Raw genomic sequence first — 57671 nt, 5'->3', positions numbered from 1 at the left:
CCAGCAGAAAGATACTTCCAATGAAGTCGTCAACATCCTCCGCAAGCGCTTGGTGGGCATCGATGATGAGCTGGAAATCACTAACGTGGTCCAGCAATTGTCGCCCAATACCAGACGGATCTTGAAGGGCGGGCCGGCTTTGTCAGAAAATGACAGCAACAACAGCAGCGTTTTTGGCGACACGGTCTTAAGTACCGTGACCAACCCTGACGTGACCGTGGCGATCTACAATCTCCGCAATGAGATCGTCTTTCATAACGGCGACAGCGCTCCTAAATTGGTCAAATTCACCAGTGAAAGCAAGAGCGTGGTCAAGGAAGACAAGAAGGGGCAAAGCTCCCTGTATGTCTACCGGAAGGTCAGAAACCGGACGACTCATAAATTGACCGGCTACATTGTCGTCAAGAACCAGATGACCGGCTACAACCGCTTGATTACCCGGACTCTGCGGGCTATGCTCTGGCTCTCAATTCTGGGGGTCAGTCTGGCCATCGTCGTTTCCTACCTGGTTGTCCGCAGCGTTGTCAGACCGATCAAGAAAATGTCCAAGGTGGCCAGGGAAGTTAACGCTGACCCCAACAGCACGGCCAGAATTCCTGAGCTGCACAGAAACGACGAACTGGAAGAACTTGCCCTGTCTTTCAATATGATGCTGGACCGGATGCAAAAGTATATCGAACAGCAGAAGCAGTTCGTCTCTGACGTCTCCCACGAATTGAGGACGCCTGTGGCGGTCATTGAGGGCCATCTGAGCATGCTTAAGCGCTGGGGCAAGGATGATCCCCAGGTCCTGGAAGAATCCATTGACGCCTCGATTTCGGAGGCTGAGCGGATGAAGCACTTGATTCAGGAAATGCTGGATCTGACCCGGGCTGAGCAGATCAGCGTCCACTACCCGAATGCCATTGCTGAGCCGATGGAAGTTTTGACTCGGGTAGTCGGGGACATGGGCATGGTTCACCCGGACTTCAAGATTTCTTTGGAAGTTGAGGACCTGGACCCGGATACCAAGATTCAGATTTACCAGGGGCACCTGGAGCAGATCTTGATCATCTTGATCGACAACGGGATCAAGTACTCAACTGACCGCAAGGAAATCTCTGTGGCTGCCGGCCAGTCCGGCCAGGAAATGCAGATCGTGGTCCAAGACTACGGCGAAGGGATTTCCGATGAGGACAAGAAGAAAATCTTCAACCGCTTCTACCGGGTCGACAAGGCCAGAACCCGGGAAAAGGGCGGCAACGGCCTGGGCCTGTCAATTGCCCAGAAGCTGGTGGAATCCTACCACGGCACTATCGACGTTGAATCAGTCTTAGGCCAGGGGAGCCAGTTCAGAATCACCTTCCCGGTCTTGACTGACGAAGAAGTCAAGCAGTTAGAAAGCCGGCAGCAAAAGCAGGCTGAAACTGAGAGTCCGAAAAAAGATCCGACAATTTAACATTCAGAGCAAAATAAAAGCCGCTGTTCAGCGGCTTTTATTTTTGTTCTGTTCTGTTTTGTTTATTTTTTCTTTTTTGTTTTTATTTGTTTTTTCTTTGGAAGATTACTTCCGCTTCTGCTTGCCCTGGTTGCGCTTGCGCAGGTCGCCGGACTTCGGCTGGCTGGCAGGCTTCTTTTCAGCAGCTGGCTTTAAGATCTGGTCGATCTTGGCTTGAGTAACGACTTCCACGATCGGGCTGTCTTCCAGTTCCTTGGAAACCCGCTTCTTGGCCCGCGGCTGCACGATGAAGGTGGTGATCAGCTGCTGGATGACCATGACCAGGTTGCCGACTGCCCAGTAAAGAGCCAGGGCGCCGGAGAAGGACATGGAGAAGAAGAAAGTCATGATCGGGTTCATCAGCATGGTGGCCTGCATGGTCTTCTTTTGTTCTTCAGGGATGCCGATCATGGCCACGTAGCTTTGAATCAAGGCAAAAACAGTGGCGATGATGGCCAAGACCATGGACTTGCTGGACAGAGAGATGCCGAAGAAGGTGGACTTGGCCAAGGTGCTTGAGTAAGCCACGGCCTGGTAGATCCCGATCATGATCGGCATTTGAATCAAGAGGGGCAGGCAGCCCATTCCGCCAGTCATGGAGACATTGTTCTTAGAGTAGATTTCTCTTTGCAGACCACTCAAGGCCAGCTGCTGGTCAGGAGTCATGCCCGGGGTCTTCATGGCCTTTTGCAAAAGCTGCATCTGTGGCTGCAGGCGATGCATTTTTTCTTGCTGCATGGTTGCCTTGTGCTGCTGGTTGATCATCAGCGGCATCAAGATCACTCTGACGACCAAAGTGATGATGACGATAGCCCAGCCGGCCCCGCTGGCCCCGCCAATGGCGTGGGCGATGTTGACGGTGATATGCTGCAAAGGTAGGCCGATCCACTCATAGATCCAGTAGTAAGGACCACTGGTTGGTGCCTTCAAGCTGCCGTTCTTGCTGGTCTGGCTGGCGCAGGCCGTAAGAAAAAGCGGCAAGAGCGCCAGCAGACTGACTGGTAACAAACGTTTTTTGATTTTTTTCATTGATTAGTTTCTCTCCAAATTTTTAGGATCTGACTAATATAATACATGAAAAGAATGCATTTGTTCCATTTCAGGCAGAACTTTTGTGTCCAAACGGTAAATTTTCGCGTAAGGAGCGGCGTCTGGCAGCGCAGCTTTAAACTTGACCAGGTCAGTTGGCGTACCTTGAATGACGATGGTGACCGTCCCGTCGGGGTTGTTCTTGGCGGTGCCGGCCAGGCCCATCTTCTGGGCCAGCATCTGCACGCACCAGCGGAAGCCTACCCCTTGGACGACCCCATGTGCTAATAGTTCCCATGTTTGCATTTTGCTTACCTTCTTTATTTTTTGCAAAAAATCATTAAAATAGTATTTCTAAGGAGTATTTTATCATGCAAGAAAGAACATCTGTCAACAATCCGCAAATTAAGGCCATCGGCAAGCTGAACCAGAAGAAATACCGCGAAGAAAGCGGCTATTACCTGATCGAAGGCTTCCATCTGGTCGAAGAAGCTTTAAAAGCAAGAGTCAAGTACCGGGAAATTCTGGCTACTGAAGAGGCACTCAGCCGCTTGGAGCAATTGGACCTGGCTTATGATGAAGACAAGCTGATCAAGATCAGCCAAAGCGTGGCCAGCCACCTCAGCAGCACCAAGAATTCCCAGGACATCTTCATGACCGTCAAGATCAACCAACCAGAGAATTTTGATTTCAGCTACGGCAAGTGGGTCCTTTTAGATGACCTGGCTGACCCGGGTAATGTCGGCACCATCATCCGGACCGCTGACGCGGCCGGCTTTGACGGGGTGATCCTGTCAAACAAGACGGTTGACCTCTACAATCCCAAGGTGCAGCGGTCCATGCAGGGGAGCCAGTTCCACTTGAACTTGATCAAGGCTGACCTGGCAGAAGCCATTGCCAGCTTGAAGGCAGCGGATATTCCGGTTTATGCCAGTCTCTTGGACCCTTCTGCTAAACAATTGGGCGATTTTGCCCCAGTTGCCCAGGTTGCCTTGATCATTGGCAATGAGGCCCATGGGGTAAGTCCGGAAATCGCGGCACTGGCTGATGAGAAGCTTTACATCCCGATCAAGGGCCGGGCTGAGTCCTTGAACGCCGCTGTTGCCGCCGGGATCATGATCTATCATTTCAGCTAAAAAACGTTTCGCTTGTTTTTCGTAAGTAAAGTATGCTTAAATAGATAACATGGAAACTAATTTGAGGAGGATTCTCTATGACAGAATTAGCCGAACAGGACGCGCCATGCTGTAAAAATGCTGAAAACTACGAAATGTGCGCCCGCTTCGTCAAGGCCTTTGAAATCATCGGCAAGAAGTGGAACGGCTTGATTATCAGCTCCTTGTGCGACACTAAGGCCATGCGCTTCAGAGACCTGGCCCACGCGGTTGGTGCCTGCTCAGACCGGGTTTTGGTTGAACGCTTGCGGGAGCTGGAAGCTGACGGAATTGTCAAGCGGTCCAAGGATGAAGAAAAGAAGATCGTCCTTTACACTTTGACGCCAAAAGGAGCCGAATTAAAGCCCGTCTTTAACCAGGTGCACATCTGGGCGGACAAGTGGGCGTAAAAAATGACTTGCATTTAAGCCAGTTTTAGCCTATGATTTTAATTAATTACTAAGAACAAGACTAGTAACAAGACTGATCTTTGACAGGGAGGTTTCTTGGCAACTGAAAGGAAACCAAAGAGCAGCTTGCGAATTTCATCTTGCGAGTAGGATCTAATCAATTCCGGCTGCCACCGTTATCGGTATAGAGCGCAGGCCTTTTTAGGCCTGAACTAGGGTGGTACCGCGAAGCTTCGTCCCTTTTGGGGGCGGAGCTTTTTTTGTTGAAAGGAATAAGTAAATGGATTTATTTGATCGATTGAAGGCTCTGCGTGAGCAGGGGCTTGCTGAAATCAAGGAAGCAGAAAGCGAAAAGAGCCTGAATGACGTCCGGGTCAAGCTGGTCGGCAAGAAGGGTGAACTGACGGAAATCCTTCACCAGATGAAGGACGTTGCTCCGGAAAAGCGGCGGGAAGTTGGCCAGGAGGTTAACGAACTCCGGGACCTCTTCAATGAAAACCTGGCCAGTGCCAAGGATGAATTGATCGAAAAGGCCATTGAGGCCCGCCTGGAAGCTGAAAAGATCGACGTGACCCTGCCAGGGCGCAGAAAGCACGTCGGCTCCAAGCACCCGATCAGAATCATTCAAGACGACCTGGAACGCTTCTTCATCGGCATGGGCTACCAAGTCGTTCAGGGGCCGGAAATCGAAAGCGAACACTACAACTTTGAAATGCTGAACCTGCCTAAGGACCACCCGGCCCGGGACATGCAGGCTACTTTCTACGTTGACGCTGACCACCTGCTGCGGAGCCAGACTTCACCAGTCCAAGCCCGGACTATGGAAAAGCATGACTTTGACAAGGGGGACCTCAAGATGATCTCCCCAGGCAAGGTTTACAGAAGAGACGATGACGACGCCACCCACTCCCACCAGTTCATGCAGATGGAAGGGCTGGTTGTCGGCAAGAACATCTCCTTGAGCGACCTTAAGGGGACCTTGGAACTGGTTGCCAAGCACGAATTCGGCCAGGACCGGGAAACCCGCCTGCGGCCAAGCTACTTCCCGTTTACCGAACCTTCAGTTGAAATGGATGTTTCCTGCTTTGAATGCGGGGGCAAGGGCTGCGCGATCTGCAAGAACACTGGCTGGATCGAAGTTCTGGGTGCCGGGATCGTTCACCCGAATGTTCTCTCCGCTGCCGGGATTGACCCAACTGTCTACTCCGGCTTTGCCTTTGGCCTGGGCCTGGACCGGTTCGCCATCTTGAAGTATGGCATTGACGACATCCGCGACTTTTACAGTGACGACGTGCGCTTCTTGCAACAATTCCGTCAGGAGGAAGATTAATGTTAGTTTCTTACAATTGGTTGAAAGATTTCTTGAACATGGACGGCGTAGATCCTTACGCCTTGGCTGAAAAACTGACCCGGTCCGGGGTCGAAATCGCCTCAACGGTTCACCCGGAAGAAGGCTTGAGCAAGCTGGTCGTGGGCCACATTTTGACCTGCGAAAAGATCGAAGGGACCCACTTAAACAAGACCACGGTTGACGTCGGTGAAGACGAAGCCCGCCAGATCGTCTGCGGGGCGCCTAACGTGGCAGCTGGCCAGGACGTGATCGTGGCGCTGCCAGGTGCGCATTTGCCAGGCGGGATCAAGATCAAGAAGGGCAAGCTGCGCGGGGTTGAATCAAATGGGATGATCTGCGGCCTGCAGGAACTTGGCTTCAGCGACTCAGTTGTTCCGCCGAAGTACGCTGACGGCATCTGGGTCTTCCATGATCCGGACCTTAAGCCGGGTGACTCTGTCTTTGAAGCTTTGGGGATGGACGACTATGTTTTGGACTTCGACATTACGCCAAACCGGGCTGACACTTCCTCAATGGAAGGGGCAGCTTACGAAGTCGGTGCCTTGATCGACCAGAAGCCAAAGATCGAAGACGTTGTCCTCAAAGAAGACGGGGCAGATTGGACTGGCGACTTTACTGCCGTTGCTGATGAAAAGATCGCTCCGAAGTACTACTTGAGAAAGCTGACCGGGGTCAAGATTGCTGAAAGTCCCCTTTGGCTGCAGGCCCGCTTGTGGAATGCCGGCATCCGCCCAATCAACAACGTGGTCGACGCCACTAACTATGTCATGCTTTTGACTGGCCAGCCAATGCACGCTTACGACGCCAAGCTTTTTGACAAGACCAAGAAGATCGAGGTCCGCCTGGCCAAGGAAGGCGAAAAGCTGCAGCTCTTGAATGAAAAAGAAATCGACCTGGATCCGCAGGACATCGTGATCACTGACGGTGAACAAGCAGTCGGCCTGGCCGGCGTGATGGGCGGCTTGAACAGTGAAGTAACTGAAGAAACCACTGACGTGATCCTGGAAGCTGCTGTCTTTGACCCAGCTCTTACCAGAAAGGCGGCTCTGCGGCATGACAACCGGACTGATGCTTCAGCCCTCTTTGAAAAGGGGATCAACTGGGACAACACCCAAAAGGCCCTGGACGCCTGCGCGCTTATCTTGCGGGCTAATGCCGGCGCTACTGTCTTAGCTGGTGAAATCAAGGCCAGCGACCAGGACAAGGAGCCAGTTGTCATTACTACTACTGCATCCCGGACCAACAAGATCCTGGGCACTGACCTGTCTATGGACGAAATCGTCAAGATCCTGGGCAAGCTGAACTTCCCAGTTGAAGTAAAGGGCGACGAATACACGGTAACTGTGCCAAACCGCCGCTGGGACATCTTCATTGACTCTGACATCTTTGAAGAAGTTGGCCGGATTTACGGCTATGACAACATCAAGTCCACCCACCCGGCTACTGGTGAACTGACTGGCGGCTACGCTGCTGATGAAGTCAAGGTCCGTCACCTGCGTCAATTGCTTGAAGGGCAGGGCCTCAGTGAAACGATCAACTACTCTTTGACTTCTGAAGAAATGGCCACGACTTTTGTCAAAAAGGCCCTGGCTCCAGTCAAGGTCAACTGGCCGCTGAACTCAGCCAGAACCACCATGCGGCAAAACTTGATCTGCGGCCTTTTGGACACGGTTGCCTACAACTTTGCCCGCAAGCAGACTGAGCTGCAGCTCTTTGAAAATGGCCGCGTCTACGACATGGAAGGCGGCGACTACCACGAACACGAACATCTGGCAGCTGCTTACGTCGGCCTGGCCGGGGAAAGCAACTGGCAGCACAAGGACGAAGTAGTTGACTTCTACTATGTCAAGGGGCAGCTGGAAGACGTATTTGAAATGATCGGCGTCAAGGACGTGGAATACCGGGCAGAGTCAATCAAGGGGATGCACCCGACCAGAACGGCTGGCATCTACGTAAATGATGAATACATCGGTTTGATCGGCCAAATCGCCCCAGTTTTGACCATGACTGACAAGAACTTCGCCGGCAAGGAAATCTACGTTTACGAATTGAACCTGGATACCCTGCTGCCTTTGATGGCTAAGGGCGTCAAGTCCAAGCCGGCTCCGAAGTACCCAGCCGTTCAGCGGGACCTGTCCATCCTAGTTGACGAAGACGTCACTAACGCCCAAGTCGAAAGCTGCATCAAGGAAAATGCCGGCAAGTACCTGGTCAGCGTTGAAGTCATCGACGTCTACCAAGGTGCCCGCTTGCCAAACGGCAAGAAGAGCCTGGCCTACCGCTTGACCTTCTTAAACGAAGCAGAAACCTTGACTGACGCGGTTGTAACTAAGGCAACTGACGATGTGCAAGCCGCTTTGGAAGAAAAATTAGCAGCAAACATCCGTTAATGGTTGACTTTCGTGGAATTAAACTCTAATATTTAACATTGCATAATGCGTTAAATAAAGGAGAATCAAAATGCCTGAAAAAACCTATGAAATGACTGCCGAAGGCAAGAAGCAGCTGGAAGAAGAACTGCAAAATCTGAAGTTCGTCAAGCGGCCGCAAATCGTTGAACGTTTGAAGATTGCCCGTTCTTACGGGGACTTGTCTGAAAACTCAGAATACGATGCAGCCAAAGATGAACAAATGCGGCTGGAAGAAAGAATCGATGCCGTCAGCGAACAACTGAAGTACGCTGTCGTTGTCGACACTGATGCCGTTGACCCCGACGAAGTAAGTATCGGCAAAACCGTTACGGTTACTGAAGTCGGCGAAGATGAACCGGAAACTTATGAAATCGTGGGGAGCAGCCAGTCTGATCCATTCCACGGCAAGGTTTCCAACGAATCACCGATCGGCAAGGCCCTGCTTGGCCACAAGAAGGGTGAAACGGTCAAGATCAACGTTGACTCAGCCAACGTCAGCTACGATGTCGTAATCAACGACGTTAAGACGACCGACTAAAAAGGCGCTGTCCACACGGACAGCACCTTTTTTTGCGCTCTATTTTACTGTTTTAAATTCGCTGCTTCTTTTTCAAGAGCAGGTAGACAGCTAAAGTTATCAGGCTGATCAAGCTGCCGGCAATGAGGCTGACCGGCAAATAGATCAAGGTCAGCTTGTGCTTGCCCCCCTTTAAGTTAAAGGCCAGGAGGCTGGAAGCATATTTGTTGGTCTTGACCCGCTTGCCATTGTCATAGACCAGCCAGTTCTTGGAATAAGGAATGGTCGTGATCCAGAGCTTCTTTTGGCTCTTGAAGGCCTGGCTGGAAATTTTCAAGCCAGTCTGCTTTAACTTAAGTTCTGGCTCTTTCAGCTGCTTGATCCCGGCCTTGAAGGCGGAATTGTTGAAGTGCCAGAAGAGAAGACCAGTTAAGTCCAGGGTTGAATTGGTTAAATTGAAAGTGACCTTGATCCTGGTCTTTTTGTTTCCGCTGGCAACGTTGACCAGGCGGATCTGCCCATCCCGGCTTTCATAGTCATAAAAGATATCATTGACGCTCAAGCTGGAGGTCTTGAAGTCAAAGCCATCTGGGAGCTGCAGGTAGTAAGAGTCATCGTTTTTTGGCGTCAAGATGAAGGTGACGGAAGCCGGCTTGGCTGAGTTAGCTTTTTTAAAGACCAGAGGGTTGGACTGGTTGACCTTTAAGTTGGTCAGCTTGATCTGGCTCTTGACCTTGCTGAAAAGCTGGCCGGACAGGCCCAGGCTTTCCCAGAGCTTCTGCTGGTTGTAAACTGGGTCATTGTCCAGGAACTTGACCTGCTTCTGCTGGCTTTGGCTGGCAAAAATGAGTGGCAGGGCCTGCTTGTTTTCCAAAATGCTAAGCTGCTTGAACTGCTTTTTCGGGTAATAGCTGTTTAGATCTGCCCGGTGGTTCAAATTGTCATATGGCATCCGCTGGGCAGCTGAGACGCCGTCATAAGAATAATTCGGCTCCAGGTAGTATTTGACCCCCAGGAAGGCATCAGTCAAGAGCGTCCCGCCCTGGTTGGTGTAAGAGTTGCTGTTGTGGACATAGCCCAAGCGGCTGAGCAGGTTGGAAGTGCTAGAGTTGCTGATGGAGTTGAAGGTCGTCACCCCGTAGTAATTGCCGGTGAAGGGGTCGTCATCAGACCGGCTGAAACTCTTTTCCGTTCTGTAGAGGCTGGAATCGGTCTTGGCCAGGTAGCTGGTCGCCTGGTTGACGTTGGCTTCAAACTTGGCATAGTTCTTGTTTTCCTGGTAGGAAATCGCGTTTAATGAAAAAATCAAGTTGACCGTGACTTCAGAAACTACCAAAAGCAGGGCATAGTGGCCGGCCAGGTAGTGCTGGCCATAGATAAAGAGAATAAAGAGCAGGCCGGCCAATAGAAAGAGGCCGGTCGCGATCTGCCCGTCTTGCCGGATAAATTCCAGCTTGTCAGGATCGATGGCCAGGTAAATGGAGACGCTGGCTCCTAAAAGGGCCGCCAGGATTTTCTGCTTGAGGTTGAAGACGGGCTCCCTGTCCATATTTTCCAGGGCCAGGTTCAAGGCATAGAAGGAGACCAGGAAGCTGAAGCGGGCCGGGTACCAAACCGGGAATTGGCCCAAGTGCCAGATCAAAACCAGGGGGGTAAAGGACAAAGACAAGACCAGGAAGGCCAAAAGCAGGCCTCGGGTCAATTTTTCCCGCTTGCTGAACTTGGCATTAAAGATAAAGAGCAGGGCCAAAAGGGCAAAGCAGGAGGAGATGAAGATGTTGGGCAGACCGTCCGACATTTCATGGAAGCTGTAGGCCCCGTCGATTAATTTGGCAACCAGCTGATAGGGCGGGAACTGGAAGTTCAGCTTCCAGCTGATATCGGCATCGGTTTTGCCGGCTAAAAGCTCCAAAAAAGTCGGCCAGAGGCTGACCCCGGCCAGGCAGGAGCCAAAGAAGCTGGCCTTGAAGTAGGTCCAAAAGCGGACTTTCCGCTCACTGTTTGTGGCCAGACCCACCAGCAGGTAGAGCAAGCCAAAAAGCAGGGTCATGTAGCCGGTATAGAAGTTGGTCAGCCAGAGCAGGAAGGTGACCAGGACCAGGTGATTTTTCTCCCCGGCCAAAAGGCGGTCAATGGCTTCTTGCAGCCAGGGCAAAAGGGCCAGGCTGTCCAGCCACATCAAGTTCAGGTTGTTGGCAACGACAAAGCCGCAGAGGGCAAAGGCCAGGCTGGCAGCCAGAACGTATTCCTTGGCCAGCTTGTACTTTTTTCCCCAGACCAGGTAGCTGGACAGGCCGATGGCCCCGATCTTGCAGGAGATGACCAAAAGGATCCCTTGAGGCAGGAACTTTTGCGGGAAAAAGAGCAAGAGCAGGTTGAAGGGACTGAGCAGATAATAGCTGTCCGTCCCCAGCATCGAGCCTCCCAGGCCGCTGGCAAAGCTGTAGATCAATTTGCTTGGGTCCTTAAAGAGCTTTTGCTGGTAGTAGGCCAGGAAGTCAACATACTGCTGGCCCAGGTCAACGGTCAGGATATTGCCTTTCTTAGAGATGAAGTAGCCGGCGAAGATAAGGGCCGGCAGGGCGAAGGCCAGGCAGGCATAGAGCTGCTTAAGGCCGAATTTTTGGAAAAAACGTTTTATTTTGGATATGTACATTAAGAATTAGCTAACTCCTCTTCTGAATGATAGAATTGCACAGGTCTTTTTGCTAAAATTACTTGTTAGTGAGGATGGTTTTATCGTGAGTTATTTTAGAAAGAATAGCGGAACTGGCAACAGTAGTCAAACCGCAAACACCCCTCTCAGAATGAAGATTCTGGTCGGGGTCATCGTAATTTTGTTCGCGGCCTTAATTGGCCAATTAGCATACTTGCAGCTCTTTTACGGTTCGCGCTTTTCCGCGGAGGTCAATGCCACCGACGAAAACACCATGACCAAGTCTGTTCCCCGGGGGGTCATGTACGACTCCCAGGGCCGGATCCTGGTCGGCAACAAGGCTGAAAACGCGATTACTTACATGCGCAGCCTGTCAGCGACTTCCAAAGAGATGTACAAGGTTGCTAATACCCTTAGTAATTATATAAAAATTACCGACGAAAAGCCGACAAAAAGACAAATTGCCGATTATTACCTGGCTGATGAAAGCCGGGCCAAGAAGGTTTTGGCTGCTTTGCCGAAGTCCCAGAAGAAGTCTAGCCTGTCAACTTCAGAGATCAACGACAATGAAGTGGCTTATGTTGAAAATACCCTTAAGCCAAGCTTGACCAGCAAGCAAAAGACGGCGGCCCTCTTGTACAACAAGATGTCGGGGGCTACGACTTTGTCGACGATCAACTTGAAGAGCAGTGGGCTCAGCAACAAGGAAATCGCCCAGGTCGGCGAGCACCTGTCCTCCATGCCGGGGGTCGGGATCGGGACCGACTGGAACCGTTACTACCCGAACGGGTCTTCAATCAAGAGTATCATCGGGTCAGTCTCCACGACCAAGACCGGTTTGCCGAGCGACAACCTGCAATACTACCTGGTCAACGGCTATTCCAGAAACGATCGGGTTGGGACTTCCTACCTGGAAAAGGAATATGAAGCCCTCTTGAAGGGGACCAAGGCCAGCTACAAGGTTACCAGCAACTCCAGCAACGAGATCACCAAGACCAAGCAGGTTTACAAGGGCCAGTCTGGGGCCAGCTTGAAGTTGACGATTGACGCCAAGTACCAGGCAGCCGTAACCAAGGCCCTCAAGCAGCAGTTTAACTCAGCCTTGAGCGCCGGGGCAGCCAGCCTGTCCAGCGGTGCCTACGCGATCGCCATGAACCCGAATACCGGGGCTATCCTGGCCATGTCCGGGATCAGCTATGACCCGTCAACTGGCAAGATTTCTGACAACGCCCTGGGCAACATCAACCAGTCCTTCGTTATGGGGTCTGTTGTCAAGGGGGCCCAGGTGGCCGGGGGCTTGATCAACAAGGTCATCACTCCAACCAACAACACCCTGCCGGACACGGCCATCTATCTGCCGGGTTCTCCGGTCAAGAAGTCCGTTTACCCGACAGGGACCTTCAGCTCTTTGACGGCGGCCAGCGCCCTGGAAGTATCTTCCAACATCTACATGATGCAGCTGACCCTGCGCTGGGTGAAGGCCAGCTATGTGGCCAAACAGTACATTCACATGCCGCAGACAGCCTTTGAGACCTTGAGAAACAACTTTGCCATGTTTGGCCTGGGGCAAAAGACCGGGGTTGACCTGCCGGGTGAAAGCTCGGGTATCCAGGGGGCGTCAACTGACTCCAACGGGATTATCCTGTCCGGGTCAGTGCTTGACGAATCCTACGGGAACTACGACGCTTACACCCCAATTCAGCTGGTTCAGTACATTTCAACGATTGCCAACGGGGGCTACCGGATGCAGCCATACGTTGTCCAGTCTATCGGCCGCACCAGCAGCGATGGCAAGCATTTCTATGCTTACTACAACAAGAAGCCGACCGTCCAGTTCAAGATTCCTTGGACAACTGATGAATTAGCCGTCATCAAGCAGGGGCTATACCAGGTTGTCCATGGGTCAAATGCCTGGGGGACGGCCCATGCGTTGAAGAACGTCAAACCGTCGATTTCGGCCAAGACCGGTACGGCCCAGACTTTCTACTACAACACCAAGACCAAGAAGTCGACAGACACTGAACTGATCAACGAAACCATGGTCGGCTGGGCTTCTTCCAACAATCCGCAGATTGCCTTCGCGATTGTTTTTGCCGGCATCGATCCGGACAAGGAAGGCAGCTACAACAAGAACATGGCCAAGGCGATGGTGACGACTTACTACAAGATGCATAAAGGGAAGTTTTCAAGTACAAATTAACAGTTAATTTACTGAGATAACTTGCTCTTTGCCCTTGAAAATGTTATGATTGTACAGTCAGATATTAATTGTAGGTGGTGAAAATAATGGCAGACAACATCATTTTAGAATGCACCGAATGTGGCGACAGAAGTTACTTATCTAAGAAGAACAAGCGTAAGCATCCGGAACGTTTGACCTTGAAGAAGTATTGCCCAGTTGAAAGACAGGTAACTCTTCACCGCGAGACTAAGTAATAAAAGATAGCAGGTCGAAAGGCCTGCTTTTTTTATTTTGCAGGAAGAGAGGGCGTGACTGCTTTGATGGACAAGAAAACTTTCCGCTCCTGGCAAAGGAAGCGGCTGGCGGATTTTGCCAAGAGCCCGGCTAAAAAAAGGCAAGACCAGGAATTGACGGCGCTGGCCCTAAAGCACCCAATGGTCCAGCAGGCCAAAAAAATCGGACTAACCCTGCCCATGCCGCTGGAAGTGGATATAAGCGGTTTGATTAAAGAGCTGCGGAAAGAGGGCAAGGAGCTCTATTTGGCCAAGTGCCATCCTGGCTGGCAGCTGGACTTTTTAAAATGGGACGAAGCTGCTCCCTTAATGCAGACCAAGTTTGGGGTCTGGGAGCTGGCTGAAGAAAATGAAGTTGATAATAATTTGGACCTGCTTTTTGTCCCTGGCCTGGCCTTTAGTCCGGCGGGCAAGAGCCGGATCGGTTTTGGCGGGGGCTACTATGACCGCTTTTTAGCCAAGAATCCGGTCAAGACCCTGGCCCTGGTCAATTCAGTCATGTACTTCAAGACTCCTGCCTGGCCAATGGAAGACCATGACCAGGCGATGGATGATTTGATAATTGTAAAGGAGGCCGGCGATGAATAATCTGCGGCGTAATTATATGACAACCGCTCTGGTTGTGATCCTCTTTGCCGTTTTCCTGGTGGAAACCTTTATGGGCGGCTCTGAGAGTACTTCCGTTCTGCTGAAAATGGGGGCCATGTTTAACCCGGCCGTAGTAATGGAAGGACAGTGGTGGCGCCTTTTTACCGCCCAGTTCCTCCACATCGGGATCATGCACATCGCCTCCAACGCGATCATGATTTACTATATCGGCCAGTATGCTGAGCCGGTTTTCGGCCACTGGCGCTTTTTGCTGATCTATCTGCTGTCAGGGGTTGGCGGCAGCCTCTTGACCCTGGCTTTTGGCAATGACCAGGCGATCAGCGCCGGGGCGTCAACTGCCCTGTTCGGTCTTCTTGGAGCCATGACCTGCGCGGGTTTCAAGGACAAAGACAATGCGCTCTTGTCCTTCTTGGGCCGGCAGGCTTTAGCCTTAGCAGTCATCAACCTGGTCTTGGACATCTTCATGCCTGACGTGGACATCCTGGGCCACCTGGGCGGCTTAATCACCGGGGCCCTACTGGCCATTATTTTGGGTGATGCAACTTACCGGGGCTATGGCAAGGGCGGCCGGCTGTTGGCGGCAGCTGCTTTGATTGTCTATGTGGTTTTGACTTTGCGTTTAGGAATGGCAGTGACGGTGTAAAATGACTGTTTTGAAAAATCTTTACGATGTCCAGCAGCTTTTGAAAAAATACGGCATCCTGGTCCACTTGGGCAAAAGAAAGTGGGATATCGAACTAATGGCGATTGAGCTGGACAACTTGTATAAGGCAGGCGTTTTAGAGAAAAAACTCTATTTAAACGCCAAGCTGGTCTTAAAGCATGAACACGAATACGAAGAGCGCCTTGAGCGGGAAAAAAGACTTGACTAGCTAGCCGCAGGCTGAATTTAGCGTTATTATAAGATAAGACTTGCAAGAAGGAGCTTTTTTCACATGACCAATTTTTTAATCGTTCTTGACGTCATCTTAGGCGTCATCCTGCTGGGCTTTCTGGGCTTCTGGGCTTACAACCGGATCCAGGCCAAGCGCCTGGGCGGGGAACTGACCAACGAGGAATTCAAGGCCGGGATGCGGAAGGCGCAGATCATCGACGTCCGCGAAGCCGATGAGTTCAAGCATGAACATATTGACGGGGCAAGAAACATCCCTTACACCATGTTCAAGTACCAATACACCGAACTGCGGCCAGACCTGCCGGTCTACCTCTATTCGGACTCTTTGACCATGACCCTGCGCTGCGCCAGCATCCTGCGCAAGCACAATTTTGCCAAGGTCTTTTATCTCAAAGACGGCTTCTCCCAATGGGACGGCCGCAAGAAGGCAGCCAAGAACTAAGCTGAAAGCTTGCTGAGAAAATTTCTCAAGCAGGCTTTTTTGGTTTATGATGATAGAAGAGAAAATTGCAGGAGGAATTTATGCAGAAAGTAGTGGCTATCGTCGGGCCGACTGCCGTGGGCAAGACCAGCCTGGCCATCGAGCTGGCCAAGAAATTGGACGGGGAAATCGTCTCTGGCGACTCCATGCAGATCTACAAAGAAGTAGCCATCGGCACGGCCAAGGCCAGCCCGGAAGAGCAGGCAGAAGTCAAACACTACCTGGTGGATGCCCATTCGGTCTTTGAAGACTTTTCCGTTAAAAATTTCGTCGATGAGGCCCGGTCAGCTATCGGCGAGATCGCGGGGAAAGGCAAATTGCCCATCATCGCGGGCGGTACCGGCTTTTACGTCAATGCCTTGTTAAACGACATGCAGCTGGGCGACAAGGAAGAAGAAGCAGCCAGCGTGGACCCGGAATGGGAGGATTTTTTAGCAGCTAACGGCCCCCAGGCCTTGTGGGATGAATTAAACAGGAAAGACCCGGAAGCCGCCAAAAAGATTCCTGTGGCTAACAGCCGAAGAAGCCTTAGGGCACTTAGCGTGATTAGCCGGACGGGCGGGCTTTTTTCCAAGCAGCAGGCAGAAATCAAGCCCCGCTATGACTACTTGATCATCGGCTTAAACAGCGACCGGGATGCCATCTACCAGCGGATCAACCAGCGAGTGGATTTGATGATGGAGGCTGGGCTTTTAGAAGAGGCCCGCTTTGTCTACGACAACCGGGCAGGTGAGCACCAGGTTCTGCAGGCCATCGGCTACAAGGAATTTTTCCCTTATTTTGCAGGCGAGGCCAGCCTGGAAAGCTGCGTGACCGCCCTTAAGACGGCTTCAAGGCGCTATGCCAAGCGGCAATTGACCTACTTTAGAAACAAGCTGCCGGTTGAGTGGTATGACCCCTTGACCGACCCAAACTGCGCCAATAGAATTGCTGTCAGAATAGAAGAATGGATGAAGGAAGAAAAATGAAAAAATTACCAGAAGAATTAAAGGCAATCCTGGCCGAAGTTGACCAGGAAATCGCACCCCGCCTGCGGGAAATCGACGACCAGGTGGTCTATAACCAGGAGAAGGTTTTGAGGGCCTTTGTTGACCACCAGGTGGCTGAAGCTGACCTGAAGGGGACCAACGGCTACGGGGACGATGACATTGGCAGAGAGAAGCTGGAAGCTATCTACGCCCAGGTTTTTCACACTGAAGACGCCCTGGTCCGGCCTCAGTTCGTTTCCGGCACCCACACTTTAGCCGTGGCATTAGATGGGAACCTTTTGCCTGGCGAAACTTTGACCTACTTGACCGGGATGCCGTATGACACCATGCAGCAGGTAATCGGCTTGGCCCCGAAGAAGCGGGGGACCTTGATCCAAAAAGGGATCAACTTCTCTTACGTGCCTTTAAACAGTGAAGGCGGGGTCGACTATGAGGAAGCTGAGAAGGTCCTTAAGCGCGACCAGCCCCATATCGTGGTCATCCAGCGGTCTCGTGGCTATGATACCCGGCAGAGCTACACGGTTGACCAGATTAAGAAAATGACCGCTTTTGTCAAACAGGTCAGCCCGGAGAGCTTAGTCTTCGTCGACAACTGCTATGGGGAATTTTCCGAAAAGCATGAACCGACTGAATATGGGGTCGACTTCATGGCTGGCTCCTTGATCAAAAACGCTGGCGGCGGGATCGCCCAGACTGGCGGCTATATCGTCGGCAAAGAAGAACTGGTTGAAAACGCGGCTATCCGCTTGACGGCGCCAGGGATTGGCAAGGAAGAAGGGGCCACCTTGACCAACATGCACGAATTCTATGAAGGCTTTTTCTTGGCTCCGCACACGACTGGTGAAGCCATCAAAGGGATGATCTTCTCAGCAGCTCTTTTGGAAAAGATGGGCTGTGAAGTAACGCCTAAGTGGGATGAGCCGCGGACTGACCTCATTCAGACGATTATCTTCAACGATCAGGAAAAGATGATCAATTTCACCAAAGAAGTACAGAAAAATTCGCCAATTGACTCCTTCGTCGAGCCGGTCCCCAGCGACATGCCAGGTTATGAAGATAAAGTCATCATGGCCGCCGGCAATTTTGTCTCTGGTTCAACCATGGAATTCTCTGCTGATGGCCCTATCCGGCCGCCTTATGCCCTCTACATGCAAGGTGGTCTAACTTATGCTCACGATAGAATAGCGGTTACAAATGCCGTAAATCATTTGTTTTTTAAGTAAAAGTAACAAAAGACTTTTTTTATTAAAAAAGTCTTTAGACCAATTTGACCTCAGGCGGTCAGAGTGGTATCTTTAAAGCATCGATTAGCACAGAGCCAATTGATTAGTTGATCGTAAATTTATTCTTGATTTTTAAAGGTGAGAACATGAGCAAGGTATTTACTGAAGAAGAAATCCGTAAAGATGTAGAAGAGAAGAACGTTCGCTTTTTGCGTCTGGCCTTCACTGACATTAACGGCACGCTGAAGAACTTGGAAGTTCCAGTCAGCCAATTGGACGACGTTTTGGGCAACCAAACCCGCTTTGACGGTTCATCAATCGACGGCTTCGTTCGTCTGGAAGAAAGTGACATGGTTCTGTACCCAGACCTGTCAACTTGGTCAGTTCTGCCATGGACGACTGTTGAAGAAGGCACCATCGGCCGCCTGGTCTGCTCAGTCCACAACGTAGACGGCACTCCATTTGAAGGTGACCCACGCAACAACTTGAAGAAGGTTGTTGCTGAAATGAAGGAAATGGGCTTCTCCGACTTCGAAATCGGTTTTGAAGCTGAATTCTTCCTCTTCAAGGAAGGCAAGAACGGGGAAGAAACTACTGAAGTTTCTGACCACAGCTCATACTTCGACATGGCTTCTGAAGACGAAGGCGCCAAGTGCCGCCGGGAAATCGTTGAAACTTTGGAAAAGCTGGGCTTCCGCGTAGAAGCTGCCCACCACGAAGTCGGCGACGGCCAGCAAGAAATCGACTTCCGCTTCGACAACGCTTTGGCAACTGCCGACAAGCTGCAAACTTTCAAGATGGTTGTCAAGACTATCGCCCGCAAGTACCACCTGTACGCAAGCTTCATGGCTAAGCCAGTTGAAGGTTTGGCCGGCAACGGGATGCACACCAACATGTCCCTCTTCAAGGACGGCAAGAACGCCTTCTACGACAAGGATGGCCAATACCACCTGTCAACTACTGCCTTGACCTTCTTGAACGGGATTTTGGAACATGCCCGCGCTATTACCTGCGTGGCTAACCCAACTGTCAACTCATACAAGCGGCTGATCCCAGGCTTTGAAGCTCCAGTTTACATCTCATGGGCAAGCCGGAACCGGTCACCAATGGTCCGGATTCCTAACGCCAACGAAGTCGGCACCCGTCTGGAAATGCGGTCAGCTGACCCAACTGCCAACCCATACCTGCTTCTGTCAGCCTGCCTGAAGGCTGGTTTGACCGGGATCAAGGAAGGCAAGCTGCCAATGGCACCTGTAACTTCCAACCTGTTCGAAATGACTGACGACGAACGCAAGGAACTGGGCATCAAGCCATTGCCATCAACCTTGCACAACGCCATCAAGGCATTTAAGGAAGACGAAGTCATCAAGTCTGCCTTCAGCGAACACATTGTTGACAGCTTCCTGGAAATGAAGGAAACTGAATGGGCTCTGTACACTCAATCAGTTTCAGAATGGGAAGTAAAGCGCTACTTCAACTACTAAAATTCAGAATACGATATTTATCATTGACTAATCAGAAAGTCTGCCTTTTGGGCAGGCTTTTTTCTTATGAAGAAATCAGACTTAATTATCTTAAGCAAGTCAGGCTTTTGCTAGCGCTTTATTGCTGAATTATAGAAAAAAGGCAAAGAGATTTTTGCCAGCCTTAGCGAAGAAGGGCGAAATATGGTAAAATCTAATTTGTTTTTAAGCAAAAATCATTATAATTGATTGAGACTAAAGAAGGTTATATAGTGAGCAGCAAGAGCGCAAGTGTTTCCCCGGCCAAAGCCGGGCGGATGGAGCAGGAAAAGGGCAAGTCGATTTATTCCAAAGATGTCATCTTGGTTATGACTGCCTCCTTCCTGTTTTTGTTCGGGACCATGTTCAACAATCCTTTGATCAACGGCTATGCTGAAAGCCTGGGAGCCAGCAGCATTTTAGCCGGGGTGATCGTGGGGATCATGAGCTTCGCGGCCATGTTTCTCCGGCCAATTGCCGGCAACTTGACTGACAAGTTCTCCAAGTACCAGCTGTCTTTTATTGGCGGGGTGCTGATTCTTATCGGGATCGTGGGTTATATTGTTTCGCCTAACGGGGAGCTCTTGCTCTTGTTCAGAATCATCAACGGGACTGGCTTCGTTCTTTGTACCGTCTGCATGACCACCTGGATCGCCTTCTTGGTTCCCCGTCAGCACGTCGGGGCGGCCATGGGCTTGTACGGGCTGATGAATGCTTTGGCCATGTCCATTGCCCCGGCCATCTCAATCAACCTCTACAAGGTGATTGGCTACCGGGAAACCATGATGCTGCCAGCCGCGGCAACTTTGATCATGATCATCATCATCCAGTTCGTCGGCAACCGGGCTGTCCCAAGTCCCCGGCAAAAAGAAAAGAAGCAATTCAAGCTGATTTCCGTCAACGCTTTGCCAGTAGCACTTTTAACGACCTGCTTCGGCATTCCCTACTTCGTCACCCAGGCTGACATCGTGACTTACGTGGCCAAGATGCATATGCCAGTGGCGGTAGGGAGCTACTTCTTCATTTACGCCATCGTCCTGCTCTTGATCCGGACTTTCCTTAAGAACTACTTTGACACGGTCCGCTTCGGGGTCTGGTTCTGGCTGAGTCTGGTGGCTACGGCCATCTACCTGGTCCTTTTAGCCTACATGAACAGCAACTGGATGATGGCCCTGGGGGCAGCCGGGATGGCAATCGGCTACGGCTTGATCTACTCGGTCCTGCAATCAACGGCCCTGCTTTTGTCACCGGCCAATGAACAGGGCCTGGGCAGCTCCACCTTTTACCTGGGCCTGGACATCGCCATGGCCTTTGGGCCAATGCTGGCCGGGGTCGTGGCCAAGGCTATGCCGGGCCGCTATTTCTACTTGGTCCAGCTGATCGTGGTACCGCTGGCCTTGATCGTTTACCTGGTTTGGCGCAAGCGCCTCAACGGGGCAATTGATAAGCATTAAGTGTAAATATTTGAGAAAATCTGAAAATATCAAAAGCCAGCCGTCAGGCTGGTTTTTCTTTTGCCCGCTAATTGGCTATAATGAAAGATAGCGTAAATTTTTTGGAAGGAAGACAGCAATAATGGAAATCGAGAAATTGAAGGCAGACTACGTGAATTGGGTAGCCGGGCAGACGGTTTTTAACCCTTGGTCAGACACGGTTGTCCAAGTGGAAAACGAATTGGTCGATGCATATGGCCGCAAGCCTTTTGTCCTGGTTGAAAAAAATGGAGACGAGTACACGGTGACCGATGACGGGAGCCTCATGTACAAGTACAACCCCATGGAAGAAAACGAGGACTTGAACGAGTACGCGGCCGGGATGGTCATGGATGCCGGTTTCGACTTTGACGAAGATCATGCCGTGATTGAGCAGACCGTTAGTGAAGAAGCGCTGCCTGGCGCTATCAATGCCTTGATGCAGCTGGAAATCATGATTTCCTTTATTGCATAAAAGTAAGGAGGAAGAAGAAAAAAGCATGGATTCTTTAGATGAAACCGGCAAGCGGAAATATATTTCCTGGCCGGTGATCGCCCTGATGGACTTCGTGACCGTGATTGGTTTCGATGATATCATCTACAACTTTCAAAACCAGGGCCTGGCTGTCGTCAGTGACTGGATTTTGCTCTTGGTCTTGTTCGTCATTCCTTATGAAATGATGGTCGGCCACCTGGGCAGCGTTTTTGCCAAAGAAGGGGGCGGCCTGTCCTCCTGGATCCGGCACACTTCCGGTGACCGGATGGGCTATATTACGGCTTGGTGCTACTGGGTGGTATCCTTGCCTTACCTGGTTGACGTGGCTAACTCAACCGTTATTTCATTTGCCTGGCTCTTTAAGGGGCGGGCGCTGGATGATAAGGAAATGTCCAACTGGGTCTTTGCCTTGTTCACGGCTTTGATCTTCGTGGTTTTCATCTTCTTCCAGCACAAGTTTGCCAACTCCCTGCAATGGCTGTCCATCATCGGGGGCGGGGCCATGTTTGTGATGACGATTCTTTTTGTCATTATGACCTTTGCCTACCTGGGCGAGGGGCGGCCGGTAGCGACCCAGCCCTTCCACTTCAAGAACTTCCTGCCGACCTTTGAGATGAAGTTCATGATGTCCCTGGGCCTCTTGATTTTTGCCATGAACGGCAGCGAATTCGTCGCCCCTTATGTCAATGAAATGAAAAATGGTCCCCAGGACTTCCCGAAAGCCATGTACATGCTGGCCGCGATGACTGGCTTTTTGACCATCTTCGGTTCCTTCAGTTTAGGCGTTTTCTTTAACGCCCACAAATTGCCGGATGACTTGAAGATGAATGGGTCCTATTACGCCTTCCAAGCCATGGGGGAAAAGTTTGGCATGGGCAACTTCTTCTTGTATGCCTTTATCATCACCCAGGCCCTTTATATGCTGGCCCAGCTGGCGGTACTGGTGGACGGCGGGGCCCGGATTTTCCTGTCTGACACGGCCAAGCAGTACCTGCCAAAGCAATTGACCAAGGTGGACAAGAACGGCCTGCCAATCAACGGCTATTGGCTGACGACCTTCATTTGCTCAGTTTTGCTCTTCTTGAGCTCAACTCTGCCAACGGTCAACGACATCTTCAACCAGCTTTTGAACTTGAACGGGATCGTATCACCTTATGTGACTGGCCTGCTTTTCTGGGCCTTCATCAAGGTGCGGATGCATGAAGAAGACTACCCGTCAGCTTATGTCTACATCAAGAACCGGAAGTTTGCCATCTTTGTTGGCTGGTGGTGCTTGATCGTGACCTTGACCGGGGCCACCTTCGGGATTGTGCCGATCGACGCCAAGTTCGGGACGGCCAAGTGGACCCACATGCTGATCTTGAACATCGTTGAACCCCTCTTTATGATCGGCTTAGGCGTAATTTTGCCGCTCATTGCCAAGTGGCAGAGAAAGCGCGACGGTGAAGAAGCGTAGTAAACTATTTTATGTTTTTAGGCAAAAGAAAAAGAGAAGCGATGTGCTTCTCTTTTTTGCTTGCAATTAATATTATCTATTCGTTTATTTTGTAACTGCCTATTCAAGCAATTTTGCTTCCTTGAGCAATTCTTCCAGCCAAGTGCCTTGGACCTTCTTCAGTGCCCCCTTGACCGCGATCTTAGGCAGTGGCAGGTCCATCTGGTCGATTGGCTTCTTGTCGTTTAAGTAGTAGGTTGCCTTCAAAAGCTCCCGGATGTCGTAGACTGAGTCAAAGACTTCCGGTACCCCGCGGTCAACGTTAAGCAGGGTGTAGACAGCTTCCATGGCGGTCCGGACTGAGTATTCAGTGGTGAAGACCGTATCTCTGGTCGGAGATTCAGCGAAGTTGCCGATGAAGGCCAGGTTGACAGAACCAGCTGGTACGACTGCCGGCCGGTCGCCCTTCTTCCGCATTTGGAAGTAAGCGGTGATGTAAGGCATGTAAACTGGAACAGTGTTGACATAGTCATCGCCGGCGTACTTCTTGATCAAATCGTCTGGCACGCCCAGGTGGTAGAGGAGTTCTTCAGTAATCTCTTCACCAGTGCAGTCTACGACCCGCTTCTTGATGTAATTGCCTGGCGTGTCTGAGTAAAGGGCGTAGATCCAGACAACGGTTTCGTTTTCCTTCTGGTCCTTGAAGTGCGGCTGACGGTGAATAGTGAAGGAGAGCATCCAGTTGGAGTCAGTGACAGTGATGATCCCGCCGGTGTTGACCCGGTGCTGGTGGATGTCCCGCTTGGTCAGGCGTTCGAAGTACGGTTCCAGAGTAGCATCTTTCATGGTCATGGTCGCAGAAACGAACCAGGCTCTTTCCGGGATGTTTTCGCAGAAGACTTCCGGGTGGCCAAAGGCTTCGTCTTGTTCAGCCAAGTTCTGCCACAATTTCCAAGAGCCGCCCAGCTTGTGGGTGATTGGCGCTGGAGTGTGGTGGGTGCCGTAGGTTGAGCTTTCAACGATTGACCCGTTAGTAACGTAAACCAGGTCGTCCGGGGTCAAGTCAATTTCCTGGTGTTCCCCGTCTCTGGTGAGGATCAGCTTCTTGGCAAGCTTTTCACCATTACTGGTATCGACTACGACGTTTTCTACTTGCGTGTTGTAGCAGATATCAACGTCATGGCTTTCCAGGTAGGCCAAAAGCGGCTTGGTCATGGATTCATACTGGTTGTACTTGTTGAACTTCAAGGCTGACAGGTCCGGCAAGCCGTCGATGTGGTGGATGAAACGCATCGCGTAGCGGCGCATTTCAATGACTGAGTGCCACTTTTCAAAGGCAAACATGGTTGCCCAGTAAGCCCAGAAGTTGGTCTCAAAGAATTCATCAGAGAAGAAATCTTCAATTGAGATTCCTTCCAGTTTGTCTTCCGGAGTCATGACCAGCTTGACGATTTCCCCGGCGCACTTGCCCAGGCCGTACTGGCCATCAGTTGGCACCCGGTCGCCTCTGTGGTGGATCAGGCGGCAGTTGGATGAGTTAGGGTCATCCTTGTCCAGCCAGGCGTATTCGTCCAGGTAGGAGGCGCCAGGAATTTCCAAAGATGGAATTGACCGGTACATGTCCCAAAGACATTCAAAGTGGTTTTCCATTTCCCGGCCGCCCCGGATGATGTAGCCGTATTCCGGCCGCTTGATCCCGTCCAGGGACCCCCCGGCCAGGGCTTCTTCTTCAAGCAAGTGAATCTTCTTGCCATCCATGTGCCCGTCGCGGATCATGAAAACGCAGGCAGCTAAGCCAGCAAGGCCGCCCCCGATGACATAAGCGCTCTTCTTGTCAGCGTCTTTTGGCTTTCTAGCGTCAGTAAATGCTTCGTAATTACCGTTTGAATAATACATCTCATTCACCTCATGTACTTGCTAACTGTTTTCTGATATTTTTTCCTTTTTCACCTTGCATTCTAGCATTTATCAAAAGCGCTTTCAAATAAATTTTTCCTTAAAGAACTGGGTACAGGTATAGAAAATGGCGATTGGATAAGAAAAATTAAGTTGAAGCAGAAGGGCGAGAAAAAGCTTTCAAGTTGCCGGGGAAATTTGTTATCATGGAATGATGCAGATTAAGGATTGGAGAGGATATTGTATATGAAGCGGTTGAAAAGCCTGGCTTTTATCTATGCAAGTATATTTAGTTTGCTGATTGGTTTAGGAGCAGGGATTTTTTTGACAATTTCCAGTGAATTGATTTCCCTTTTCTGGTCTAAGCGAATCTTGGCCCATCCGGGTCTCCTGCTGCTCCAGTGCCTCTTGTTTGGCCTGGTGATCGGGCTTCTGCAGCTGAAGGTCGGGGCCTATCCCAAGACGATCAAGCAGATCCTGGCCGAGTTCCAGGAAACCGGGAAGGTAACAGGAGCCAGCTGGCGGACCTGGGTCAACGGGACGGTTATTCTGGCTGGCGGGGCCAGCGTGGGGCCGGAAGCTTCCATGACCGGGATTATTGCCCGCCAGTCAAGCGCCATGGGCCAGCAGTTAACCAACTACTTGACTGACCCGGACCTGCCCCAAGCGTCTTTTAAAGAACAGTTTTTATCCTTGTTCAGACCTTTTTCTCCGGCAGAAGGGCCTTTAAAAGATGTTTTTGCCAAGAAGTGGCGGCAGAAGGCCAGCTATACTATCTGGACCTGCCTGGGCATTTGCAGCTTTGCCATGTGGCTGAAGGCTTTCCCGGAAGCCAAGGTCTTCCAGATCGGCTTTGCAAAGGTGGCCTGGACCTGGCAGGGGATCCTGCTGACTCCAGTTGCTTTTGCTTTGGGTCTGGCTTTTGGCAACTTCTTTTTGAAATTTGAAGAAATCGGGGCAAAATTGGGCGAGACGATACCAAATTACCTGCTCAAAGGGATGCTGGGCGGCCTCTTGCTGGGCATCGGTGGCCTTTTATCCAGCTACCTGCTCTGGTCCGGGGCCTTTACCATGTGGGACCTGGTTGACCAGGCTGCCAAATTAGGGCCGGCCTTTTTGATCAGCTTAGCCTTTGGCAAGTGCCTCTTGACCAACTTTGGCTTTGGCCTGGGCTGGAGAGGGGGAACTATCTTCCCGGCAATATTTTGTTCAGTTGCCTTAGGGATGGGCCTGGCTTTGCTTTTGCCCTGGTCCCAGAATCTCCTGGTGGCTGTTTTGACCGCGGCCAGCGTGAGCGTGATTGTCGGCAAACCTAAGCTGGTGGCACTTTTGCTGGTCTTCTTGTTCAGCCTCCGTCTGGCTCCGGTCATTATTTTGGTTTGCCTTTTGTGTGAGAAAATTCTGCAAAGCAAGCGACTATTTCCCCGGAAATAATTCTCCTGCAAGCAAGGCTTGCTTGTTTAAAGGCCAAAATTCTCCTAAGCTAAGAGTTGAAAGCAAAACAGAAAGAGGATGACTGATGAAATTTAGTGAACAGATCAAGAAACTCCGCCGGGACCAAGGCTTGACCCAGGAAGAATTAGCGGCCAAGATCCATGTGACCCGGCAGGCGGTGTCCAATTGGGAAAACGACAAGAACTTGCCCGATCTTGAAACTTTAATTGTCATCAGCCAGACCTTTCAGCTTTCTTTAGACCAACTGATTTTAGGAGGAACTGAAATGACTGACAAATTAATCAATGACGCAAGTGAAACCAAACGGGCCAAGTTCAACTTCTGGTCGGCCTTGATCGGCGGTGGCTTGATGGTTATCGGCTTTATCTGCTTTTTGATCAAGGCCAATTCGGTAGAGTACGTGGACAAGCAAGGCTTTTTGCACGAAAACTTCTATCTTTTGCCTTTGGGCTACCTCTTCTTGTTTTCCGGTTTGCTGGTAATTTTGGTCAGTGGGGTCAGCTACTTGTGCAAGTTGCATAAGCTGAGAAAAAGTCAAAATTAATTTTGCCCAAAAGGATTGACAGAGCCTGGCAAAAGTTTTAAGATTATGGCAAATAGATTAACGATTGCTGAGAAAAGATGAGTAGCTGCTGGCAGCCTGCTACAGAGAACCGGGTTAGCTGAGAGCCGGCGAGGGCAAAGGCAGCGAAGATGGTCTTGGAGCATAAACAAATGGTGAGCTTAGGCAAGCCATTTGCGGGTAGCGCCCGGTATAGCGCTGGGCTTTCATTAGGAAGCTTTTGAGGGTTTGGCCGCGAGGCCGGACTGAAGAAGAGTGGTAACACGCTAGGCGCGTCTCTTGACTGACTGAGTCAGTTTGGGGCGCGCTTTTTTAGTGCCCGGCAATCGTGTCTTAGCGTTTTCTGTTGTTTTGGTATCTGTTTTGATACTTGATTTGATTTTTGCCAGAGGGGAATTATTTATGACTAAATTATCCGCACCGTACCGTTACGACATTGTTGGCTCCTTCTTGCGGCCGCAGGAATTAAAGGATGCCCGGGCCAAGTTCAAGGCCGGGGAGTTGAGCAAGGAAGACTTGACCAAGGTGGAAGACAAGTGGATCAGCGACTTGGTTGAAAAGGAAAAGGCAGTGGGCCTGAAAGCCGTAACTGATGGTGAATTCCGCCGCAGCTGGTGGCACCTGGACTTCTTGTGGGGCCTTAAAGGCGTAATCAAGTACGACTACCAGCAAAGCTACAAGTTCCATGGGGCCAAAACCCGGACTGACAATGCGGAACTGGGCGGCAAGGTAGCTTACAACCCAGACCATCCATTTTTCGACCACTTCCTCTTTACCAAAAAGGCGGCTGGGGACGCGGTAGCCAAGCAGACCATCCCTTCACCAACCATGCTCTTCAGAGACAACCGGTCTGACAACTGGCCAGAATTCTATGCCAGCTGGGAAGACTATCTGGCTGACTTGGGCAAGGCCTACAATGAAACCATCAAGCATTTCTACGATCTTGGCTGCCGCTACCTGCAAATCGACGACACCACCTGGGCCTTTTTGATCAGCAAGCTCAATGAAAGCCAGGACAATCCAGAAGAACACGCCAAGTACGTTCACTTGGCCGAAAGCGCAGTGACGGTCATCAACGCGGCTTTGGCAGGCCTGCCGGAAGACTTGACGGTCACTACCCACATCTGCCGGGGCAACTTCAAGTCAACCTTCCTTTTCTCCGGTGGTTATGAACCAGTTGCTCCTTACCTGGCCCAATTGAACTATGACGGCTTTTTCCTGGAATACGACTCAGACAGATCAGGCGATTTGGCGCCAATTAAGCAGGTCTGGAACGGCCGGGAAAATGTCAAGATCGTCCTGGGCCTGGTAACTTCCAAGTTCGGGAAGCTGGAAGACAAGGACGCGGTGATTGCCCGCTTGAAGGAAGCCAGCGGTTACGTGCCATTGGAAAACCTCTGCCTCAGCCCGCAATGCGGTTTTGCGTCAACTGAAGAAGGGAACACCTTGACTGAAGAAGAAGAATGGAACAAGCTGAAGTTCATCAAGGAAGTCGCTGACGAAGTTTGGGGCGAATAAGAGTAAACTGACTAAGTAAGACAGACAAAAACTCCTGTGCAGGCTAATGCACAGGAGTTTATTTTTGCTTATCATGTTTTGGATTAGCTAAAACTTTTCGCCGACTTCAGCTGATTCAACGTTTTCAAGGGGCTGGCCGTTTTCGTCAAAATAGCTGTCTAAGTCCCTACACCAGATGATGGCGATGGTGTTTTTCCCGCAGTGAACGCCAACGACTGGACCGATGATTGTCCGATAGAACTTGTCCTTTGGAAAAGTCTTACAGTAGTCGTCTAGCCATTCTTTGCCGCGCTCAGGGCTAGCCGCATCCAAAATCGCAGCCTGGATTGGGTAGTCCTTGTTTTCAGTCAGATCGCGGAAGTCCTCTTGGATATGCTTGTAGGCCCGTTTGTAATGGCGTTCCTTGGCGATGGCGGAGATATGGCCAGTTTTTTGCACGTCCATGGTTAGGATAGGCGTAATGTGCAAGAGAGTACCGATGAAACTGGCGGCGTTTGACAAGCGGCCGGTCCGTTTAAGGTGGGCCAGGTTGTCGACCAAGAAACGGACGCCAATGGTCTTGCGCAAGTCTTCCAGGTCTTTCATGATGAGGTCAACGCTCGCGCCGGCATTAGCCAAGCGAGCAGCCAAAATCGCGCAGTCAGCCAGACCCGCGCAGGTAATGCGGCAGTCAAATGGATGGATCTTGATTCTGTCTTCTTCTGCGGCATAGTTGACCAGAGTGCTGTAAGAGCTGGAGAGTCCGCTAGACAGGGGCAAGACAATTACGTCGGTGTAGCCCTCTTTTACGTAGCGGTCAACGAATTCCATGATCTGGCCCAAAGCTGGCTGGGAAGTGGTTGGCAGGGTCTCGCTAGAGGAAATTTTTTCATAGAATTCCTCATAGCCGATGTCAACTAAGTCGTAATAGGTTTTTCCGTCCCAAATCAAGGGGATTGGCACCACGTCAATGTGGTATTTCTCTTGTTGTTCCTTGCTCAAGTAAGCAGAACTGTCAGTCAGAACAGCAATTTTCATGTTATTTTTCCTCCCAAATTTAATAGAGATGCTTTTACGTTAATTTTAGTTAAAATAGGATGAATGAGCAAGTTTGGCAGATTATTGCTGCAGGCAGGCTGGCAGAGTCTGGTAAATCGTCCGCGCCATTTCCTCCGGGCTCTCCTGGCAGCCGTTTTCGACCCAGTAGCGCAGAATCATGGTGAAGGCTGACTGAAAGGCGATCAGCACGTAGACGTCTTCATCTTTCATACCGTTTTTTTCGCAAAGCGGATCGATCACCTGGCTGAAAAGCTGTTCCTGCTCGGTCCTTAGGGGGAAGGTCGTTCTGGTTTTCAAAATGGCAACGTAGAAGTCCCGGTGCTTCTTGATGAAGTTGAGGAAGGGCACGAAGGACGGCTCGCTCAAGGGCACGGAGTGCGGATAGTCAGCCATCAAATCCTGGCGCAGCTTGCTTTCGGTCTTGTCCAGCATGTCTGGCAGGTCCAGGTAGTGGGCGTAAAAAGTCGACCGGTTGATGCCAGCCTGTTTGACGATGGCGCTGACGGTGATTTTGGGCTTTTTTGGATCGTTGAGCAGGGTGAGGAGGGCCTTTTCCATCAAGTCCTGGCTGCGGCGGAACTGCTGGTTGTTTTTGGTATTCATGAAAAAATTCCTTTACTAGATCTCCAAAGTTCCAACACTTATTGGGAAATTGCTGATTGTCAAAACTATCATAAGCAAATAAACTTGATAAGTAAAGGAGTGATCAATTATGAAAACAATGAAAGCAGCAATTTATTACGGACAAAAACATGTTGAAGTCAAGGAACTGCCAGTTGATGAATGCGGCAGCGACGACATTCTGGTGCAGAACATCTACTCCAGCATCTGCGGCACGGACGTGGCTGTTTACCAGCACGGCCCGAACACCGGTCACAAGGTAACCCCGGGCGGAGAGTTTGGCCATGAGACGGTTTCCCGGGTGGTCAAGGTCGGGGAGAACGTCAAGGACGTGCAGGTGGGCGACCGGATTTACCCGTACCCGCTTTTGGCCAAGAACGATATTTCAAGAGCAGGTACCTTGGGTGGCTTTTCCCAGTACATGCTCTTGCCAAAAGCCAAGCTGAACCGGTCCTTCTACAAGGTCCCGTCAGCCATCAGCGACCGGCTGGCAGCCTTGACTGAACCATTCACGGTCGGCACCAGAGCAGCCCGGCGCGGCAACCCGCAGGCCGGAGAACACGGCATCGTCTTCGGTGCCGGCACGATCGGCATTGCCGCGGCAGTTGCCTTGAAACATTTTGGCATGGAAAAGGTCATGATCTGTGACCTGGCGGACTTCCGTTTAAACATTGCCAAGGAACTTGGCTTTGAGGTCTGCAACCCAGGCAAGGAAGACTGGCGGGAAAAGGCACAGGCCTACTTTGGCCAGGACCGGTCACTGAAAGGAGAAGTGGCTGACATCGATGAGTGGGTTGACGCGGCCGGCGCAACCAGCATCCTGGACGACTTCTTTGACTTTGGCAAAATCTCCAGCCGTTTCGTGGCTGTAGCCGTCAACAACAAGCCCCGGCAGGTAGACTTGCTGCACATGACCTATGCCCAGCAGAGCCTAATCGGCTCCGGCGGCTACTTCCCGGAAGACGTCAAGGACGTTTTTGCTATCATGTCCAGCGGCAAGTGGCCTTTGGAGAAAATTATCACCCAGGAGTATCCTTTGGACCAGATCGTGACCGGATTAGAAACGGCCAGTGACCCGACCAGGGCCTTGAACGTCATTATTAAGCCAAACTAAAACAGCTTTTCAAAAAGCCCTTGCTACCGGAAAATGGCAGGATTATAGTTAACGTAGAAGTATTTTTTGTAAAAATTAACTATTGACTATACATGCACGAATGGAGGCCGACAGTATGGAAGACATCTTTTTCACCGTAGCGGGCTGCAACCACTACTATGGCACTGAAGTTTTCAAGCCAGGGATGCGGGTGACCTTGTACAAGGAACCTGACAACAAGTATGACAAAGAAGCCATTCGGGTTGAAGCCAGGGCCTTGGGCAAGATCGGTTACGTGGCCAACAGCCCTTACACGGTCTTGGGCGAAAGCCGCAGCGCCGGCCGCCTGTACGACTTGATCGACGACGGAGCGACAGGCCGGGTGCTCTACGTCCTGCCGCAAGGGCTGGTCTGCGAGCTGGAAGAGACCGGTTTTGAAAAAGTTAAAAAGATTTATAAAAAACGCAGACAATATTAATTTGCCGTGAAAAGTCCTGCTTGAGACAGCAATGTTGCTTTCAAGCAGGATTTTGCTTTTTAAAAGAAAAAGCATTTCAGCAAATTCCGAACAATATGTCAGAGTCGTCCAATTTGTGTCAATCGCCAAAAAGCTTTTTGCAAAAAATATCCTTTAAAAAAGCAGAAATGGTGCTAAAATAGTAACAATTATTTTCTTACAGGGGTAAAAGACACCATGAAAAAACTGATTGACCTCCACCTGCACTTAGATGGCTCCGTGCCTTACCAAACCGTCCGTGAACTGCTGGCCAAAGAAGGCAAAAGCCTGCCAGAAGCCGACTTGCGAAAAAGACTGTCCGTCAGCCCGGACTGCCGGAACCTGGACGAATACCTGGAAAAGTTTGACTTTCCCTTGTCCTTGATGCAGACGGCAGAAAACTTGCGCTTGATTGTCAGAGAACTCTTGGAAGAATTGCGCGGCCAGGGCCTGGTTTACGTGGAAATCCGCTTTGCCCCACAAAGGCACACGGAAACTTTGACCCAGGCAGAAGCTGTCCAAGCAGTTTTATCCGGCAGAGACGATTTTTACGCCTGGCAAAAGGAGCAGGAAGGTGACGACCTGCACGCCAACTTCCTGCTTTGCTTGATGCGGCTGGTTGGCCAGGATGAAGCCAACTGGGAAACGGTGAAAGTAGCTAAAGACTTCTTGGGTAAGGGGGTAGCCGGCTTGGACCTGGCGGGCCCGGAAAATGAAGAAGTAGCCAACCGCAAGTATGCGCCCCTTTTCCAGCAGGCCAAAGAATGGGGGATTCCTTACACCATCCATGCCGGCGAAGCCGCGGGGCCAGAATCGATGAGAGAAGCTCTGGCTCTAGGAACTAAGCGGATTGGTCACGGCATCCGCTGCCAAGAAGATCCAAGCCTGGTTAAGCAGTTAGCTGCAGACGGCATTACTCTTGAATGCTGCGCCAGCTCAAACTTAAACACCAAGGTTTTTGACCAGATTGCGGAATATCCCCTCCGCTCCATGATGGTGCAGAATTTGCGGGTGACCTTGAATACCGACAACATGACTGTTTCAGCCACCAACCTGCCACATGAATACCAGCTCATGGAAGAGCAGGGCTTGACTAAATCCGAAGAAAAGCAGCTCTACTTGAATTCGGTTAGAGCCGCTTTTGCCAGCCAGGAGGAAAAAGACCGGCTGCTGTCCTTGCTGGAAGAATAAGCCGATACCGATAAATGCAAATAGAAGGCAAACGAAAACTGCATCCCCAGGGATGCAGTCTTTTTTGATTAGTTGTTGATGTTAAGCAAGGTGTTAAGTACTAAATTAGATGATTCTGTTGTTTTGCTTCAGTTATTTTGTTTCTTTGATTCTATTGTTTATTTTTGTATCTATCTTACTGGTACAGAGCAGTTGACAGGTAGCGTTCCCCGTTGTCCGGTGCTACAGTGACCACCTTCTTGCCGGCGCCCAGCTTTTTAGCCAGTTCGATAGCTCCGTGGATATTGGCCCCGGCAGAGATCCCTGGCAAAAAGCCTTCCAGTCGGGCAACTTCTCTGGCCGTTGCAAAGGCTTCCTCGCTGGAAACTTCGACAATCCCGTCGTAGATGGACTGGTCCAGAGTCTTAGGAATGAAGCCGGCAGAGATACCCTGGATCTTGTGCGGCCCCTTCTTGCCTTCCTTCAAAAGCGGGGATTCCGCAGGTTCCAGGGCGTAGACCTTGACGTCGCCGGCCTTCTTCAAGGCCCGGCCAATCCCGGTCAAGGTGCCGCCAGTACCAACTCCGGCCACGAAAGCGTCTGGCAGGTCGCCTGCGAAAGCGTTGACGATTTCCTGACCAGTAGTCAGTTCGTGGATTGCCGGGTTGGCTGGGTTTTCAAACTGCATTGGCATGAAGTAGCCCTTTTCCTTGACCAGCTTTTCGGCCAAGGCGATAGAACCCGGCATCCCGTCCTTGCCTGGAGTGAGGAGCAGCTCAGCCCCGTAGGCCCGCATGATCTTCTTTCTTTCCTCGCTCATGGTTTCCGGCATGGCGATGATCAAGTGGTAGCCCTTGGCACTGGCCACAGCTGACAGGCCGATCCCGGTGTTGCCGGAAGTTGGTTCGACGATAGTGTCGCCAGGCTTAAGCTTGCCTTCCTTTTCTGCTTTTTCAATCATGGCCAGGGCGATCCGGTCCTTGACAGAACCGGCTGGGTTGAAGAATTCCAGCTTGACGTAGACGTCGGCTGCTCCTTCTGGCACGACCCGGTTTAACTTAACGATTGGGGTGTGGCCGATAGTTTCCAAAATGTTGCCGTAAATGCGGTCAGTTGACATAGTTTTTTCCTCCTGAAAATTATTCATAAAAATTATCTGATGCTTTGCAGCCAATTTTTAAAAAAGTGCTGCTGGGTGGACTCCCAGGTGAACTGGGGCAGGGACATGGCGGCTTCATCCGCGAAATACCGCTGCGGTTTCGCTAGGTTCCGGTCATCACCTCCTCTAGCGGATAATTCCCGCTGGTATTCCTTGCTAAAAGCCTGGGGGCCGTACTCCAGGTGGCTGAAGAGAAAGGCCTGCTGGCCAGGTCCGGTGACCAGGGTCAGATGGCCGTCTGGAGTAGTGGCATTGATGGTCAAGGCTTTTTCTTGCTCAATCTCGCTCCTGTTCATCTCGGCATAGCGGGCGTGCGGGGCACGGAAACCCGTGACCAGGCCATCTAACAGGGGGGCGGGAGCCAGGATCTCCTGGGGGTAGATGCCGAAAATCTTCTCCGGCAGGGGATGCTTGCCGATCCCGTAGAAATAGTAGAGAGCCGCCATGGCGCCCCAACAGACATAAAGCTGGGGAATCTTTTTAGCCTTTAAAAAGGCAAAGAGCCGGGTTAGTTCTTCCCAATAATCGACTTCGCTAAAGGCTAGCAGCTCGATCGGAGCACCGGTGACGATAAAGCCGTCCAGCTTTGCAACTTTTGCCAGATCTAAGGGCTCTGCCGGCCAGTTTTCGGGCAAGGGCCGGTTTAGATAGTGGCTTTGGGGGTAAAAGTAAGTGATGTCAGTTTCCGGGCTGGCCTCTTTGATGACATAGCTGAACCTCTTTTGAGTATCGATTTTGTCATGCATCAAGTTGAGAATGCCGATTTTCTTGTTCATCTTGTGTGTCAGTCCTTTTTGAAAAAATAGCAGTCAATAGTTAATAAAAGCAGGGAAATCAGGGAAAACAAAAAGACGCGTGAGCTGAGCTCTACGCGTCTTAAACAACCAAAGTTATTTGGATATTTTTGGAATTCTGGTCTGCTTCTAGCTTTCCAGTCCAAGCCAAATAGTGGATTGCTTAAGACACAATCCACAACAACAAGCAGTCATGTTTACGTTGAACAGATTCTTGTTGAACATTTGGCTTACCTCCTAAATTAGTTACTGCAAGTATAACTGGTATTTTTTCTTTTGACAAGGAAAATTAGAAAAAAGTTACAGAAAACTAATTTTCTTTGTTTTTCCTGCCCTGCAGGCGGAAGTTCTGCCAGATAGCCAGGAGGGTCAGCAGGGCCAGGCAACTGAAGAGGATGAAGTCGTATCTGCCGCCCTGGTAGCTTCTTTGGGCCAAGGTCCCTTGCCCGTTTTTCTGGGCCAGGGAGATCAAGGCCGTGGCCAGGCTGACGCCGACTGAACCTGCAAACTGCTGGATCATGTTGAAAGAGGAATTGACGTCAGCTACGTTTTTTCGCTCAACTAGAGTTGAAGCATTGGAGATGGTGTTGGCAAAGCTCAAGTTGAAGCCGGACCGGATCACGATGTGGCAGACAACGATCAAGACCGGGGTTAAAAGGGGCTGCAGGACTAAGAGCAGGCAGTTGCCCAAGAGAAAGAGGCAGCCGCCCAGGGTCAGCGGAAACTTGAAGCCCCGCTTGTCGGCCATTTTTCCGGCAAAAGGCGAGATGATCGCGCCGACGCAGGACCCTGGCAAAAGAACCAGGCCGCTGATCAAGCTGCTGGTTGCCAAAGCGTACTGGGCATAGATGGGAACGGCGACAGACAGGCCGATGTTGACCAGCTGCAGGCAGAAGTAGGTTAAAGCGGCCAGGCAGACAGTTTTTTCTTTAAAAATTGCCAGGTTAAGCAGGTGGCTGCCGCCGCGCTTGTTGACAAAAAGGAAGAAGGAAAAGAGGATTGCTCCGGCTAAAAGCAGGATCCAGGCCAAATTGCTGGTCCCGATTAAAGACAGGGCATAGATGATGGCAAAAAGGGCCAGCCCCAGCAAGAGCAGGGAAGGAGCGTCAAATTTTTCCTTTTGCCGGGCAACCTGATTGCGGATGTAGACCTGGCCGCCGATTAAGCTGACTAAGGCCAGGGGCAAAAGCAGCCAGAAGATCATCCGCCAGCTGGCCATGGTCAAGACCAAGCCCCCGTAAGTTGGCCCCAAGGCCGGGGCAAAGGAGATGATCATGCCGGCAAAACCAGTCATGAGGCCCAGTTTTTGCTTAGGGACCTGGGTGAAGATCAGCTGGAACATGATCGGGGTGGAAAAGCCGGTAGCGATCCCTTGAATGACCCGGCCGGCCAGCATCAAAGGAAAGCTGGAGGTTACTGCGCAGATGACGCAGCCGCAAATGAAGGCCAGGGCGGCTCCTAAATGCAGCCAGCGGGCCGGGACCTGCTTGAGCAGGTAGGCGGTGGTCCCCATGACGATGGTGACCGTCAAGAGATAGGCGGTAGTGATCCACTGGACGGTTGCCAGGGGCTGGTGGAACTGCTTGACTAAAAGCGGGTAGGCGACGTTCATGGAGGTTTCATTCAGAATGCCGATGAAGGTCATGAGCCCAGCGCTGAAAATAGCGAGGTTGACTTTGCTTGATTTTTCCATAAAAACCTTTCTAAGAGCACAAAAAGGCTGTCAGCGGTAGCTCCGCGACAGCCTTTGAATTATCTTTCAACAAGACTATTCTATCATAAATCTGCTTTTAAAAAAATTATTTCCGGTAGAGCAAAAGGGCAGTTCCAGCCAGATCGACCGTGTAATCTTCGGTTTCCAGTGGCCGCTTGGTCATGCCTTGGTCGGTTGAGTAGATGATGAGGCCCAATTTAGCGCCAGCAGGCAGGGTGTAGTAAGTCGGCTGCAGTTCAAATTCCAGGTCGACGAACTGGCCGGCTTCCAGCTTGCTTGGCTGCTTCATGTCCTGGTAGTTCTGCAGGTTCATGTGGGCCTTGGTGATCAGCTTGGCCTTAGTGGCCTTGTCCGGAACGAATTCCTGCAAGGAGTCTGCCCCAAAGCGGAAGCCGAAGGGCTGGTTTCCTCTGGCAAAAATCTTTGGCGTTGGCGTCAGCCGCTGCCGGGTTCCCAGGTCAACCAGGGCAACGGACAATTGGCCGACAGTCTTGTCAGCTGCTACCCGGACCCGGACCTTTGGCCGGCCGACCAGGGTAGTCGGGTGGAGGAATTCCTCGCTTTCAAAGCGGAGGCTGGCCTTGGCCCATTTTTCCTCCCCGCTGATAAACTGGTATTCCCAGTCAGTCTCGCTGATGCCGGCCTTCTTGAATTCTGTCCCACCCAGGTCGGTGAAGGTCAGCTGGCCCTGGCCGTTTTCAACCGTTGACAGGTCGCCGTCAGCCGTTGGTGAATAGAGGCTGGCCTGACCCAGGTCGTTGGCCCAGTCGTTTTCTTCATGCCACTTGTCGGCTTCCAGGTTGTCCTGGATCATGACCTTCGGCCATTGTTCATAAGCCCCGTTTTCCACTTCTAAAAGCTCGTGGACGAACCAGAGGTTCATGAGGTCGGTGAAGTCGATGGAAACCAGGTTGTTCATGTTGTAGTGCGGACCCTGGTGGAGGAAGAGGCGGGATTCAACTGGCAACTGCTTGACCTTTTGCCAGATCTTGTAGACGTTCTTTGGCTTAACGTTCCAGTCATTTAAGCCGTGAACTGAGATCCAGGAGCACTTGATGCCATCAGCGTGGTGGCGGTAGTTTCTGGCTTCCCAGAAGTCAGAGTATTGGCCAGTTGCCCGGTCCTGGCCAGCAAAAAGTTCTGCCTGCTCTGCTTCATAAGCCTTTTTGGCGGTGAAATTGCCCCCATCCCAGAGGTTGGATTGGCAGACTTCGGCCAGCTTGTCCATGTCTTCGCCCTGGCATTCGCCTGGCGCGACAACCAGGCCGTGTTCCCGGTAGTAGTCATACCATGAGGAAATAGCGGCTTCAGAAACCACCGTCTTCAGCCCCTTGACCCCGGTTGTTGCGATGGCAATCTGCAAAGTGCCCAGGTAAGAGCGGCCAGTCATGCCGACATTGCCGCTGCACCAGCTGGCTTTTGTTTCAAAGCGGCGGGTCCGGTCGGTATAGGCTACCCGGTCCCCAGTCAGCCATTCGATGACTTCTTTTTGGGAGATGGTTTCTTCCGGTGACCCGGTGATCCGGATCCCATCCCCGTGCCGGTTGCCGATGGCCCCGGAGAAGACGGAGGCAAAGCCCCGGGCCAGGAGGTATTCGTTTAAGCCGTAAGAAGACTGGCCGGTTGCCAGTTCTGTCGCTAGCACGTCCTGGTCGCTTGGGGCAGGACTTTTAACCAAGGGCTTGGCCACGTACTTGGGATTGGTCCAAGTAGTCGCGTCAGTCAGGTTTTCGTCAACATTGTGGTTAGTTTTGACATTGTCGATGATCCCGCCAAAGTATGGTGAAGCCGTGTAAAGGGCTGGAACTTTCAGCTGGTCCTGGCTTTCAACAGGCCGGAAGACCGTGACTGGCAAAAGGTCGCCTTCCCCGTCTCCATCCGTGTCCAGGTCGCTTTGCACGTAAACGACTTCGCGGATGACCTGGCTGGTGTCAAAAACTGGCAGGGACTTGCCATTAAAGAACATGAACTTGCCTTCCCCCCAGAACTGGGTGAAGTAGCCCTTGCCGGCCATGACGTCTAAAAGGATCTGCCCATTTTTGCTCCGGGTGTTGAGCAGGCGGTAGAAGGCAAAAATCAAATTTTCTTTGCTCTTTAAGTCTTTAAAGGCGGGCAGGGCATGCTTTTTCCCGCAAGAAAGAGGATCAGTCAGACTGTAGTCGTAGTTTGGGTGGTAGCCTAACAGCTGCAGGGCAACATTGGCAAACTGGCTGGCGGTGATGGCAGTTGGCGTGTCCAAGAGAAAGGTGGCCAGGTCAGTTTGGTCATCCACGGCAAATTCCGCCAATTTGGCGTCCTTAGCCTGGCGGGTCGTGGCTTCAGCCAGGACATTGCCGGTCAAGACGGCCAGGAGCTCACTAAAGGAAAGGGAAGAGTAGTTTTCCGGCAAAAAGTTGATCGCCAGCAGCTCTTCAGCAGCCTTTTCCGGACTGGTTTCAACGTAGGCATATTGATTGTATTTCATGCTTTACCTCATCTTTATAACTTTGTATCTTTACATCTATGGATTATTGAATCTTTTTGCTTTATCCAGTTTTTTAGCTGTTTTTTAAGCAAGTTCTCAAGTTAATGCAAGCAAACCGCTTCCTTTTTGTCAAGGGAAAAATGGTCAAGAAAAAAAGCAACTTTTTTCCAAAATATGTTTGACAATTTATCCCTGGTCTAATATACTTAATTTGTTGCGTCGGAGCATAACGGTTCGGTAGCTCAGCTGGATAGAGCAACGGTCTTCTAAACCGTGGGTCGTGAGTTCGAATCTCACCCGAATCATGATTGCAACCAGAGAAATCACTGAGGCTTGCCTCGGTGATTTTTTTGTTATATTCGCATAAAATTTGCCAAGCTGGCAAAAGTAAACTATAATGGAATAAATAATAAACGCTTGTTCGAGCAATCCTGGCCTCATGGCTGGGGCCTTTTTATTTGCTCACGATTTTTTACACAAGGCAGGAAATGTAATGACGACGGTAATTTTAGCAGAGAAGCCCAGCCAGGCTAGGGCATACGCGGCAGCTTTTGCCCAGAGCCAGAAGGGGGAGGGGCAGATTAAGGTGGCTGACCCTATTTTGCCGGCAGATACGGTGATCACCTATGGCTTTGGCCACCTGGTGGAAATGGCCCTGCCGGAAGCCTATGACGCCAGCTACAAGCGCTGGTCTTTAAAGAAGCTGCCGATTTTTCCAGACCAGTACAAGTACCTGGTCCCCCGGGACAAGAAGAAGCAGTTCAATATTGTCGCTAATTTGCTCAAGCGGGCAGATACGATCGTGATTGCCACTGACAGTGACCGGGAAGGGGAAAATATTGCCTGGTCCATCATGCGGCAGGCAGGGATCGACTTGAAACAAAAGCGCCTCTTCCGCCTCTGGATCAACTCTTTGGAAAAAGCCGCGATCAGGGAAGGCTTCCAGAACTTGCGGCCAGGCTGGGACTACTACTACCGCTATAAGGAAGCCCAGACCCGGCAGATCAGCGACTGGCTGGTCGGGATGAATGGCAGTCCCTTATTTACCTTGCTTTTAAGAAAACAGGGGATCAAGGGGACTTATTCAATCGGCCGGGTGCAGACGCCAACTTTGTATATGGTCTACAAGCGCGACCAGGAGATTGCCAATTTTAAGCCAGAGAAGTACTGGCTGCTTATGGCCGATTTTTGGCAGGGAAGAAAGAAATTTACCGGCCGCTTGCTGCCGGAAACGAAATTCAAGAGTCCGGCGGAACTGGAGCAGTTTTTGCTGGCTAAAGGCGGGAGTTTGGGCAAGCAGACTGGCCGGGTGACCAAGGTGGAGAAAGAGCAAAAGAGCCTGGCCAGCCCCCGCCTTTTCTCCTTGTCCAGCCTGCAGACGGAAGCCAACCGCCGCTATCATGCTTCAGCCAGCCAGGTTTTGCAGGCCGTGCAGAATTTGTATGAAAACAAGTTTTTAAGCTACCCGCGGACTGACTGCAACTATATTACGGACAACGAGTATGCCTATCTGGCCCAGAACCTGGACCGCTACCAAGGGCTTTTGCCAAATTCTGCAGAAGTCAAAGAGCAAATGAAGCCTTTAAAGGCGGAGAAGCGCTATGTCGACTCCAGCAAAGTCCAGGAGCACCACGCTATCATCATGACCAAGACCGTGCCCAGCCAGATGCAGTTAGGGAAAATGTCCAAGCTGGAAGGGCGGATCTATGATTTGGTTCTGCGGCGGACTTTGGAAATGTTTTTAAAGGCCTACGTCTATGAGAAGACAACGGCTTTGATTGATGTTGGCCAATTGACTTTTAAAGCCAGCGGTAACGTCACTGTGAACCTGGGCTGGAAGATCCTGGAAGGGCCAGTCAAAGACGCCCAGCTGCCTCCTCTGGAAGCTGGCCAGGAACTGACGGCTAAATTGAAGGAGCAGGAAGAAGAGACCAAGCCCCCGGCCAAATTTACGGAAGGGAGCTTGATCACGGCCATGAAGACAGCGGGCAAGACCCTGGACGATGAAGAAGCCCAGGCCATTTTAAAGGATGTTGAAGGGATCGGGACGGAAGCCACCCGGGCCAGCACCATTGAAATTTTGAAGAAGCGGGGCTACATGCAGAGCCGGCAAAACAAGCTGTCGGTCACCCCGGAAGGGACTATTCTTTGCAAGGCGGCCGAAGCAGAGCCGCTTTTAGTCAGCGCGCAGATGACGGCTCAGTGGGAAAAGGCCTTAAAGCAAGTTGGGGCTAAAGAACGGAGCCAGGATAACTTTTTAGGGCAGATCAAGAAATTTATTTCGAAGATGATCATGGAAGTGCCTGGCAAGATCCAGGTCGACCAAGGCTTGCAGGAAGAAGCCCAGACCCGGCAGGCCAAAGCCGCGGCAATCGGGCCTTGTCCGGTCTGCAAGAAAGGAGAAATTACTGACAAAGGCAAGTTTTACGGCTGCAGTAATTACCGGGGCGGCTGCCACTTTACCCTGCCCAAGAAATTTGCCGGCAAGAACATGGGCAAGCGGATCGTCAAGACCTTGATCAGCAAGGGTAAGACCGACAAGCTGGACGGCTTTGTCTCTAAAAAGAGCGGGCAGCGGTATTCAGCCAAGCTGCAGCTGGAAGGGGACAAACTCTCTTTGGCTTTTGACTGATTTTTAGCAAGAAAGCAATATTTTTTAAAATGAGTTAACAATTTCGTTACAAATGAAATAGGGCTCGAAAACTGTGGTAAAGTATGAAAAGGCATTTATTGATAAAAGTGTAAATTATCTGGGTGCTTTTTGTTAATAATAGAATTATGAGTTTTGTATCTTTAGATAATGAAGGGTGTGACTGCTAAAAATTATTCATTTTATCCAATGCTAAATAGCAATGTTTCTTACCAGTTCTTGATATAATATCTATATCGAAAGATTGGAAGGAAGAAACGATGAGCGAATACATGTCCATATCAAAAGCAGCTGAGTATCTTAACGTTGCCAAGTCAACTCTCCGCAATTGGGAAGCTGAGGGACTGATTACACCGCTTAGAACTGCCGCCAATCAACGTCGCTACACTAAAGAAATGCTAGATGAAGTTCTGCAAGGAAATGTGAAGGCATCTAAGCCTAAGAAGCCACTGACCATCGGCTATTGCCGGATTTCTTCTGGTCATCAAAAAGAAGACCTCCAAAGGCAGAAGGATGTAGTGTCTAGATATTGCGAAGTCAATGGCTATCAGTTTAAGATCATTCAAGACGTTGGATCAGGTCTCAACTATAAGAAAAAGGGCCTAACCGAGCTGATCAACATGATCTGCAAGAAACAGTGTGAACGAGTCGTGGTAAATTACCAAGACCGACTTGTTCGTTTTGGCTTTGAAATGATTGAGACGATCTGCCAGGCAAACGACGTAGAGCTAGTTGTCATCAATCAGACAGACAACGTTGATCCAAATTCAGAACTTGTAGAAGACGTTTTATCTATAATCACTGTTTTCTCAGCTAAGCTGTATGGAAAGAGGTCGCATCAGAATGCAAGAGTCATCCAAGAAAGCAAAAAGCTCTTCAATCAAGCAGACAGTGACAAAGACTCAGCCCAAGACGATTAGAGTCTACTCCAAAAAGTTAAGCGATGAAGAATTTGCCAGAATGTCCGACTTCTTTGAAAGATACGGCAGGTGCCGGCATTTCTTTTTGAACCGCTACTGTGGCATCAAGTCGATGCTTGCGGTTAATAACTGGCAGACTCTGCGTAACCAAGTTCGCAAATGGGACAAGCCGGTTAAGGGATCAAAAGGAAAGCTGGAAACAGTCTATAGCTTTCAAACCAAGCACTGGGTAGGCGCTCTCCGTGAAGCATGCGCCAACATAAAAAGCATGTGGTCGAATCTGGATAACCGCTTGAAGAAAGTGATCCAAGGAAATGAAAATCTTTCTGCAGATCAGCGCCACCTTTTGTTCTTTATCTTGAAATTTAAAAGTGCATGGCAAGCCGTTCTTCTTCACAAGCCAATTGAGCTGCCAGAAGAATATGCCGAAGCTTTAACTGAAATAGAAGCTAAGCTGACGGATAAGCAAATCAAGCAAGCATACAGCTACTTACGCCGGATTACGTATCGCTATCACTACCGGGCACGCAAGTCGGGCAAGCTTGGCTCTAGCATGAAGTGTGACTTGAATTGGGCATTTGAAGGAAATATTTTTTCATTCAGTTCAGACGTGCCTAGAAAGCAGTTTTCTGTGGAGATGACCAGCCCGTGGAGTTATCCACGCACCGGCGATATCACAGTAGTGCTTGACCGCATCAAGCAGCGCCTCGAAGTTCATAAGCTGATCACTAGCAAGCGTTACAGTAACAATTCAAAGAAGGCGATCGGCATTGACAAGGGGCTTGCCACCTTGCTTTCCTGCAGCAGCGGCAATGAATATGGTAAAAACTTCAGCAAGCTTGCCAATGCCATCGTTGACAAGTACGGCAAGCGAAACGCAAATCGGCAGCCTTATATGAGTTTGCGCTGGCTGCTCAATCAGCAGCTTGAGCAACTGGAAAAGGCAGACAAACCTTTGTCTAAGACAGCTTCGAAGAAGAAAAGAAAACAGCTTGGCAAGCTTAAGAATCTGGAGCAGAACAATATCGGCAGAAAGTCGTATGAAAAGAGTTACCGCTCAGCGCAAGAAACTGTCAGAAGCTTTATCAACTGTGCGATAAACAGGATGATTGAGACAGAGCATCCGGCAGTCATTGCCAAGGAAGACTTGACGTTCGTAAAAGAAAAAGGCGTCAAATCAGATAACAGCAGATTCGCAAGAAAAATGCGCAAGCGCTTGAATTCATGGACTAAGGGCCAACTGGATGAACGCATTGAATATCTTTCAAGCAAGAATTCGATTGAAACTCATGATGTCAATCCGGCATATACTTCTCAGTACTGTCCGATCTGCGGGCAGCATTTTGAAGAAAGATACGGCAGTCATCATGAACTGACTAAATGCAAGAAATGCGGCGAGATGAATGCGAATATCGCCGCTGCAAAAAATATATTGAGTAGATTAACTGACGAAGAAATCACGCTTTATACGCCTTACAAGCGAGTTAAGGAAATTCTTGACAGTCGGATAAAAGAAGCATAAGCCAAGTAATACTACAAAGTTGAAGGCTCTAGCATGTAAGGGCAGTCAGCTTTAACGAACTCAGTTCGGGGTATTAAAATCGCGGCTTGACTGCTTCGAGAAGGCATCACGATATGCTTGCCTGCTTTTTAGCAGGCAAGATGCCTTCAAGACTGCCATGCTAAAAGTTTCCAGTGGGGCAGATAAAAAGCTATTGGATGACGCCATTTGGCGTTGTTTGACAGCCAACCGTACTCACTGACCTTAACTTCAAAAGGTTAAAAATCTGATTTCTTTTGCCAAGTTGAATCTACCCATAGATTTCACTAGAAAGGAATATCAGAAAAACTTACCAATACTGATGTGATTATCAAGATTTAGTAAGTTTTATGATTCGGGAAGAGTTTGATGAGACGTTTTGCCCTGGGCATGATGACCAGCGCGGCTTTGATGGTCGGTCTGGCTAGTCAGGTGCAAGCAAGCAGCAGTAAAGACTACAGTAAGAGCACGAATACCGATCTTGTGACCAAGATCATGGGGGATAAGAGCTACCAGGTCTATTCCTCGCTCAAACTGGAAGAGGTAACTAAGAAGGTCAAGACAAAGACCAAGGAAAAGAAGAAGTACACGGTTAAGAAGAAGGTCGCCTATAAGAAGAAGGGAAAGACCAAGTACAAGACAGTCAAGCAGGTCAAGTACAAGTGGGTGACCAAGACTGATTACAAGAACGTAAAGAAGAAGGAGTGGAAGTTTGGCAAGAAATTGACGGCTTCTTCTGACTTCAGATATTCTCATGTCCAGTCCAAGTCCTACAAGGTCAAAGGCGGCAAGCGCTACTACTACATCTACGTTGATGGCCGGCCAGTCGGCTACGTGAATGAGAAGGCTTTTGCCCTTTCTAAGGCTAATGTGGTCTCTCAGGTCAGCCTGGTCAATAACCCGTCTGACTCGGTTGGCTTTAACGCTGAAGACGCGATTAACTATGTAACTGACAAGCATGGCAGCCTGGTTGACAATGATTCAGTTGAGATCAGTTGCAAGTCTGCTAAATTGAATATTTCTGATACTGGCTATGTTTCCAGCAAGAAGGCCGGGACAGCAGTTTTGACCTTCAAGTATGGCAAGGCAAAGGCAACCAGCAAGCTGACGGTGCGGGGGGATGCAAAAGAAGGGATCAGTTCCGCCAATGTAACGCCGGTTAAAACTGACTTGCCAGAGATCAAGACCTGGTCAGCCAGTGACGGGGCCAGCATATCCTCGTCTTCAACTATTACTTCTGAAGACGCGGTTTCCAGTGCCCACAAATACTGGGCGACCAACATGTCTGGCAACACCAAAGGCGCGGATATTGAAACCATCTTCTATCATCCAGCATTTTTGAGCGCGCCAGGTTCAAGCAACCTGGAGGCCAAGGTATCCAGTGCCGTTCAAGGGATTGATTTTTATGACAATGACCTGGTGACCAGCAACCTTGACTTAGGCCAGGCAGACAACCGGGAAGCCAGAGGCCACATGGTTTACTACAACATGCGAGGAGTCAGAAAATACAACTGGCAGCTGATCCCAAGCAAGATGCTGAGCTTCAACACTTGGCTGAGCTACATCAAGAACATCAAGGTCAGCCCATACATGAAGCTGGGCCATGGCCAGTCAGTCGGCAGCACCAAGAAGTACGTTTACGTTTTGGCCAACTGGAACCGGTCCAACAACTGGTCTAACTCCCAGGAACTGATCCGGGTCAAGAAGTCAACCATGGAAATTGACAAGATCTGGACTTTCAAGGTTTGGAACGGGTCAGCCAAGTACCCGCGGATTTTCCTTAACGCGGACGTGATTGACGACAATACCTTGATTGCTCTCTTCCACAATGCTTCTAAGCACCGCTATGAATACTGGAAGATTTCCAGAACTGGCGACAGCTTCAAGGCCAAGGAAGTTGGGGCAACCGGCAGCGACCTCATCAGCAATTCCGCTGAAGTTCAGGGCTTTGTCTGGGACAGTGCATATGACGTTTACTACATTGCCTTTAACGACTACCTCTTTAAGATCGGGGCAGGCTTAGATGGCGGAACGGATGCCGGTAAGCTTTTGAATTACTACAAGTTTGACACAGGCCGGGAGTTTGAAGGTTTGGGCAGCTACAAGGGTGAGCTCTACGTCAACTTGAACCATCCGACGGAAACTTTGAAAGTGGATCATATTACAAAATAGTTGAGTTTAATGATTGTGAGTATAAGAGGAATGAATTTGAAGAAGGTACTGGCCTTTTCAGCCGCAATTATGGCAGTTGCTTGTTTCTTTGAAGTTGGTCAGCCAGTTGCGGCCGCGAGTGAACAGCTGTCGACCAAGGTGATCGACGGGAAGAAAAACTACGGGATCTATTCCAGCTTAAGTCAGGTAAAAGTCAAGACTGGCAAGGGCAAGAAGAAAAAGACCAAGCTGGTCTGGAAGTTTGGCAAGAAAATGGCCAGCAGCAAGGAATTCAAGCTGGCTCACGTCCAGTCCAAATCTTACAAGCTCGTCCGGGGCAGACGGTATTACTATGTCTATGTTGATGGGCGGGGAGTCGGCTATGTCAGCGAGCGGGCTTTTGCCAGAAGCAAGATGTCTTTGGTTAAGAGTGTCAGCCTGGTCAATAATAAATTGGATACCAACGGCTTTGTGACGACTGATGCCATCAACTACGTGACAGACAAGCACGGCAGCGTAGTTGACGTTAACTCTGTGAAGCGGTCAGCTGACCGGATTTCTGAGAAAAAGCCAGGCCGCTACGTAGTAACTTACCGCTACGGCAAGGCCAGCGGGAAGGTCACGGTAACGGTTAGAAGCGATGCCAAAGAGGGCATTTCTAAGGCCGATGCCAAGTTGGGCAAGGGCGGCAATGTTGGCAAGACCTGGTTTCCAAGCCAGCTGGCTTTTAGAGGCAACTACAATGCCCAAGTCGCTCCGCACACTTACGTGGGGACTGACAAGCATGGCAAGAAGACGGCCAAATTGACTACCAAGTTTTATGAGCCAAATTCATTTAGCCTGCTGGAAGGCAGCCAGGAAACCAATGTCCGGGGCAATGTCCAGGGTTTGGATGTATATGGCCAGGACATGGTCACGACCAATTATTATGGCGGGCCTGAATCGTCTATGGACGGAGCCCGGGGCCACATGGTGCTTTACCACTTAAACCAGGTGCCAAAGTATGCCCTGCAGTATATTCCAACCAATACCTTGAATTACCAGCTTTGGAAGAATTACGTCAAGAGCATCAAGATCAGTCCCTACATCAAACTCGGCCATGGTCAGTCTGTTGGGTCTACGTCATGCTACATCTATGAACTGGCTAACTGGAACCATACCAAGAAACTGCGGTCAAACGAGCTTTTGCAAGTCGATAAGAAAGACATGCAGATCAAGCGGATCTGGACTTTTGCCGTAAGCAATGGCGAGCGGAAAAACAACCGCTACTTCTTAAACGCGGACGTGATTGACGACAATACCATGCTGGCCCTGTTCCATAGCAAGTCCAAGCACCGCTTTGAAATTTGGAAGATCACCCGGACAGGTAGCAGCTTCAAGGTTAAGGAAGCAGCCGCCACTAATGGTGACTTGATTTCCAACTCCAGCCAGGTGCAGGGTTTTACTTATAACGTTGCTCACAAGTGCTATTACATTGCCTTTAACGATTACCTGTTCAAGATCGATGCCAAAGGCAACCTGGTCAACTACTACCACTTCAATGCCAAACGGGAAGTAGAGGGTCTGGCTTCTTACAAATCGAAGATCTATATAGCCATGAACAAGCGGGCAGAAGTTTTCGACTCGAACATGGCGAAATAAGTCGGTCGGTTAATGAATAAATTTCTTTGTTAATAAGCGCTAAGCAGAAACATCTGCCTAGCGCTTTTTTAATCTGAAAATAATAGGCTAAAGACTATAAATAGTGGATTTTCCACCAAGAAATCTGTTTAACATTAGCAAAAAGTGAAGAAAATGATGGACTTTTTTTAGAAAGATGGTAAATTTAAGAGGTGTATTTAATCAGAAAAAATAAATATTTAGGGAGACAAATCAACTATTGGAGAAGACATGAAGAAATACAAATATATTTTTTACTACGTTAGCATCTTGTATACGATCGGGACCTCGCTATGGAGCGGAACGATCTACCTATTTATGCGGCACAATGGCTACAGCTACAGCCAGATCAATCTATTCTTAGAGATTTTCTGGCTGGTCACCTTCTTTGCCGAAATACCTTCTGGCTACATTGCTGACAAATTCGGATATCTGAAAACCATAATGGCCAGCGGGATCTTCAGAGCTGTAGGTTTGATAATTTTGGCACTCAGCCCCATGAACTTATTGTGGTTGACGGTCAGCGGGGTCTCGACCGCTTTGGGGGATTCCTTGCAATCGGGCACCATGACTTCCTGGATTGCCAACAAGGCCGTTGAGCATGGTGAAAAAGACCAGCTGGGCGCTATTTTCTCTGGCTACAGTATTATCGGCACGCCCTTGACCATGGCTGCCACCTTCGTTGGGGCTAATATTTTAGGCAATATCCGCCTGGACCTGCCTTTGCTTATCGGGGCAGCCTTTTTGCTCGCGACCAGTTTGACCATCATCCCACTCTTAAAATATGACAGCCAAAACCTGGCTGAGGCGGAAGAAGGGATGCCGAAGCTGAACCTGGTTGCCGATGTAAAATTTACGGTCAAGCAAGAACAGAAGACTTTTGCCTGGATCTTGCTTCTGCTTCCCGTGGCAATTATTTCAGCCGGCCCGCTTGACCAGTGGCAGATGTACTTTCAAAGAGGCAAGACCGTCAATTCTGGGACGATTTCTATCTTGATGAGTTTGTCCGGGATGCTGGCGATTTCCCTTTACAACCGCTATGTGTCCAAAAAGCCGCTGTCTAATAGAGGACAGACCCGCTTGATTGTTGTCAGCACGGTTATGATGGCTGCTACTTTGCTTGGCGTGGTTGGGTTGAAAAACTGGTATTATGGGTCTCTCGTCTTGTTCATGCCCCATACCATGTTTGGCAGTTTAGAAAATATGCTGGGCGGGATTGTTTTGCAAACGACGATCCAAACAGAGAACCGCCGGGCGACTATTATGTCTGTTGCCAATGCCTTGGACGCGGGCGCCGAAGTCGTGGTTTTGGCAATTAACGGCTTTTTGTCAGACCACTATGGCATCGGCTTTGCCTGGGTTAGTCTGGCTGCTGTCGGTTTGCTGATCTTTTTGCTAGCAATTTTTGGCATGCAGAGTAAAAAGTTGGAAGTTGAGGAAATTTAAATGGAGATTACAGGATTTTTCAAGGATGGCCGTCTACAGGTCATTCCCCGCAAGCAAAGGGCGAAAGATGCCTTGTTTGATGCTTTGATTGACCGATTTGAATTTGGCCGGGATTATACTGAAAAGGAAGTCAATGAAGTTTTGGCGGCAGTCTATGATGACTACGCTATTTTGCGCCGCTACTTGGTTGACACGGGCCGCTTGGAGCGGGACCCTTATGGCCATCATTACTGGCGGGCAGAAAAGGAAGATTGATTTTATGGCATTAAGACCACCTCTGGTGGTCTTTTTCTTACGACTTTTTAACTAAAAACGAATGTTAATAAGAAACTCTTGGTAAATAGTTCATCTTTCTCTTTAAAAAAGTTCAGTTTTCTGTTATCCTAAGGGAAAGCAGACAGGAGGAATAATCGTGACTAGTAGAATCAGTGTTGTAATGGGCTCCAAGTCAGACTGGGGCTATATGCAGGAAGCTTGCAAGCTGCTCGATAAGTTCGGGGTTGACTACGACAAGCAGGTTATTTCAGCACACAGAATGCCGGAAGAAATGTTCGCCTTTGCCCAAAAGGCAGCGGAAAACGGCACTAAGGTGATCATCGCCGGTGCTGGCGGGGCCGCCCACCTGCCAGGCATGATTGCCGCCAACACTCCCTTGCCGGTAATTGGCTGCCCGGCCAAGACCAGCGCTTTAGGCGGGATGGACTCTCTTCTTTCCATCGTCCAAATGCCAGCCGGCATCCCTGTAGCGACGACCGCCATCGGCCCGGCCGGCGCCAAGAACGCGGCTCTTTTAGCCATGCAGATCTTAGGCATCGAAGACAAAGAACTCCAGCAAAAGATCGTGGACTACCGCAAGGAAATGCACGACCAAGCCAAAGAAAGCAGTGCAGACCTTGTCTATTAAAATCAAGCCCGGCCAAACTATCGGCATCATTGGCGGGGGACAATTAGGGCAAATGCTGGCTTTTGATGCCAAGGCCAGCGGGATGAAGGTCATCATTCTGGACCCAACTCCGGCTTGCCCGGCTGGCCAAGCCGCTGACGACCAGATCGTGGCTGAATACAGTGATATCGAGGCTATCCATGAACTGGCCCGGCGAAGCGACGTCTTGACCTATGAATTTGAAAACGTGGACCTGGATGCCCTGGAAAGCGTCAAGGACCAGGTCTTTATCCCGCAGGGGACCAAACTCCTTTACACGACCAACAACCGGATCCGGGAAAAGACTTTTATCCAAAGTGCCGGCTGTGAAGTGGCCAAGTTCAGAGCGGTCAAGAACCGGGCTGACCTGGACGCTGCTGTTAATGATTTGGGCCTGCCAGCTGTTTTAAAGACCTGCGAAGGCGGCTATGACGGCAAGGGCCAGGTCGTTTTGAAGGAAATTGCCGACTTGGACAAGACTGCTGACGTCTTAGCCTGCGGTGACTGCATCTTGGAAAAATTCGTCGACTTCCGCATGGAAGCCTCTGTCATGGTCGGCCGCAACTGCGATGGCCAAGTCACGGTCTTCCCGGTCAGCGAAAACATCAACCAGGGCGAAATCCTGCATGAAAGCATCGTGCCAGCCCGGATCTCACCGGACTTGGCCAAAGAGGCCCAGAACGCTGCTGTCAAGATCGCTGAAGCCATCGACCTGCGCGGGATCTTGGGCGTGGAAATGTTCGTCACTAAGGACGACAAAATCGTCATCAACGAACTGGCTCCCCGTCCCCACAACTCCGGCCACTACTCGATTGAAGCCTGCAACTTTTCCCAGTTTGCTGTCCACAACCGGGCAATTTGCAACTGGCCATTGCCAAAAATTAAGCTGCTCAGCCCGGTCGTCATGGTCAATGTTTTGGGCCAGCACGTGGCCGGAACCGAAAAGCTGATTGCTGAAAAGCCGCAATGGTCCTTCCATGACTATGGCAAGGGCGAAGTCCGCAGAGACCGGAAGATGGGGCACGTGACGATCTTGACCGACGATGTCGACAAGACCCTGGCTGAGATTGCAACGACCAAAGTTTGGGATGTATAATTAAAAAGCAGATTATTGTTGATTTTTTAAAGGTGGAAAATAAATGATTGAACGCTATACCCGACCAGAAATGGGCGCCATTTGGACTGATGAAAAGAAGTATGAATGCTGGCTGGCAGTAGAAATCGCTGCTGACGAAGCTTGGTCCAAGCTTGGCCACATTCCGGCAGAAGACGTGGAAAAGATCAAGAAAAACGCCAAGTTCAGCGTTGACCGCATCAACGAAATTGAAGCCGTGACCCACCACGATGTCATCGCCTTCACCCGGACCGTTTCTGAATCATTGGGGCCGGAAAAGAAGTGGGTGCACTACGGCTTGACCAGTACTGACGTGGTTGACACTGCCCAGGGCTACCAATTAAAGCAGGCTAACGACATCCTCCGCAAGGACATCCAGGACTTCATCGACATCCTGGCTAAGCGCGCCCTTGAATTCAAGGACACGGTCTGCATGGGCCGCACCCACGGCATTCACGCTGAACCAACTACTTTTGGCTTGAAGTTTGCCCGCTGGTACTCAGAAATGAAGCGGAACCAAGAACGCTTTGAACACGCTGCCCGCGGGGTGGAAGCCGGCAAGATCTCCGGTGCCGTCGGCACTTTCGCTGAGGTTGACCCGGAAGTTGAAGCATATGTCTGCAAGAAGCTGGGTTTGCGCGCTCAGGAAATTTCAACCCAGGTCCTGCCACGTGACCTGCACGCAGAATACATTGCCGCCATCGCCCTGGTCGCAACTTCTTTGGAAAACATCGCTACTGAAATCCGTTCTTTGCAAAGAACGGAAATCCATGAAGTTGAAGAACACTTCGCCAAGGGGCAAAAGGGTTCTTCTGCTATGCCGCACAAGCGCAACCCGATCGGTTCAGAAAACATCTGCGGGATGGCCAGAGTTCTCCGTGGCAATGTCGTAACTGCCTACGAAGACGTAACCCTCTGGCACGAAAGAGACATTTCCCACTCAGGTGCTGAACGGGTAATCCTGCCAGACAGCACCATTGGTCTTGACTACATGCTCAACCGGATGGGCAAGATTCTGGCCAACCTGGACGTCTTCCCAGAAACCATGAAGAAGAACATGGACAAGACTTTGGGCTTGATCTACTCCGGCCGTGTTCTGCTCAAGCTGGTTGAAAGCGGTATGAGCCGGGAAGCTGCCTACGACTTGATCCAGCCATATACGGCCAAGTGCTGGGCTGAACAAGTTCCATTCCGCCCTCTGCTTGAAGCAGACCCAACCATTCAAAAGCAACTGACTAAGGCTGATCTTGATGATGCCTTCGACTACCACTGGCACCTGCGCCACGTCGACGATATCTACAAGCGGCTGGGTTTGGAATAAGTGTAAAAAGACAATAATTTTTAGTGCGATCCGCAATATAAAAAGAATAGAGAAATTTAGATAATCAAAAGCGACTCATAAAATGAGCCGCTTTTTTGTTCGGCTTTTCTCTGATATCTCTTTTATTTTAAGATTATGTCCAAAAAGAATGGGATTGTTTCCGTTTGTAAGCGGAACATTGGCTAAAAATGTTCGCTAATCTCTTGACCAAACTTTTTTAAGTTGTTATCCTTAGTTCAAGAAAGAAATTACGAATAGTAATTCCTGCTTACATTATTATAGTTCGTGTTAATCGGAGGGTAAAAAATGGCAGAATTGCTTTATCAGGGTAAGACTAAGGAAATGTGGACCACTGACGATCCAGAAGTGCTCCGCGCTGTTTACAAGGATGACGCTACCGCTTTGGATGGCTTGAAGCACGACGTCTTCCAAAACAAGGGCGAACTTGACGCGGAAATTTCCAGTCTGGTTTTCGAATATTTGATGAAGCATGGGGTTAAGACGCACTTTATCAAGCGTTTGTCTAAAAACGAACAATTGGTCAAGAAGGTCAAGATGATTGACCTGGAAGTCGTTACCCGGAACATCGCGGCTGGATCATTCTGCAAACGTTATGGCTTGAAAGAAGAAGGTGAGAAGCTGGACACCCCAGTTGAAGAACTCTTCATGAAGAGCGACGCCCTGCACGACCCGCTGATGAACGAATCAGACGCCATTGCCTTCCACCTGCTGACTCATGAAGAACATGAACAGATCTGGGAAATCTCCCGCCAGGTCAACCAGCTTTTGACCAAGCTGTTTGCCGAAGCAGGCATGCTGCTGGTTGACTTCAAGGTTGAATTCGGGACCCTGCCAAACGGCGAAGTTGTCCTGGCTGACGAATTCTCACCAGACAACTGCCGCCTGTGGGACATGGAAACCAAGGACCACATGGACAAGGACGTTTACCGCCGGCAAATCGGCAACCTGATCGATGTTTACGAAAGAGTTTTGGCCCGTTTGAAGGATGCTTTGGCCAAGGAGGATTAAGCAAATGACTACTGTACGGATTTACGTAACTTACAAGCAATCAGTTTTTGACCCGCAAGGTGAAGCCATCACCAACTCAATTCACTCTTTGGGCCACGATGAAGTCAAGGCGGTCAAGGTCGGCAAGTTCTTCGACGTAACTATTGAAGAAAAGGACAAGCCTGTAGCTGAAACTGTTAAGGAAATCTCTGAAGAGCTGCTGGTTAACTTCAATATGGAAACCTACAGCTACAAGATCTTGGAGGAAAAATAATGAAGTTTGCGGTAATCCAATTCCCGGGCTCCAACTGCGACATCGACCTCTACGAAGCCCTGCACACGGTTTGCGGCGCTGACGTGGCCTACGTTCCTTCAAAGGAAAGCAGCCTGGACGGCTTTGATGCTGTCATGCTGCCAGGGGGCTTTTCATACGGGGACTACTTGAGAGCCGGCGCTATTGCTCGCTTTACCAACATCATGCCAGCTATTGTCGAAATGGCCAAGGCTGGCAAGCCAGTCTTTGGGACCTGCAACGGTTTCCAGATCCTGACTGAAGCTGGCCTTTTGCCAGGGGCCTTGAAGAGAAATGACTCTTTGAAGTTTGTCTGCAAGACGGTTGAACTGGAAGTAGTCAACAACGACACCATCTTTACTTCCGAATACCAAAAGGGCGAGAAGATCAACTTGCCGATCGCGCACGCTGACGGCTCCTTCTACGCCGACCCGGAAACCTTGCAGAAGATTGAAGACAATGGCCAGGTCGTTTTCCGCTACTCAAAGGAAAACCCGAACGGCTCTTTGAACAATATTGCCGGGATCACCAACGAAAGAGGCAATGTCTTAGGGATGATGCCTCACCCGGAACGGGCAGTCGAAGCCCTCTTGGGCAACACCGACGGCTTGCGCCTGTTTAAGTCAATTTTGGACCACGCGGAGGTAAAAGCGTAATGATGCAGGAAATGACTCCAGAAGAAATCAAAGAAAAGAAGCCTTATCTCGATTGGAGCTTGTCTGAAGAAGAATACGACTACATCTGTGACAAGCTTTTGCACCGCTTGCCAAACTACACTGAAACCGGCCTTTTCTCAGCCATGTGGAGCGAACACTGCTCATACAAGAAGTCTAAGCCCGTTCTCCGTCTCTTCCCAACCAAGGGTCCGCGCATTTTGCAAGGGCCTGGTGAAGGGGCAGGGGTAGTTGACATTGGCGACGGCCAAGCAGTCGTTTTCAAGGCTGAAAGCCACAACCACCCAACTGCAGTTGAACCTTACCAAGGGGCAGCTACTGGCGTCGGCGGGATCCTCCGTGACGTCTTCAGCATGGGGGCGCGGCCAGTTGCAACTTTGGACTCCCTGCACTTTGGTGAATTAGATGACGCCCACACCCGCTGGCTCTTAAACGAAACTGTAGCCGGTATCGGCGGCTACGGCAACTGCATGGGCATTCCAACTGTCGGCGGTGAACTCACTTTTGACGACATCTACAAGGGCAACCCAGTCATGAACGCCATGAGCGTCGGCCTGTTGGACGTCAAGGACATGCAAAAGGGCCTGGCTCAAGGTGAAGGCAACGCCGTGATGTACGTCGGGGCTAAGACTGGCCGTGACGGGATCCACGGGGCAACCTTTGCTTCTCATTCATTTGACTCAGAACACGAAAGCCAACGTTCAGCCGTTCAAGTCGGCGACCCGTTTATGGAAAAGCTGCTGCTTGAAGCCTGCCTGGAATTGACCCAAAAGCACGCTGACTGGCTGGTCGGCATCCAGGACATGGGGGCAGCCGGGATCGTTTCCTCAAGTTCAGAAATGGCTTCAGAAGGCAAGTCCGGCATGGAACTGAACCTGGACCTGGTACCGCAAAGAGAAAGCGGGATGTCTGCTTACGAAATCATGCTGAGCGAATCCCAGGAAAGAATGCTGCTTTGCGTTAAGAAGGGCCACGAAGAAGACGTTAAAAAGATTTTTGACTTCTACGACCTTGACGCCGTTGTTATCGGCCGGATTACCAGCGGCCACAACTACGTTTTGCGCCACCACGGCGAAGTAGTCTGCGACATCCCGGTAACCAGCCTGACTGAAGACGTTTTGGAAGAACCAAGCGAAGAAAAGCAGCCGCAGCACATGATCGATGACGCAGCTAAGCCTGCCTGGGAACCAGAGATTGCTGATTTGGCCAAGACATACAAGCAGATGCTGGCCCAGCCAACCATCGCTTCTAAGGAAATGTTCACCCAGACTTACGACTCCATGGTTAGAACCAGCACGGTTGTAGGGCCTGGTGAAGACAGCGGCGTTTTGCGGGTCCGCGGCACCCACAAGGGGATTGCCATGACCACTGACGGCAACGGCCGCTTCATCTACCTGGATCCGGAAATCGGGGGCAAGCGGGCCGTTGTTGAAGCTGCAAGCAACATCATCGCCAGCGGGGCAGAACCTCTGGCCATCACTGACTGCTTGAACTTCGGGAACCCGAACGAACCAGAAGTCTTCTGGGAACTTCACCACTCAGTCATGGGGATTGCCAAGGCCTGCGAAGTTCTGGAAACTCCAGTTGTTTCCGGGAACGTTTCCCTGTACAACGAAACTGACGACAAGTCCATCTACCCAACGCCAATGGTCGGCATGGTCGGTCTGGTCAAGAACCTGGACCACCTGGTCAGAGACAGCTTCCAAGAGGAGGGCGACGACCTTTACCTGGTTGGCCAAACCGGGGCAGACTACGCCGGTTCAGAACTGCAAAAGATGCTGACTGGGGAAATCTCCGGCTCTTTGAACGATTTGGACTTGGACCACATTAAGGGCTACCAAAAGCGGCTCTTGGCCCAAATGGAAGCAGGCCACGTAGCCAGTGCCCACGACTTAAGCGAAGGCGGCCTGGCGGTCAGCCTGGCTGAAAGCAGCTTTGGCCACGGCATCGGGGCAGAAGTTGCCTGCGACTTGACCAGTGCTGAACTCTTCAGCGAAACTCCTGGCCGCTTCCTGGTCAGCGTGCCAAGCGAATACTCAGCTGAATTCGCTGCTGCTTTGGCCGGCGACGCGGTCAAGCTCGGCCAAACTGCTGGCGACAGCTTGAAGCTGACTTTGAAGGACCAAGCAGCTGACTTACCGGTAGCTGAATTGAAGCAAATTTGGGAGGAAGCCCTGCCATGCCTTATGAAATCAAAGGATTAAACGAAGAATGCGGCGTTTTCGGGATCTACAACGTTCCTGACGCGGCTAACGTGACCTACTTCGGTCTCCATGCCCTCCAGCACCGGGGCCAGCAGGGGGCCGGGATCGTGGCCAGCGATGGCCAGAAGCTCCGTCAGTTCCGGGACCGCGGTCTCTTGTCAGAAGTTTTCTCCAACCCAGCTGACCTGGACTTTTTGAAGGGGAACATGGCCATCGGCCACGTCCGTTACGGTACTGCCGGTTCAGATTCCCTGGCCAATGTCCAGCCCTTCCTTTTCCACTTCCAGGACGGGGAAATCGCTCTTTGCCACAATGGGAACTTGACTAACGCCCAGACTTTGAAAAAGCGCCTGGAAGATTCCGGGTCAGTCTTCCAGTCAAGCTCGGATACGGAAGTCCTGATCCACTTGATCCGGCGCAAGGTCCGCATGCCGTTTATTGAAGCCTTGAAGGCCAGCTTGAACGAGGTCAAGGGGGGCTTTGCCTTCCTCTTGATGACTAATGACACCCTTTATGCAGCCCTTGACCCTAACGGCTTCCGGCCGCTGGTTTTAGGCCGAATGGACAATGGCAGCTATGTCGTGGCCAGCGAATCCTGCGCCCTTGACGCGGTACACGCCAAGCTGGTCCGGGACGTGCAGCCAGGTGAGCTTATTATCATCAACAAAGACGGGATCAAGATCGACCATTATACGACTGAAACCCAGCTGGCTGTCTGCTCAATGGAATACATCTACTTTGCCCGGCCGGACTCCATCATCCACGGGGTCAACATCCACACCGCCAGAAAGCGGATGGGGATGCTGCTGGCCAAAGAACAGCCAGCTCCAGAAGATGCCGACATGGTAATTGGTGTGCCAAACTCCTCACTGTCAGCAGCGACTGGTTATGCTGAAGCAGCTGGATTGCCTTATGAAATGGGCTTGATCAAGAACCAGTACATTGCCCGGACCTTTATCCAGCCAACCCAGGCTCTGCGTGAGCAGGGGGTTAAAATGAAGCTGGCTCCAGTCCGCGGGGTGGTCAGCGGCAAAAATATCGTGGTCGTTGACGACTCAATCGTCCGCGGGACGACTTCCCGGCAGATCGTGCAGATGCTGAAAGAAGCCGGCGCCAAGTCGGTGCACATGCGGATTGCTTCTCCGCCTTTCAAGTACCCGCACTTTTACGGGATCGACATTTCTGAAAGAAAAGACTTGATGGCGGCC

At 50.6% G+C, this 57671-nt stretch carries 49 protein-coding genes, 1 tRNA gene and 1 other annotated feature (2 of these 51 cut by a window edge); of the genes, 40 read left to right on the top strand and 10 right to left on the bottom strand.

The annotated features are described in order from the left end of the window. Window positions 1-1438, top strand: partial view of a HAMP domain-containing sensor histidine kinase gene (locus ACYVUU_RS07390; RefSeq protein WP_484500492.1) — the 3' portion only. It extends 149 nt beyond the left edge of the window; only the last 1438 of its 1587 coding nucleotides appear in the window; its start codon lies off the left edge, out of view; the stop codon is at window positions 1436-1438. Window positions 1439-1543: 105 nt separating this feature from the next. Here ACYVUU_RS07390 and yidC read toward each other — a convergent pair whose 3' ends face one another. After that, window positions 1544-2506 carry a membrane protein insertase YidC gene (gene yidC, locus ACYVUU_RS07385; protein ID WP_484500491.1) on the bottom strand — a complete coding sequence of 321 codons (963 nt, stop codon included), beginning with the start codon at window positions 2504-2506 and terminating at the stop codon, window positions 1544-1546. Between the two features lie 33 nt (window positions 2507-2539). After that, complete coding sequence (locus ACYVUU_RS07380) at window positions 2540-2812, bottom strand: acylphosphatase (RefSeq protein WP_439775381.1); 273 nt, start codon at window positions 2810-2812, stop codon at window positions 2540-2542. A gap of 65 nt (window positions 2813-2877) precedes the next feature. Between ACYVUU_RS07380 and ACYVUU_RS07375 the strand changes: the two genes are divergently transcribed. From ACYVUU_RS07375 to greA, 5 genes are all read left to right on the top strand, one after another. Beyond that, window positions 2878-3642, top strand: a complete 765-nt coding sequence (locus tag ACYVUU_RS07375) for a TrmH family RNA methyltransferase (RefSeq protein WP_439775382.1) — start codon at window positions 2878-2880, stop codon at window positions 3640-3642. Window positions 3643-3719: 77 nt separating this feature from the next. Further along, complete coding sequence (locus tag ACYVUU_RS07370) at window positions 3720-4070, top strand: winged helix-turn-helix transcriptional regulator (protein ID WP_270447644.1); 351 nt, start codon at window positions 3720-3722, stop codon at window positions 4068-4070. Between the two features lie 42 nt (window positions 4071-4112). After that, window positions 4113-4314, top strand: a binding site (T-box leader). Between the two features lie 36 nt (window positions 4315-4350). Next, window positions 4351-5400: a phenylalanine--tRNA ligase subunit alpha gene (pheS, locus tag ACYVUU_RS07365; RefSeq protein WP_484500490.1), complete on the top strand. Its 1050-nt coding sequence runs from the start codon at window positions 4351-4353 to the stop codon at window positions 5398-5400. After that, window positions 5400-7811 (top strand): phenylalanine--tRNA ligase subunit beta, encoded by a 2412-nt coding sequence (gene pheT / locus ACYVUU_RS07360; RefSeq protein WP_484500489.1) that lies wholly within the window; start codon window positions 5400-5402, stop codon window positions 7809-7811. The genes pheS and pheT overlap by 1 nt, the downstream gene beginning before the upstream one ends. Before the next feature lie 70 nt (window positions 7812-7881). Continuing rightward, the gene (gene greA, locus ACYVUU_RS07355; RefSeq protein ID WP_201335917.1) at window positions 7882-8370 is read left to right on the top strand and encodes a transcription elongation factor GreA; all 489 of its coding nucleotides are present in this window, start codon (window positions 7882-7884) and stop codon (window positions 8368-8370) included. Window positions 8371-8422: 52 nt separating this feature from the next. Here the strand turns inward: greA and ACYVUU_RS07350 are convergent, their stop codons facing one another. Further along, on the bottom strand, window positions 8423-11005 hold the full coding sequence (locus ACYVUU_RS07350; RefSeq protein ID WP_484500488.1) for a YfhO family protein: 2583 nt from the start codon (window positions 11003-11005) through the stop codon (window positions 8423-8425). A gap of 85 nt (window positions 11006-11090) precedes the next feature. Between ACYVUU_RS07350 and ACYVUU_RS07345 the strand changes: the two genes are divergently transcribed. From ACYVUU_RS07345 to ACYVUU_RS07290, 12 genes are all read left to right on the top strand, one after another. Further along, window positions 11091-13205, top strand: a complete 2115-nt coding sequence (locus ACYVUU_RS07345; protein ID WP_484500487.1) for a peptidoglycan D,D-transpeptidase FtsI family protein — start codon at window positions 11091-11093, stop codon at window positions 13203-13205. A gap of 86 nt (window positions 13206-13291) precedes the next feature. Then, window positions 13292-13441 (top strand): 50S ribosomal protein L33, encoded by a 150-nt coding sequence (rpmG, locus tag ACYVUU_RS07340; RefSeq protein ID WP_002879260.1) that lies wholly within the window; start codon window positions 13292-13294, stop codon window positions 13439-13441. Window positions 13442-13495: 54 nt separating this feature from the next. Beyond that, a complete protein-coding gene (locus ACYVUU_RS07335; RefSeq protein ID WP_484500486.1) occupies window positions 13496-14068 on the top strand; it encodes a 5-formyltetrahydrofolate cyclo-ligase in 573 nt (190 codons plus the stop codon). Beyond that, entirely contained in the window at window positions 14061-14732 is a 672-nt protein-coding gene (locus tag ACYVUU_RS07330; protein WP_484500484.1) for a rhomboid family intramembrane serine protease, read from the top strand. Before ACYVUU_RS07335 ends, ACYVUU_RS07330 begins: the two co-directional genes overlap by 8 nt. A 1-nt stretch (window position 14733) precedes the next feature. Beyond that, on the top strand, window positions 14734-14961 hold the full coding sequence (locus tag ACYVUU_RS07325; RefSeq protein ID WP_439775390.1) for a YqgQ family protein: 228 nt from the start codon (window positions 14734-14736) through the stop codon (window positions 14959-14961). 63 nt (window positions 14962-15024) lie between these two features. After that, window positions 15025-15426, top strand: a complete 402-nt coding sequence (locus ACYVUU_RS07320) for a rhodanese-like domain-containing protein (RefSeq protein WP_412137351.1) — start codon at window positions 15025-15027, stop codon at window positions 15424-15426. Between the two features lie 80 nt (window positions 15427-15506). Then, window positions 15507-16433 carry a tRNA (adenosine(37)-N6)-dimethylallyltransferase MiaA gene (gene miaA, locus ACYVUU_RS07315; RefSeq protein ID WP_484500483.1) on the top strand — a complete coding sequence of 309 codons (927 nt, stop codon included), beginning with the start codon at window positions 15507-15509 and terminating at the stop codon, window positions 16431-16433. Further along, a complete protein-coding gene (locus tag ACYVUU_RS07310) occupies window positions 16430-17677 on the top strand; it encodes a methionine gamma-lyase family protein (RefSeq protein ID WP_484500482.1) in 1248 nt (415 codons plus the stop codon). The genes miaA and ACYVUU_RS07310 overlap by 4 nt, the downstream gene beginning before the upstream one ends. A gap of 146 nt (window positions 17678-17823) precedes the next feature. Then, window positions 17824-19161 (top strand): type I glutamate--ammonia ligase, encoded by a 1338-nt coding sequence (gene glnA, locus ACYVUU_RS07305; RefSeq protein WP_439775393.1) that lies wholly within the window; start codon window positions 17824-17826, stop codon window positions 19159-19161. A gap of 251 nt (window positions 19162-19412) precedes the next feature. Continuing rightward, a complete protein-coding gene (locus ACYVUU_RS07300; RefSeq protein WP_484500480.1) occupies window positions 19413-20633 on the top strand; it encodes an MFS transporter in 1221 nt (406 codons plus the stop codon). Between the two features lie 121 nt (window positions 20634-20754). Continuing rightward, window positions 20755-21126 (top strand): hypothetical protein, encoded by a 372-nt coding sequence (locus ACYVUU_RS07295; protein WP_484500478.1) that lies wholly within the window; start codon window positions 20755-20757, stop codon window positions 21124-21126. A 25-nt stretch (window positions 21127-21151) separates the two neighbouring features. Beyond that, a complete protein-coding gene (locus ACYVUU_RS07290) occupies window positions 21152-22603 on the top strand; it encodes an APC family permease (RefSeq protein ID WP_484500477.1) in 1452 nt (483 codons plus the stop codon). Between the two features lie 99 nt (window positions 22604-22702). Here ACYVUU_RS07290 and ACYVUU_RS07285 read toward each other — a convergent pair whose 3' ends face one another. After that, a complete protein-coding gene (locus tag ACYVUU_RS07285) occupies window positions 22703-24478 on the bottom strand; it encodes an oleate hydratase (protein WP_439775397.1) in 1776 nt (591 codons plus the stop codon). A gap of 246 nt (window positions 24479-24724) precedes the next feature. On the opposite strand from ACYVUU_RS07285, the gene ACYVUU_RS07280 reads away from it, so the two are divergent. The 3 genes from ACYVUU_RS07280 (at window position 24725) to ACYVUU_RS07270 (ending at window position 28013) form a co-directional block, all read left to right on the top strand. Then, entirely contained in the window at window positions 24725-25912 is a 1188-nt protein-coding gene (locus tag ACYVUU_RS07280) for a chloride channel protein (RefSeq protein WP_484500475.1), read from the top strand. An 85-nt stretch (window positions 25913-25997) separates the two neighbouring features. Further along, entirely contained in the window at window positions 25998-26477 is a 480-nt protein-coding gene (locus ACYVUU_RS07275; protein ID WP_484500473.1) for a helix-turn-helix domain-containing protein, read from the top strand. Window positions 26478-26897: 420 nt separating this feature from the next. Continuing rightward, window positions 26898-28013, top strand: a complete 1116-nt coding sequence (locus ACYVUU_RS07270) for a vitamin B12 independent methionine synthase (protein ID WP_484500472.1) — start codon at window positions 26898-26900, stop codon at window positions 28011-28013. A gap of 87 nt (window positions 28014-28100) precedes the next feature. Here the strand turns inward: ACYVUU_RS07270 and ACYVUU_RS07265 are convergent, their stop codons facing one another. After that, window positions 28101-29030, bottom strand: coding sequence for a DegV family protein (locus ACYVUU_RS07265; RefSeq protein ID WP_439774796.1), 930 nt, complete (start codon window positions 29028-29030; stop codon window positions 28101-28103). An 81-nt stretch (window positions 29031-29111) separates the two neighbouring features. Further along, the gene (locus ACYVUU_RS07260; protein ID WP_484500471.1) at window positions 29112-29654 is read right to left on the bottom strand and encodes a TetR-like C-terminal domain-containing protein; all 543 of its coding nucleotides are present in this window, start codon (window positions 29652-29654) and stop codon (window positions 29112-29114) included. 109 nt (window positions 29655-29763) lie between these two features. Here ACYVUU_RS07260 and ACYVUU_RS07255 point away from each other — a divergent pair, with 109 nt between their 5' ends. The 3 genes from ACYVUU_RS07255 (at window position 29764) to add (ending at window position 32452) form a co-directional block, all read left to right on the top strand. After that, window positions 29764-30786, top strand: a complete 1023-nt coding sequence (locus tag ACYVUU_RS07255) for a zinc-dependent alcohol dehydrogenase (protein WP_439774798.1) — start codon at window positions 29764-29766, stop codon at window positions 30784-30786. A gap of 115 nt (window positions 30787-30901) precedes the next feature. Further along, window positions 30902-31243, top strand: a complete 342-nt coding sequence (locus ACYVUU_RS07250; protein WP_439774799.1) for an HIRAN domain-containing protein — start codon at window positions 30902-30904, stop codon at window positions 31241-31243. 216 nt (window positions 31244-31459) lie between these two features. Next, window positions 31460-32452, top strand: coding sequence for an adenosine deaminase (add, locus tag ACYVUU_RS07245; RefSeq protein WP_484500470.1), 993 nt, complete (start codon window positions 31460-31462; stop codon window positions 32450-32452). A 175-nt stretch (window positions 32453-32627) separates the two neighbouring features. Here the strand turns inward: add and cysK are convergent, their stop codons facing one another. The 4 genes from cysK to ACYVUU_RS07225 form a co-directional block, all read right to left on the bottom strand. Beyond that, window positions 32628-33551 carry a cysteine synthase A gene (cysK, locus tag ACYVUU_RS07240; RefSeq protein ID WP_439774801.1) on the bottom strand — a complete coding sequence of 308 codons (924 nt, stop codon included), beginning with the start codon at window positions 33549-33551 and terminating at the stop codon, window positions 32628-32630. A 32-nt stretch (window positions 33552-33583) separates the two neighbouring features. After that, window positions 33584-34366 (bottom strand): homoserine O-succinyltransferase, encoded by a 783-nt coding sequence (locus ACYVUU_RS07235; RefSeq protein WP_484500468.1) that lies wholly within the window; start codon window positions 34364-34366, stop codon window positions 33584-33586. Between the two features lie 328 nt (window positions 34367-34694). Continuing rightward, window positions 34695-36077 carry an MFS transporter gene (locus tag ACYVUU_RS07230; protein WP_484500466.1) on the bottom strand — a complete coding sequence of 461 codons (1383 nt, stop codon included), beginning with the start codon at window positions 36075-36077 and terminating at the stop codon, window positions 34695-34697. A gap of 106 nt (window positions 36078-36183) precedes the next feature. Continuing rightward, the gene (locus tag ACYVUU_RS07225; protein WP_484500465.1) at window positions 36184-38562 is read right to left on the bottom strand and encodes a Xaa-Pro dipeptidyl-peptidase; all 2379 of its coding nucleotides are present in this window, start codon (window positions 38560-38562) and stop codon (window positions 36184-36186) included. A 231-nt stretch (window positions 38563-38793) separates the two neighbouring features. Between ACYVUU_RS07225 and ACYVUU_RS07220 the strand changes: the two genes are divergently transcribed. The 16 genes from ACYVUU_RS07220 to purF form a co-directional block, all read left to right on the top strand. Beyond that, window positions 38794-38867, top strand: a tRNA-Arg gene (locus tag ACYVUU_RS07220). Window positions 38868-39055: 188 nt separating this feature from the next. Further along, window positions 39056-41194, top strand: a complete 2139-nt coding sequence (locus ACYVUU_RS07215) for a type IA DNA topoisomerase (protein WP_484500464.1) — start codon at window positions 39056-39058, stop codon at window positions 41192-41194. Window positions 41195-41472: 278 nt separating this feature from the next. After that, a complete protein-coding gene (locus ACYVUU_RS07210) occupies window positions 41473-42132 on the top strand; it encodes an IS607 family transposase (RefSeq protein WP_484498991.1) in 660 nt (219 codons plus the stop codon). Continuing rightward, complete coding sequence (locus ACYVUU_RS07205) at window positions 42056-43654, top strand: RNA-guided endonuclease TnpB family protein (protein ID WP_484500463.1); 1599 nt, start codon at window positions 42056-42058, stop codon at window positions 43652-43654. The genes ACYVUU_RS07210 and ACYVUU_RS07205 overlap by 77 nt, the downstream gene beginning before the upstream one ends. 387 nt (window positions 43655-44041) lie before the next feature. Continuing rightward, window positions 44042-45844 carry a hypothetical protein gene (locus ACYVUU_RS07200; RefSeq protein WP_484500462.1) on the top strand — a complete coding sequence of 601 codons (1803 nt, stop codon included), beginning with the start codon at window positions 44042-44044 and terminating at the stop codon, window positions 45842-45844. 30 nt (window positions 45845-45874) lie between these two features. Further along, a complete protein-coding gene (locus ACYVUU_RS07195; protein ID WP_484500461.1) occupies window positions 45875-47464 on the top strand; it encodes a hypothetical protein in 1590 nt (529 codons plus the stop codon). 249 nt (window positions 47465-47713) lie between these two features. After that, the gene (locus ACYVUU_RS07190; protein ID WP_484500460.1) at window positions 47714-48928 is read left to right on the top strand and encodes an MFS transporter; all 1215 of its coding nucleotides are present in this window, start codon (window positions 47714-47716) and stop codon (window positions 48926-48928) included. Next, window positions 48929-49183 carry a DUF2087 domain-containing protein gene (locus ACYVUU_RS07185; RefSeq protein ID WP_439775971.1) on the top strand — a complete coding sequence of 85 codons (255 nt, stop codon included), beginning with the start codon at window positions 48929-48931 and terminating at the stop codon, window positions 49181-49183. Between the two features lie 181 nt (window positions 49184-49364). Next, window positions 49365-49832 carry a 5-(carboxyamino)imidazole ribonucleotide mutase gene (gene purE, locus ACYVUU_RS07180; RefSeq protein ID WP_004560842.1) on the top strand — a complete coding sequence of 156 codons (468 nt, stop codon included), beginning with the start codon at window positions 49365-49367 and terminating at the stop codon, window positions 49830-49832. Further along, window positions 49822-50946: a 5-(carboxyamino)imidazole ribonucleotide synthase gene (purK, locus tag ACYVUU_RS07175; RefSeq protein WP_484500459.1), complete on the top strand. Its 1125-nt coding sequence runs from the start codon at window positions 49822-49824 to the stop codon at window positions 50944-50946. The genes purE and purK overlap by 11 nt, the downstream gene beginning before the upstream one ends. A gap of 43 nt (window positions 50947-50989) precedes the next feature. Beyond that, entirely contained in the window at window positions 50990-52285 is a 1296-nt protein-coding gene (gene purB / locus ACYVUU_RS07170; RefSeq protein WP_439775973.1) for an adenylosuccinate lyase, read from the top strand. Between the two features lie 306 nt (window positions 52286-52591). Then, a complete protein-coding gene (gene purC, locus ACYVUU_RS07165; RefSeq protein ID WP_439775974.1) occupies window positions 52592-53314 on the top strand; it encodes a phosphoribosylaminoimidazolesuccinocarboxamide synthase in 723 nt (240 codons plus the stop codon). Between the two features lie 4 nt (window positions 53315-53318). Beyond that, window positions 53319-53567, top strand: a complete 249-nt coding sequence (gene purS, locus ACYVUU_RS07160; RefSeq protein WP_050890377.1) for a phosphoribosylformylglycinamidine synthase subunit PurS — start codon at window positions 53319-53321, stop codon at window positions 53565-53567. Continuing rightward, entirely contained in the window at window positions 53567-54241 is a 675-nt protein-coding gene (gene purQ, locus ACYVUU_RS07155) for a phosphoribosylformylglycinamidine synthase subunit PurQ (RefSeq protein ID WP_439775975.1), read from the top strand. The genes purS and purQ overlap by 1 nt, the downstream gene beginning before the upstream one ends. Next, a complete protein-coding gene (purL, locus tag ACYVUU_RS07150) occupies window positions 54241-56463 on the top strand; it encodes a phosphoribosylformylglycinamidine synthase subunit PurL (RefSeq protein ID WP_484500458.1) in 2223 nt (740 codons plus the stop codon). The genes purQ and purL overlap by 1 nt, the downstream gene beginning before the upstream one ends. After that, window positions 56439-57671, top strand: partial view of an amidophosphoribosyltransferase gene (gene purF, locus ACYVUU_RS07145; RefSeq protein WP_484500457.1) — the 5' portion only. It continues 246 nt past the right edge of the window; 1233 of the gene's 1479 nt are visible here — the first part of the coding sequence; it begins with the start codon at window positions 56439-56441; the stop codon falls past the right edge of the window. The genes purL and purF overlap by 25 nt, the downstream gene beginning before the upstream one ends.

Source organism: Lactobacillus sp. WILCCON 0058, assembly GCF_057198005.1.
Note: the sequence above shows the minus strand (reverse complement) of the source record. Positions and strands in the feature narration are given on the sequence as shown.

Excerpts from the sequence above, each read along its gene's own strand:
- yidC (WP_484500491.1), bottom strand. The coding sequence starts at position 2,506 with ATGAAAAAAATCAAAAAACGTTTGTTACCAGTCAGTCTGCTGGCGCTC.
- ACYVUU_RS07380 (WP_439775381.1), bottom strand. The coding sequence starts at position 2,812 with ATGCAAACATGGGAACTATTAGCACATGGGGTCGTCCAAGGGGTAGGC.
- ACYVUU_RS07375 (WP_439775382.1), top strand. The coding sequence starts at position 2,878 with ATGCAAGAAAGAACATCTGTCAACAATCCGCAAATTAAGGCCATCGGC.
- ACYVUU_RS07370 (WP_270447644.1), top strand. The coding sequence starts at position 3,720 with ATGACAGAATTAGCCGAACAGGACGCGCCATGCTGTAAAAATGCTGAA.
- pheS (WP_484500490.1), top strand. The coding sequence starts at position 4,351 with ATGGATTTATTTGATCGATTGAAGGCTCTGCGTGAGCAGGGGCTTGCT.
- pheT (WP_484500489.1), top strand. The coding sequence starts at position 5,400 with ATGTTAGTTTCTTACAATTGGTTGAAAGATTTCTTGAACATGGACGGC.
- greA (WP_201335917.1), top strand. The coding sequence starts at position 7,882 with ATGCCTGAAAAAACCTATGAAATGACTGCCGAAGGCAAGAAGCAGCTG.
- ACYVUU_RS07350 (WP_484500488.1), bottom strand. The coding sequence starts at position 11,005 with ATGTACATATCCAAAATAAAACGTTTTTTCCAAAAATTCGGCCTTAAG.
- rpmG (WP_002879260.1), top strand. The coding sequence starts at position 13,292 with ATGGCAGACAACATCATTTTAGAATGCACCGAATGTGGCGACAGAAGT.
- ACYVUU_RS07330 (WP_484500484.1), top strand. The coding sequence starts at position 14,061 with ATGAATAATCTGCGGCGTAATTATATGACAACCGCTCTGGTTGTGATC.
- ACYVUU_RS07325 (WP_439775390.1), top strand. The coding sequence starts at position 14,734 with ATGACTGTTTTGAAAAATCTTTACGATGTCCAGCAGCTTTTGAAAAAA.
- ACYVUU_RS07320 (WP_412137351.1), top strand. The coding sequence starts at position 15,025 with ATGACCAATTTTTTAATCGTTCTTGACGTCATCTTAGGCGTCATCCTG.
- miaA (WP_484500483.1), top strand. The coding sequence starts at position 15,507 with ATGCAGAAAGTAGTGGCTATCGTCGGGCCGACTGCCGTGGGCAAGACC.
- ACYVUU_RS07310 (WP_484500482.1), top strand. The coding sequence starts at position 16,430 with ATGAAAAAATTACCAGAAGAATTAAAGGCAATCCTGGCCGAAGTTGAC.
- glnA (WP_439775393.1), top strand. The coding sequence starts at position 17,824 with ATGAGCAAGGTATTTACTGAAGAAGAAATCCGTAAAGATGTAGAAGAG.
- ACYVUU_RS07295 (WP_484500478.1), top strand. The coding sequence starts at position 20,755 with ATGGAAATCGAGAAATTGAAGGCAGACTACGTGAATTGGGTAGCCGGG.
- ACYVUU_RS07290 (WP_484500477.1), top strand. The coding sequence starts at position 21,152 with ATGGATTCTTTAGATGAAACCGGCAAGCGGAAATATATTTCCTGGCCG.
- ACYVUU_RS07285 (WP_439775397.1), bottom strand. The coding sequence starts at position 24,478 with ATGTATTATTCAAACGGTAATTACGAAGCATTTACTGACGCTAGAAAG.
- ACYVUU_RS07280 (WP_484500475.1), top strand. The coding sequence starts at position 24,725 with ATGAAGCGGTTGAAAAGCCTGGCTTTTATCTATGCAAGTATATTTAGT.
- ACYVUU_RS07275 (WP_484500473.1), top strand. The coding sequence starts at position 25,998 with ATGAAATTTAGTGAACAGATCAAGAAACTCCGCCGGGACCAAGGCTTG.
- ACYVUU_RS07270 (WP_484500472.1), top strand. The coding sequence starts at position 26,898 with ATGACTAAATTATCCGCACCGTACCGTTACGACATTGTTGGCTCCTTC.
- ACYVUU_RS07265 (WP_439774796.1), bottom strand. The coding sequence starts at position 29,030 with ATGAAAATTGCTGTTCTGACTGACAGTTCTGCTTACTTGAGCAAGGAA.
- ACYVUU_RS07260 (WP_484500471.1), bottom strand. The coding sequence starts at position 29,654 with ATGAATACCAAAAACAACCAGCAGTTCCGCCGCAGCCAGGACTTGATG.
- ACYVUU_RS07255 (WP_439774798.1), top strand. The coding sequence starts at position 29,764 with ATGAAAACAATGAAAGCAGCAATTTATTACGGACAAAAACATGTTGAA.
- ACYVUU_RS07250 (WP_439774799.1), top strand. The coding sequence starts at position 30,902 with ATGGAAGACATCTTTTTCACCGTAGCGGGCTGCAACCACTACTATGGC.
- add (WP_484500470.1), top strand. The coding sequence starts at position 31,460 with ATGAAAAAACTGATTGACCTCCACCTGCACTTAGATGGCTCCGTGCCT.
- cysK (WP_439774801.1), bottom strand. The coding sequence starts at position 33,551 with ATGTCAACTGACCGCATTTACGGCAACATTTTGGAAACTATCGGCCAC.
- ACYVUU_RS07235 (WP_484500468.1), bottom strand. The coding sequence starts at position 34,366 with ATGAACAAGAAAATCGGCATTCTCAACTTGATGCATGACAAAATCGAT.
- ACYVUU_RS07230 (WP_484500466.1), bottom strand. The coding sequence starts at position 36,077 with ATGGAAAAATCAAGCAAAGTCAACCTCGCTATTTTCAGCGCTGGGCTC.
- ACYVUU_RS07225 (WP_484500465.1), bottom strand. The coding sequence starts at position 38,562 with ATGAAATACAATCAATATGCCTACGTTGAAACCAGTCCGGAAAAGGCT.
- ACYVUU_RS07215 (WP_484500464.1), top strand. The coding sequence starts at position 39,056 with ATGACGACGGTAATTTTAGCAGAGAAGCCCAGCCAGGCTAGGGCATAC.
- ACYVUU_RS07210 (WP_484498991.1), top strand. The coding sequence starts at position 41,473 with ATGAGCGAATACATGTCCATATCAAAAGCAGCTGAGTATCTTAACGTT.
- ACYVUU_RS07205 (WP_484500463.1), top strand. The coding sequence starts at position 42,056 with ATGCAAGAGTCATCCAAGAAAGCAAAAAGCTCTTCAATCAAGCAGACA.
- ACYVUU_RS07200 (WP_484500462.1), top strand. The coding sequence starts at position 44,042 with ATGAGACGTTTTGCCCTGGGCATGATGACCAGCGCGGCTTTGATGGTC.
- ACYVUU_RS07195 (WP_484500461.1), top strand. The coding sequence starts at position 45,875 with ATGAATTTGAAGAAGGTACTGGCCTTTTCAGCCGCAATTATGGCAGTT.
- ACYVUU_RS07190 (WP_484500460.1), top strand. The coding sequence starts at position 47,714 with ATGAAGAAATACAAATATATTTTTTACTACGTTAGCATCTTGTATACG.
- ACYVUU_RS07185 (WP_439775971.1), top strand. The coding sequence starts at position 48,929 with ATGGAGATTACAGGATTTTTCAAGGATGGCCGTCTACAGGTCATTCCC.
- purE (WP_004560842.1), top strand. The coding sequence starts at position 49,365 with ATGGGCTCCAAGTCAGACTGGGGCTATATGCAGGAAGCTTGCAAGCTG.
- purB (WP_439775973.1), top strand. The coding sequence starts at position 50,990 with ATGATTGAACGCTATACCCGACCAGAAATGGGCGCCATTTGGACTGAT.
- purC (WP_439775974.1), top strand. The coding sequence starts at position 52,592 with ATGGCAGAATTGCTTTATCAGGGTAAGACTAAGGAAATGTGGACCACT.
- purS (WP_050890377.1), top strand. The coding sequence starts at position 53,319 with ATGACTACTGTACGGATTTACGTAACTTACAAGCAATCAGTTTTTGAC.
- purQ (WP_439775975.1), top strand. The coding sequence starts at position 53,567 with ATGAAGTTTGCGGTAATCCAATTCCCGGGCTCCAACTGCGACATCGAC.
- purL (WP_484500458.1), top strand. The coding sequence starts at position 54,241 with ATGATGCAGGAAATGACTCCAGAAGAAATCAAAGAAAAGAAGCCTTAT.